Origin of the sequence: Lysobacter sp. Hz25 (genome assembly GCF_046097045.1) — a bacterium.
Lineage (GTDB): Bacteria > Pseudomonadota > Gammaproteobacteria > Xanthomonadales > Xanthomonadaceae > Lysobacter > Lysobacter antibioticus_B.
Map to the genome: position 1 here is coordinate 1472790 of NZ_CP175666.1, position 57671 is coordinate 1530460.

General features: G+C 64.6%; 37 protein-coding genes, 1 tRNA gene, 2 pseudogenes and 2 riboswitches (1 of these 42 only partly in view). Of the genes and pseudogenes, 25 read left to right on the forward strand and 15 right to left on the reverse strand.

What is annotated here, in order from left to right; translation table 11 throughout:
• The 3 genes in view from mscL to ACKN61_RS06165 are tightly spaced (at most 55 nt apart) and all read right to left on the reverse strand, a layout consistent with a single transcriptional unit that may run on beyond the window.
• Positions 1 to 178 carry the 5' end (the start) of a large-conductance mechanosensitive channel protein MscL gene (gene mscL / locus ACKN61_RS06155; RefSeq protein ID WP_408952742.1) on the reverse strand. It extends 230 nt beyond the left edge of the window, so only the first 178 of its 408 coding nucleotides appear in the window; the start codon lies at positions 176 to 178; its stop codon lies off the left edge, out of view.
• A gap of 55 nt (positions 179 to 233) precedes the next feature.
• Entirely contained in the window at positions 234 to 962 is a 729-nt protein-coding gene (locus ACKN61_RS06160) for a fumarylacetoacetate hydrolase family protein (RefSeq protein ID WP_408952743.1), read from the reverse strand.
• 4 nt (positions 963 to 966) lie between these two features.
• Positions 967 to 1305, reverse strand: coding sequence for a hypothetical protein (locus ACKN61_RS06165; RefSeq protein WP_408952744.1), 339 nt, complete (start codon positions 1303 to 1305; stop codon positions 967 to 969).
• A gap of 56 nt (positions 1306 to 1361) precedes the next feature.
• On the opposite strand from ACKN61_RS06165, the gene ACKN61_RS06170 reads away from it, so the two are divergent.
• Positions 1362 to 1742, forward strand: a complete 381-nt coding sequence (locus ACKN61_RS06170; protein ID WP_408952745.1) for a Rieske (2Fe-2S) protein — start codon at positions 1362 to 1364, stop codon at positions 1740 to 1742.
• A gap of 254 nt (positions 1743 to 1996) precedes the next feature.
• Here the strand turns inward: ACKN61_RS06170 and ACKN61_RS06175 are convergent, their stop codons facing one another.
• The 3 genes and pseudogenes from ACKN61_RS06175 to ACKN61_RS06185 form a co-directional block, all read right to left on the reverse strand.
• Positions 1997 to 3844: an SLC13 family permease gene (locus ACKN61_RS06175; RefSeq protein ID WP_408952746.1), complete on the reverse strand. Its 1848-nt coding sequence runs from the start codon at positions 3842 to 3844 to the stop codon at positions 1997 to 1999.
• Between the two features lie 121 nt (positions 3845 to 3965).
• Positions 3966 to 4720, reverse strand: a pseudogene (gene trmB, locus ACKN61_RS06180) (tRNA (guanosine(46)-N7)-methyltransferase TrmB); the annotation flags it as partial.
• Position 4721: 1 nt separating this feature from the next.
• A complete protein-coding gene (locus tag ACKN61_RS06185) occupies positions 4722 to 5516 on the reverse strand; it encodes a thiazole synthase (protein ID WP_408952747.1) in 795 nt (264 codons plus the stop codon).
• A 357-nt stretch (positions 5517 to 5873) separates the two neighbouring features.
• Positions 5874 to 5958, forward strand: a riboswitch (cyclic di-GMP riboswitch).
• A 45-nt stretch (positions 5959 to 6003) separates the two neighbouring features.
• Between ACKN61_RS06185 and ACKN61_RS06190 the strand changes: the two genes are divergently transcribed.
• The 4 genes from ACKN61_RS06190 (at position 6004) to ACKN61_RS06205 (ending at position 14446) form a co-directional block, all read left to right on the forward strand.
• A complete protein-coding gene (locus ACKN61_RS06190; protein ID WP_408952748.1) occupies positions 6004 to 8490 on the forward strand; it encodes a hypothetical protein in 2487 nt (828 codons plus the stop codon).
• Between the two features lie 600 nt (positions 8491 to 9090).
• A complete protein-coding gene (locus ACKN61_RS06195; RefSeq protein WP_408952749.1) occupies positions 9091 to 11664 on the forward strand; it encodes a TonB-dependent receptor in 2574 nt (857 codons plus the stop codon).
• Positions 11665 to 11729: 65 nt separating this feature from the next.
• Positions 11730 to 12911: a phosphatidylinositol-specific phospholipase C1-like protein gene (locus ACKN61_RS06200; RefSeq protein ID WP_408952750.1), complete on the forward strand. Its 1182-nt coding sequence runs from the start codon at positions 11730 to 11732 to the stop codon at positions 12909 to 12911.
• 11 nt (positions 12912 to 12922) lie between these two features.
• Positions 12923 to 14446, forward strand: a complete 1524-nt coding sequence (locus ACKN61_RS06205) for a CehA/McbA family metallohydrolase (RefSeq protein WP_408952751.1) — start codon at positions 12923 to 12925, stop codon at positions 14444 to 14446.
• A 56-nt stretch (positions 14447 to 14502) separates the two neighbouring features.
• On the opposite strand, the gene thiS is transcribed toward ACKN61_RS06205, so the two are convergent.
• The gene (gene thiS / locus ACKN61_RS06210) at positions 14503 to 14703 is read right to left on the reverse strand and encodes a sulfur carrier protein ThiS (protein WP_031371396.1); all 201 of its coding nucleotides are present in this window, start codon (positions 14701 to 14703) and stop codon (positions 14503 to 14505) included.
• A gap of 311 nt (positions 14704 to 15014) precedes the next feature.
• Between thiS and ACKN61_RS06215 the strand changes: the two genes are divergently transcribed.
• The 11 genes from ACKN61_RS06215 to ACKN61_RS06265 all read left to right on the forward strand — a co-directional run bounded on the left by ACKN61_RS06215 (position 15015) and on the right by ACKN61_RS06265 (position 30366).
• A complete protein-coding gene (locus tag ACKN61_RS06215) occupies positions 15015 to 16811 on the forward strand; it encodes an autotransporter domain-containing protein (protein ID WP_408953772.1) in 1797 nt (598 codons plus the stop codon).
• A gap of 285 nt (positions 16812 to 17096) precedes the next feature.
• Positions 17097 to 17170: transfer RNA gene (locus tag ACKN61_RS06220), tRNA-Gly, on the forward strand.
• Positions 17171 to 18268: 1098 nt separating this feature from the next.
• On the forward strand, positions 18269 to 20422 hold the full coding sequence (locus tag ACKN61_RS06225) for an NACHT domain-containing protein (RefSeq protein WP_408952752.1): 2154 nt from the start codon (positions 18269 to 18271) through the stop codon (positions 20420 to 20422).
• A gap of 453 nt (positions 20423 to 20875) precedes the next feature.
• A complete protein-coding gene (locus ACKN61_RS06230) occupies positions 20876 to 21964 on the forward strand; it encodes a hypothetical protein (RefSeq protein ID WP_223619800.1) in 1089 nt (362 codons plus the stop codon).
• Between the two features lie 27 nt (positions 21965 to 21991).
• Entirely contained in the window at positions 21992 to 22663 is a 672-nt protein-coding gene (locus tag ACKN61_RS06235; RefSeq protein WP_408952753.1) for a hypothetical protein, read from the forward strand.
• Between the two features lie 39 nt (positions 22664 to 22702).
• The gene (lnt, locus tag ACKN61_RS06240; protein ID WP_408952754.1) at positions 22703 to 25153 is read left to right on the forward strand and encodes an apolipoprotein N-acyltransferase; all 2451 of its coding nucleotides are present in this window, start codon (positions 22703 to 22705) and stop codon (positions 25151 to 25153) included.
• Positions 25154 to 25364: 211 nt separating this feature from the next.
• Positions 25365 to 26021 carry a hypothetical protein gene (locus tag ACKN61_RS06245; protein ID WP_408952755.1) on the forward strand — a complete coding sequence of 219 codons (657 nt, stop codon included), beginning with the start codon at positions 25365 to 25367 and terminating at the stop codon, positions 26019 to 26021.
• Positions 26022 to 26351: 330 nt separating this feature from the next.
• Positions 26352 to 26801, forward strand: a complete 450-nt coding sequence (locus tag ACKN61_RS06250) for an ATP-dependent zinc protease (RefSeq protein WP_408952756.1) — start codon at positions 26352 to 26354, stop codon at positions 26799 to 26801.
• A 60-nt stretch (positions 26802 to 26861) separates the two neighbouring features.
• Positions 26862 to 27770, forward strand: a complete 909-nt coding sequence (gene rimK, locus ACKN61_RS06255; RefSeq protein WP_408952757.1) for a 30S ribosomal protein S6--L-glutamate ligase — start codon at positions 26862 to 26864, stop codon at positions 27768 to 27770.
• Between the two features lie 582 nt (positions 27771 to 28352).
• Positions 28353 to 29036 carry a response regulator transcription factor gene (locus ACKN61_RS06260; RefSeq protein ID WP_031371404.1) on the forward strand — a complete coding sequence of 228 codons (684 nt, stop codon included), beginning with the start codon at positions 28353 to 28355 and terminating at the stop codon, positions 29034 to 29036.
• Between the two features lie 4 nt (positions 29037 to 29040).
• The gene (locus ACKN61_RS06265) at positions 29041 to 30366 is read left to right on the forward strand and encodes a sensor histidine kinase (RefSeq protein WP_408952758.1); all 1326 of its coding nucleotides are present in this window, start codon (positions 29041 to 29043) and stop codon (positions 30364 to 30366) included.
• A 172-nt stretch (positions 30367 to 30538) separates the two neighbouring features.
• Here ACKN61_RS06265 and ACKN61_RS06270 read toward each other — a convergent pair whose 3' ends face one another.
• From ACKN61_RS06270 to metF, 4 genes are all read right to left on the reverse strand, one after another.
• Positions 30539 to 31453 carry a branched-chain amino acid transaminase gene (locus ACKN61_RS06270; protein ID WP_408952759.1) on the reverse strand — a complete coding sequence of 305 codons (915 nt, stop codon included), beginning with the start codon at positions 31451 to 31453 and terminating at the stop codon, positions 30539 to 30541.
• A gap of 104 nt (positions 31454 to 31557) precedes the next feature.
• Positions 31558 to 32298 carry a hypothetical protein gene (locus ACKN61_RS06275; RefSeq protein ID WP_408952760.1) on the reverse strand — a complete coding sequence of 247 codons (741 nt, stop codon included), beginning with the start codon at positions 32296 to 32298 and terminating at the stop codon, positions 31558 to 31560.
• A gap of 174 nt (positions 32299 to 32472) precedes the next feature.
• Positions 32473 to 33741, reverse strand: a complete 1269-nt coding sequence (locus ACKN61_RS06280) for a M12 family metallo-peptidase (protein WP_408952761.1) — start codon at positions 33739 to 33741, stop codon at positions 32473 to 32475.
• Between the two features lie 248 nt (positions 33742 to 33989).
• Entirely contained in the window at positions 33990 to 34814 is an 825-nt protein-coding gene (metF, locus tag ACKN61_RS06285) for a methylenetetrahydrofolate reductase [NAD(P)H] (RefSeq protein WP_408952762.1), read from the reverse strand.
• A 138-nt stretch (positions 34815 to 34952) separates the two neighbouring features.
• Between metF and ACKN61_RS06290 the strand changes: the two genes are divergently transcribed.
• The 5 genes from ACKN61_RS06290 (at position 34953) to ACKN61_RS06310 (ending at position 41847) form a co-directional block, all read left to right on the forward strand.
• Positions 34953 to 35651 (forward strand): GNAT family N-acetyltransferase, encoded by a 699-nt coding sequence (locus ACKN61_RS06290; RefSeq protein ID WP_408952763.1) that lies wholly within the window; start codon positions 34953 to 34955, stop codon positions 35649 to 35651.
• A gap of 305 nt (positions 35652 to 35956) precedes the next feature.
• Positions 35957 to 40918 (forward strand): RHS repeat-associated core domain-containing protein, encoded by a 4962-nt coding sequence (locus ACKN61_RS06295; RefSeq protein ID WP_408952764.1) that lies wholly within the window; start codon positions 35957 to 35959, stop codon positions 40916 to 40918.
• Positions 40915 to 41238 carry a hypothetical protein gene (locus ACKN61_RS06300; protein ID WP_408952765.1) on the forward strand — a complete coding sequence of 108 codons (324 nt, stop codon included), beginning with the start codon at positions 40915 to 40917 and terminating at the stop codon, positions 41236 to 41238. The genes ACKN61_RS06295 and ACKN61_RS06300 overlap by 4 nt, the downstream gene beginning before the upstream one ends.
• Positions 41239 to 41331: 93 nt before the next feature.
• On the forward strand, positions 41332 to 41568 hold the full coding sequence (locus tag ACKN61_RS06305; protein ID WP_408952766.1) for a tlde1 domain-containing protein: 237 nt from the start codon (positions 41332 to 41334) through the stop codon (positions 41566 to 41568).
• Positions 41569 to 41589: 21 nt separating this feature from the next.
• Positions 41590 to 41847, forward strand: coding sequence for a hypothetical protein (locus ACKN61_RS06310; RefSeq protein WP_408952767.1), 258 nt, complete (start codon positions 41590 to 41592; stop codon positions 41845 to 41847).
• Positions 41848 to 42601: 754 nt separating this feature from the next.
• Here ACKN61_RS06310 and ACKN61_RS06315 read toward each other — a convergent pair.
• The gene (locus ACKN61_RS06315; protein ID WP_408952768.1) at positions 42602 to 43393 is read right to left on the reverse strand and encodes a hypothetical protein; all 792 of its coding nucleotides are present in this window, start codon (positions 43391 to 43393) and stop codon (positions 42602 to 42604) included.
• A gap of 392 nt (positions 43394 to 43785) precedes the next feature.
• Positions 43786 to 43995: pseudogene (locus tag ACKN61_RS06320) on the reverse strand (adenosylhomocysteinase); the annotation flags it as partial.
• Between the two features lie 454 nt (positions 43996 to 44449).
• On the opposite strand from ACKN61_RS06320, the gene ACKN61_RS06325 reads away from it, so the two are divergent.
• Positions 44450 to 49351, forward strand: a complete 4902-nt coding sequence (locus ACKN61_RS06325; RefSeq protein ID WP_408952769.1) for an RHS repeat-associated core domain-containing protein — start codon at positions 44450 to 44452, stop codon at positions 49349 to 49351.
• Positions 49352 to 49560: 209 nt separating this feature from the next.
• On the opposite strand, the gene ahcY is transcribed toward ACKN61_RS06325, so the two are convergent.
• Entirely contained in the window at positions 49561 to 51006 is a 1446-nt protein-coding gene (gene ahcY / locus ACKN61_RS06330; RefSeq protein WP_408952770.1) for an adenosylhomocysteinase, read from the reverse strand.
• Positions 51007 to 51078: 72 nt separating this feature from the next.
• A riboswitch (S-adenosyl-L-homocysteine riboswitch) is annotated at positions 51079 to 51198 on the reverse strand.
• Positions 51199 to 51507: 309 nt separating this feature from the next.
• On the opposite strand from ahcY, the gene ACKN61_RS06335 reads away from it, so the two are divergent.
• The 3 genes from ACKN61_RS06335 to ACKN61_RS06345 all read left to right on the forward strand — a co-directional run bounded on the left by ACKN61_RS06335 (position 51508) and on the right by ACKN61_RS06345 (position 56303).
• On the forward strand, positions 51508 to 54075 hold the full coding sequence (locus ACKN61_RS06335) for a prolyl oligopeptidase family serine peptidase (protein WP_408952771.1): 2568 nt from the start codon (positions 51508 to 51510) through the stop codon (positions 54073 to 54075).
• Between the two features lie 173 nt (positions 54076 to 54248).
• Positions 54249 to 55166 (forward strand): hypothetical protein, encoded by a 918-nt coding sequence (locus ACKN61_RS06340; protein WP_408952772.1) that lies wholly within the window; start codon positions 54249 to 54251, stop codon positions 55164 to 55166.
• 114 nt (positions 55167 to 55280) lie between these two features.
• The gene (locus ACKN61_RS06345) at positions 55281 to 56303 is read left to right on the forward strand and encodes a hypothetical protein (protein WP_408952773.1); all 1023 of its coding nucleotides are present in this window, start codon (positions 55281 to 55283) and stop codon (positions 56301 to 56303) included.
• A 77-nt stretch (positions 56304 to 56380) separates the two neighbouring features.
• Here the strand turns inward: ACKN61_RS06345 and metK are convergent, their stop codons facing one another.
• Entirely contained in the window at positions 56381 to 57604 is a 1224-nt protein-coding gene (gene metK / locus ACKN61_RS06350; RefSeq protein ID WP_408952774.1) for a methionine adenosyltransferase, read from the reverse strand.
• Positions 57605 to 57671 lie beyond the last annotated feature (67 nt).

Sequence of the window (57671 nt, forward strand, 5' to 3'; positions counted from 1 at the left end):
CGTATTTGGCGTCGCCGAGGCTGACACCGCCGCTGAGGTAGCCGATGAAGGGCATGACGATGCCGTCGACCAGGGCCGTGACGATCTTGCCGAAGGCCGCGCCGATCACCACACCGACGGCCAGATCGACCACGTTGCCGCGCGCTATGAACTCTTTGAACTCGCTGATCATGCCCATCCGCATGCTCTCCCTGTGTTGACGACATGAATGCGGCGCCACAGCGCCGAGGCGACTATACCGGCGCCGGGATGATGTGTCCGTGCAGTTCGGCCACGCCTTCGAGCACGGCGTGATAGCGGTCGCCGGGCTGCAGCGGGCCGACCCCGGAGGGCGTGCCCATGTAGATCAGGTCGCCGGCGCGCAGGGCATACAGCCGCGACAGCTCATGCAGGATTTCGGGCACGTTCCAGATCAGGTCGGCGAGCGTGCCGCGCTGGCGGACTTCGCCGTTCACTTCCAGGCTCAGGGCGCGTGCGCCGAGTTCGCCGACGTCGGCGACCGGCACGATCGCGCTGATCGGCGCGGCGTGGTCGAAGGACTTGCCGGTATCCCAGGGCAGCCCCTTGGCCTTGGCCTGCGATTGCAGGTCGCGGCGGGTCAGGTCGAGCCCGACCGCATAGCCGTAGACCAACGCCTGGGCGTCGGCGACGGCGAGTTCGCCGGCCGGCGCATCGCGACCGATCGCGACCACCAGTTCGACCTCATGGTGCAGGTCGTCGGTGCCGGGCGGGTAGGGCACGGCTTCGCCGAGCTCGATGGCGTCGTGCGGCTTGAGGAAGAACACCGGGCGGCCGCGATCGGCGGCCGAGGTCGGTACGGCCGCGCCCATTTCGCGTGCGTGTTCGGCGAAGTTGCGCCCGACGCAGTAGACGCGGCGGACCGGGAAGGTGGTGCCGTCGGCGACGTCGGCGCCGCGGACCGGAATACGGGTATGCGGCGGTGCCGCGATCGCGTCGCTCATGCGTTCAATGCGTGGAAGAAGTAGGGGAGCGATGGTCGAGGCGGGCCGCATCGACGACGCGGAACTCGCCTTCGACGATGTCGTGGCCGTGGGCATCGCGATGCGCCATCGGCTTGCCGCGGCGCTTCCACAGTTTGTAGGCGAGGCCGACGGCGATCATCGCCGCGCCGACGACCACGCTGAACATCACCAGCAGCGCCAGCAGCCCGAGCCCGATCACGCCGAGCACGAAACGCAGGATGCGGTGACGCGGCTTACGCGGCTCGAAAGCGGTGCGCACGCGCGACTGGAACGCATTCCATTGCGGTCGGTGATCGGAGAATCGGAAGGTCTGGGCAAACATTTAGGGTGTCGTGAGACAATGCGGCAAACGCCGGACACAGGAGTATCGTTCCAGGCATGGACGAGGGTGTGAGAAGTTCGTTAAATCATCCCGGCGAAGGCGGCAACGCAGTGTTGCCCCTGATCGAGCTGGCACGGCTGGCCGACGGCGCGTTCGCCGAGGTCGAAGCGACCCTGGACGGCGACGCCGAATCGCTGCTGCTGTATCGCGACGGCGAGGCCGTACGCGCCTGGTTGAATATTTGCCCGCATGCCGGCCGCCGTCTCGACTGGGCGCCGGGCCAGTTCCTCAAGAGCAAGGACGGCCTGCTGGTCTGCGCCGCGCATGGCGCCAGTTTCGAGTTGCAAGGCGGCCAATGCGTCGCCGGCCCCTGCCGCGGCGAAGCGCTGCGCGCGGTCGCGGTGACCGTGCGCGATGGGGTGGTGTGGTTGGGGTGAGTTGGGGCTGTTAGCTGTTAGTCAACAGCAACAGCAAATCCCCCCTGCCCCCCTTTTCAAAAGGGGGGATAAACAAGTGCAGGATTGGTCCTGGCTGGACTGCAGCGATCCGGTCGTGCACACAGGCAAGCGAAGCCTCGGGCAAACCACCCCAACTCATTCGATCCCACCAGATGGATTCCCCCTTTGGAAAAGGGGGGGCAGGGGGGATTTGCTTTTCCCGCCACCGCACCGAAGCTGCGGCGTCTGCGAGGTCACTTCCCCCAGAACAACAAATTGACCATCAGCACCGTCACCACGGTGTAGATCAGCGACAGCGGGCCGCCGATGCGCCACAGCTCCTTGCCGGTGTAGCCGGCCGGGCCGGTGATCATCGAGATCACCGGGTTCGAGGCGGTCATGAAGTTGTTCGAGGCCGACAGCGCCACGATCAGGGCGAAGGCGGTCGGGTTGCCGCCGGCGGCGAGCGCGAGGTTGACCGCGAGCGGCACCACCACGATGGTCGCGCCGACATGGCTGATGACCAACGAGAACATCGTCGTCAGCAAGCCGATGAAGATCTCCAGCAGCCACACCGGCGTGCCGCTCGGCAGGCGCTCGATGGTGTGGCCGGCGATCCACGCCGCCGCGCCGCTGGAATCCATGGCCCAGCCCAATGGAATCAGGCAGGCCATCAGGAACACGGTCTTCCAGTTGATCGCCGCGTAGGCCTCGTCGATGTTGATGACACCGGCGATCAGCATGCCGGCCACGCCGGTCATCAGCGCGATCGACACCGGCAGGCGCGAGGACAGGGCCAGCAGCATCGCCACGGCGAAGATGGTCAGCGCGAGCTTGAGCTTGTGCGGGCGCTGCTCGCCCTTCGGGTAGTCGGTGACGACGACCAGGTCCTTGCTCGCCGCAGCGGTCGCCAGGTCGGTCCAGATGCTGTGGAACACCAGCATGTCGCCGGCGCGCATCGGCACGGTGCGCACGTTGTCGCGCAGCACGCTCTTGTCGCGATTGATCGCCAGCAGGCTCAGGCCGGCTTGCTTGCGCAGGTGCAGGTCGCCGGCGGTCTTGCCGATATACCCGGACGTCGCCGGCACCACCGCTTCGGAAATGCCGGCGCGGCTGGGGTTGAACAGGTCGGCGAAGTTGCGCAGGCGCGAGGACAAACGCAGAAACTGGTTCTGGGCGAAGTCGGCGACCTGCTGCTTCGGCCCCATCGCGCCGAGCACGCTGCCGACCCAGATACGGGTGTCGGCCGGCGGCGCCAGGCGCGCTTCGCCGTCGCTCTTGAGCGCGAGCAGCAAAGGCGCGCCGCGCAGCGCTTCGGCCTCGCCGAGCGACATGCCGACCAGCGGGCTGTCGGCGGTGACCGTCATTTCGTAGACGTCGCCTTCGATGCCGTAGGCCTTGGCGAAATAGCTCTGGGTGCGCGCCGGGGTGGCGCCCTTGTCGCTGTCGTCGCGCAGCAGCTTGTCGCCGAAGAAATGGAAGTACGCCAGCGAGGCGACCAACAGGGCGATGCCGATCGGCAGCGGCGCGAACATCTTCAGCGGCTCGATGGTCGCCGCGCCCGAGGGCAGGTTGCTGTTGGCGTTGAGCAGCAAGTCGTTGAGCAGGATCAGCGGCGAGTTGCCGACCATGGTCAGGGCGCCGCCCATGACGATGGCCGCGGCGATCGGCAGCAGCAGGCGCGGCAGCGACAGACCGGTGCGCGAGGACAGGCGCGAGGCGACCGGCATGTACAACGCCATCACCGAGGGGTTCTGCATGAACGAGGAGTTGAGGCCGGCCACCGCCGTGGTCAGCAGCAGTAACCGTTGTTCGACGCCGTGCGCGCGCCGCAGCAGCCAGGCGGCGAGGCGGTTGAGCGCGCCGGTGCGGTCCAGGCCGGCGCCGAGGATCATCGTGGCGATGATGCTGATGACCGCGTTGCCCGAGAAACCGTTGAACAACTCGTCCGGCTCGACCAGACCCGACAGGCCCAGCAGCACCAGCACGACCAGGGCGACGACGTCGGCGCGGATGCGCTCGAACAGGAACATCGCCATCGTGAAGACCACCAGCCCGAGGACGAGCTTCATGTCGGTGGTGAGCGCGAGGGCGGTATCCATCAGGGCCGGGAGTCGGGATTCGGGATTCGGGATTCGGAACAACAACGGCAAAGCAAGGCATCACGACCCGCTTGGGCGTCGGCAACGTATCGCGGATCTTCGCTAGCTCGCATCCGATTCCCGATTCCCGATTCCCTAATCCCGGCTTTTGTCGTACAGCAGATCCCAGACGCCGTGGCCGAGTTTCTGGCCGCGGGTCTCGAAATGCGTCTGCGGACGCCACGGCGGCCGGGCCACGCTGCCGCGCGGGCCGGCGCGGTTGATCAGACCTGCGGTCGCATCGAGCACGTCCCACATCTGTTCGGCATAGTCCTGCCAATCGGTGGCGAGGTGCAAGCGACCGTCGGGCGAAAGCTTGCGCACCAGCAGATCGGCGAACGCGGGCTGGACCAGGCGGCGCTTGTTGTGGCGCTTCTTGTGCCACGGGTCCGGGAAATAGATGCGGACTTCGTCGAGCGAGCCGTCGGCGACTTCGTGGTTCAACACCTCGACCGCGTCGTGGTGATACAGGCGGACGTGGTCGCTGCCGTCTTCGGCCAGGGCGTTCAACAGGCGGCCGACGCCGGGGGCGTGGACCTCGATGCCGATCAGATCGCGCTCGCGGTCGTGCTGGGCGGCGAAACGCAGGGCCTCGCCGTTGCCGAAGCCGATTTCGAGCACGCGCTTGGCGCTGCGGCCGAAGATTTCGTCGTAATTACGCGGCGAGCCCTGATAGTCGATGCCGAAACGCGGCCAGAGCTCGTCGAAGGCGCGCTGCTGGGCCGGGGTGAAGCGGCCCTGGCGCAGGACGAAGCTGCGCACTTGGCGCCGGCCTTCTTCCACGGTGAAAGGCTTGGGCGGGGTCTTGGCGCCGTCGCTCGAGAACGGATCAGTCATGTCAGCCGATCAGCCCGTCCACCGGGCTCGACGCGCTGGCATAACGCTTGCGCGGAATGCGGCCGGCCTTGAACGCGGCGCGTCCGGCCTCGATCGCCAGCTTCATCGCATGCGCCATCAGGATCGGGTCGCGGGCGCCGGCGATGGCGGTGTTCATCAGCACGCCGTCGCAGCCCAGCTCCATGGCGATGGCCGCGTCCGAGGCGGTGCCGACGCCGGCGTCGACCAGGATCGGCACTTTGGCGTTCTCGATGATCTCGAGCAGGTTGTACTTGTTCTGCACGCCCAGGCCGGAGCCGATCGGCGCCGCCAGCGGCATCACCGCCACGCAGCCGATCTGTTCCAGGCGCTTGGCCAGGATCGGGTCGTCGGAGGTGTAGACCATGACGTCGAAGCCGTCCTTGACCAGGATCTCGGCCGCGGCCAGGGTCTGCACGACGTCGGGGAACAGGGTGCGTTGGTCGCCGAGCACCTCGAGTTTCACCAGCTTGTGGCCGTCGAGCAGTTCGCGCGCGAGGCGGCAGGTGCGCACGGCGTCGTCGGCGGTGTAGCAGCCGGCGGTGTTGGGCAGCAGGGTATAGCGGTCCGGGGGCAGCACGTCGAGCAGGTTCGGCTCGCCCGGGTTCTGGCCGATATTGGTGCGGCGGATGGCGACGGTGACGATCTCGGCGCCGGCGGCTTCGGTCGCCAGGCGGGTTTCGTCGAGGTCCTTGAACTTGCCGGTGCCGGTCAACAGGCGCGAGCGGTAGGTTTTGCCGGCGATGACCAGCGGATCGGATAAGGCGTTGTTCGTCATCGGTGAATTATGTCGGATAACGCCCTGCGCTTGGACCCCGGGTGGGCCGGCGTTTCACGCGGCATGCGGTTTTCGCGGGTGGCCGGTCCGGCTGGGCCGGGCGGCGAGGATGGCGGGCGGCACAGCGGGGTTCGGGGCGGTCCGCGGCCAAGCGGACCCGATGGCGGCGCACGGCCCGGAGCCACTCATCAAGAACGGCGACCGTTCGTCGCCCGGTCAACGAAATGTGATTGCAATCACATTTTGAAGCGTATATTGGCGCCGCCAAGCGGTACTGGCGGCGCTGAGGGTTCGCGACGCAGCAGTTATCGCCGGCGGCGTCCGCTGGGGGAAGCGGACGCCGCGCCGTCGTACGGGACTCGAAAAAGGCACAACCGGTGAGAGCCGGCGTCGCAAAGCCACGGGTGCGGACCGTCCTGGTCAGCATGGCCGAGCTACCGAGCGCGAAGAACAGGGTGCTTTGCCACCCCGCTCACGGAGTTCTGACATGTCCACCACTCGACGCTGGCGTCCGTTGCTCGCAACGGCGCTCTTGCTTGCTACCGCTGCCGCCTTGCCCACCGGGGCCTGGGCGGCCTCGGTGCAGCCGACCACTTATTCGGGAAATTTCACCAGTTGCGACGACCTGCCCGGCGTAGCGACCTGGTCCGGATTGGGCGGCAGCACCGGCAGCGCACCGGTCAACGGCCAAAGCTACAACCTTGGCGCACCGGGTCAAACCATCACCTTCAACTACACCCCCGCCGACCAAAGCAAATACATCGGCTTCACCTCGACCGTGCCGATGGACTACATCGTGGTCAAGGGCGGCAACGCCTACAACGTGTTCCAGTACGATCCGGCCGTGCTCAGCGACATCAATCTGTTCGCGCCGCTTAATTCCAGCGGCGAACCCGCCGGCGTCAGCCATGTCGTGTACTGCTTCTTGCCCAAGCCCTCTGGCGACAAGACCGCCACGGCGAGCTGGAAGCGCTATACCGATTGGCAGATCAACAAGACCGTCACGCCCGAGAGCATCGTGATGTTCGATGGCGACAGCCACCAGGTCGAATACACCGTCACCGCGACGCCGACCACCCGTGGCATGTATCGCGTCGCCGGCGCCATCACCGTCAAGGACCCGTTCGGCTTCGGTTGGAAGACCACCGCGGTGGTCGACACCATGCAGTTCAACAACAGCGCGACCCAGTTCCAGCTGAGTTGGACCTCGCAGGGCGGCGATACCGACACCCTGGCCTGCATCAAGCCGGCCGCGAATCCGGACAAGATCATCCTGACCTGCGATTACGCGTTCGACCTGAGCAGCAACACCCATCCGTTCCTGCTCAATGCCAGCGGAGGCGTCAACGCCGCCGGTATCACCAGCGAGCGCGCGGGCGGCACCTATACGTTCGTGGCTTCCGCTGCGTTCTCGATCCCGGCGAACCCGGCCGAGAGCTACGGCGACACGTTCTCGATCAACGACTCGATCCTGCCCAATGACCCTGACCATGTGTTCAACCTGGGCAGCGGGCCGTACGTGTGGACCTATCCGCGTCCGTCGCCGTTCGTATGCGGCGCCGACGAAGGTCAGCACAACAACACCGCAACCGGTACCTGGAGCACCAGCGCCAGCACCAATGCCACGGCCAGCGATTCGGCCATGGTCACCGTAGCCTGCCGGACCGTCGCGATCAGCAAGACCGCGCAGACCCGCTACGACCGCGACTATGCCTGGGCGCCCGACAAGCATGTGGTGGTCTCGCCGGCCGACGCCAAGGTCGTCGGCATGCAGGGCTGCCTGCCCGATCCGATCGCCAGCGGCATCTATGCCGGTAACTTCCTGTGCGACGACGTCGACGTGCTGCTCAATGTCGGCGGCAACTACGAGACGGTCTATCGTCTCGCGGCGACCCGCAGCACCGAGTCCGAGAGCGGCTTTGCGGTCAGCGGCAGCATCATGGTCACCTGGCCTGCCGACGCGACACCGCAGTTCAGCCCGGCCGATCCGAGCGACACTCTGCACTTCGCCGGTGGAGGCACCCAGTCGGTGTCGCCGACGTGCGACCCGCAGGGCGCGACCTCGCTCAACTGCACCTACGACGCAGCGCTGAGCGGCAAGCTCGAAGGCTATAACGAGGCGAGCATCCAGCGCGTGCTGAAGTGCTACGACGCCGCCGGCAACGCCAGCGATTGCGGCTTCACGAGCTACACCTCCAACCAGGCCGCACTGGTGTACGGCTCGCCGAACGTCGAAACCGACGCCTGCGTGCAGGTCAGCGATCTGTTCAACGGCATCCCGGGCCTCAACCTCGGCGATACCTTCGGTTGGCAGGTCAGCCCGCTGATGTGCAGCAGCTTCGCCCAGTACGTCACAGGCGACATCAACCCCGATCCGGGCATCGTCAACAGCCTCGACCTGTTCGCGGCGTGGATACTGCCGAGCCAGACCGGACCCGGCAACACTTGCGAATTCATGGTTCCGAACCTCTTGACCTTGGCGACCGACAACGGCGTCAACAAGAGCGACGAAGCCGTGATCACCGTGAGCGTGCCGGAACTGTGCGCCACCAGCGGATGCACCTACACCCAGGGTTATTGGAAGACCCACTCGAAGTACGGCCCTGCGCCGTATGACGCGACCTGGGCCGCGATCGGAGAAGACACGCTGTTCTTCGCCTCCGGTCAGACCTGGTACAAGGTGTTCTGGACGCCGCCGAAGGGTGGCAACGCGTACTACATCCTCGCGCACCAGTACATGGCCGCACGCCTCAACGCCGAAGCCGGCGCAGGCGCACCGTCCGAGGTGCAGGCCGCGATCGCCGAAGCCACGGCATGGTTCATCGGTCGCAGCACCACCGCACCGAAGGGCCCCGCACGCGACACCGCGATCAGGCTCGCCGGGATTCTCGGCGCCTACAACGAAGGCACGACCGGACCTGGCCATTGCTCGGTCTCGCCGGCCACCGTGATCGACGGAGGCGGCAACAGCTGATACGCAGCGTTACTTGCAACCCGCAACAGAGCCCCGGCTTCGGCCGGGGCTTTTTTATGCGCCGATGTCATTTGCTTGAACATCGCACCGACACGTAAGGCCCCTCGAATATCGCATCGACACGTGAGCTCCCCCTTTTGAAAAAGGGGCAGGGGGGATTTGGTCTTGTCCCATCCACATCACGGCGATCTGCCCGGAAATCCCCCGGCGCAGCGGGCTTGTCGCTCCGCCGAACGACGCAGGCGCCCGCCCCCTTTGCAAAGGGGGCTTGTGTAGGTGTCTCCGCAGGCCGTTCACGCCCGTCGATCCGTTGGCGTCGAGCACACGGTGTTGGTGTATCCGCTGCCCGGAGAGGTCCCCCTTTGGAAAAGGGGGGCAGGGGGGGATTTGCTCCTGCTCCGCTCTGCATTCGCGCCCCGCATTCGCCCAGCAAGCAGGCTTGGCCGATCCTGGCGCCAACCACCGCGCACGCAAATCCATCGACGGCTGTCACGAATCTTTAAACGTCGCGGCCCAGCATGCGCAGGATTGCCGGGCTCGACGCAGGGCCTTCGGACGGAACCGGCCGGCAGCCTTCCCTTCCTTCCGAACGCCGAATCCATGATGCCTTCCACCCGCCAGCTGAGCCGGGCGATCCGTTGCGCCCTCGTACTGACCGCATTCGCCGTTTCCGCCGCACAGGCCCAGGACACCGCAGCGACCGCCGCCAGCGATGTGAGCACGGCCGCCGCCAGCGCCACCGATCTCGACACCGTCATCGTTACCGGCCGCTCCGGCACGCGCCAGCGCAGCAAGGCCGAAACCAGTTACTCGATCACCGCCATCGACGAGGACCGCTTGCGCATGCAGGCGCCGACCTCGGTCACCGAGGCGATGAAGTCGGTGCCGGGTTTCTGGGTCGAAGCCACCGGCGGCGAAGCCAGCGGCAACATCCGTGCGCGCGGCATCCCGGTCGACGGTTTCGGTTCGGTGACCCTGCTCGAAGACGGCATCCCGGTGCAGCACGACCCGGCCCTGGGCTTCCTCAACGGCGACCAGGCGTTCCGACTCGACGAGACCATCGAGCGCATCGAAGTGGTGCGCGGCGGCCCCTCCTCGGTGTTCTATTCGAACGCGCCGGCTGGCGCGATCAACTTCATCCCGCGCGTGGTCGGCGACAGCGCCGAAGGCGTGGTCAAGTACACCGCCGGCGACTACGGCCTGAACCGTTACGATTTCTTCTTCGGCACGCCGCTCGGCGCCGGCTGGAAGCTCGGCCTCGGCGGCTTTTATCGTTTCGACGACGGCATTCGCGATCCGGGCTTCCAGGCCAACGATGGCGGCCAGTACCGGGTCAACCTGAGCAAGGAGTTCGAGCGCGGCCGCTTCGCCTTCGACTACAAGCGCCTGGACGACAACGTCGCGCTGTACCTCGGCATCCCGATGCGCACCTATGCCGACGGCAAGATCCGCGGCGTGCCCGGCTTCGACGATCACTACGGCACCCTGGCCGGCCCGGACACCCGTTATGCTTCGATGCTGCAGGGCGACCGCGGCCGCTACGCCTTCGACAATGCGCGCGGCACCGAAGTGAAGCGCGACCAGTACACGGCCAAGTTCGATTACGAACTCGGCGCCGGCTTCAAGCTCGCCCAGTCGCTGCGCTACGACCGCACCGAGACCCAGCGCAACGGCGTGTTCCCGCTGCAGTTGCTCAGCGCCTCCAAATTCCTGTCCGACCCGGCGCTGAAGAAGCAGCTCGCGGCGATTCCGGGCGCGACCGGCGCGCAGCTGCGTTACGTCAACACTCCGGGCCAGGTGTTCGACGTCGCCAACCAGAACGGCAACGGACTGGTCACGGTCGGCGGCCTGCGCGGCGTGACCATGCCGGTCGACGAGCTGATCAGCGACACCCGCCTGATGCGCCGTTTCGATTTCGGCGGACAGAGCCACGACCTCACCTTCGGCTACTACTACGCACGCTTCGACCAGGACTTCGACCGCTATTCGTCGACGACCCTGCTCGATGTGCGCGACAACGCGCGCCTGCTCGATCTGGTCGCGGTGGACGCCGCCGGCCGCCCATTGGCGACGCTGACCGACCACGGCTTCTACCGCTACGGATACGAGTGGGAGAACGCCAGCGGCCGTTCGACCACCCAGGCTGTGTACCTGTCGGACGAATGGCAGGTCAACGAGCGCCTGCGCATCGACGCCGGCGTGCGCTGGGAGAAGGTCAACGCCAAGGGCTGGACCGAAATCCGCAAGCAGGTCGACCTGGGCACGCCGGCGAGCTCGCAGATCCTGACCGGCTCGGGCCGGTTCGTGAACTACGACCGCGACTACGACAAGCTGGGCTGGACCGTCGGCGCCAACTGGCAGTTCGACAAGTACTCGGGCTTGTTCGCGCGCTGGACCCCGACCTTCCGCCTGCCCAATCTGTCGAGCTTCATCACCCGCTATTCCAACTGCACCCAGGCCGCGGCCCAGGACTGCGTGAGCAAGGACACGGCGGCGCAGCCGGTGATCCAGACCATGCAGCTCGGCGAGGTGGGCTACAAGTTCAGCAACGAAACCTTCGACGTGTTCGCGACCTTGTTCTACACCAAGTACGAGAACGTCGGTTTCAGCAATGCCGTGTTCGACCTCAACGCCGGCACCTCGACCGTGCAGCAGGGCTATGCCGACACCAAGACCACCGGCCTGGAGCTGGAGGCCTCGTGGTTCCCGGTGGGCTGGTTCGACATGCAGCTGACCGCGACCGTGCAGGACCCGCAGTACAAAGGCCTGCGCTACACCGAGATCGTCAACGGCGCGCCGGTGTTGCGCGACTTCGTCGGCAACCAGTTGATCCGCGTGCCGAAGAACAGCTTCCGCATCGTGCCCGGCATCAATCTGCTCGACGACCGTCTGCGCCTGCAGCTCGCCTACGAATACCAGGGCGAGCGTTTCGTCGATACCGCCAATTCGGTGCGGCTGCCTTCCTACAACGTGCTCAACGCCAGCGCCCGCTACGAGTTCACCCCGGGGCTGACCTTGTTCTTGTACGGCGACAACCTGACCAACTCGCGCGGCCTGACCGAAGGCAACCCGCGCGCCGGCGAGCTGCAGAGCGCCGACGCGGGCGCCAACACCTTCATCGCCCGCCCGCTGCTCGGCCGCGCCTTCCGCGCCGCGCTGATGTACCGGTTCTGAGCGCGATGCGGATGGGGGCGGTCAAGGCTGGGCTGAGTTGCGGCGCGCTGCTCGTCGGCGCGCTTATGGCCGGCCCGCTTATGGCCGCCGCCGGTGCGCAAACCAGCGCAGCCGTCGCGGGCGCTGGCTGCAAGCTCGACGTCGATCGCGCCGCGGCGGCCGGCCCGGACTGCAGCCAGGCCTGGATCGACGCGCGCCTGCGGCTCAACGATCTGCAGGCGATCGGCACCCACAACAGCTACAAGCTCGCGATTCCGCCGCAGGAGCTGGCCGCGCATCGCGCGGTGGATGCGGCCGGCGCGGACTCGCTGGACTATGCGCATCCGCCCTTGTCCGCGCAGTTAGAGCAGGGCGCCCGCACGCTCGAACTTGATGTCTACTACGACCCGCGCGGCGGCCGTTATGCGCATCCGCCGGGCGCCTTGCGCAGCGGCTATGGCGAGGCCGGCCCCTGGCCGCCCGCAGTCGCGGCGGAGATGGCGCAGCCGGGCTTCAAGGTCATGCACCTGGCCGACATCGACTTCCGCAGCCAGTGCATGGCCTTCGTGCAATGCCTGCGGCAGATCCGCGCCTGGTCGCAAAGCCACCGCGAGCATGCGCCGATCCTGATCCTGATCAACGCCAAGGACGGCCGCGGCGGGCGGGGTGCGGTTGCGCCGCTGGCGTTCGACGGCGCCGCCTTCGATGCGCTCGATGGCGAAATCCGTTCGGTCTTTACCGCCGCCGAACTGATCGTTCCCGACGACGTGCGCGGCGATGCGCCGAGCCTGCGCGAGGCGGTGCTGGCCGGGCGCTGGCCGACGCTGGGGCAAGCGCGCGGCAAGGTCCTGTTCGCGCTCGACGAGGATGCGCGCAAGGTCGGCTTGTACCGCGGCGCGCGACGCTCGCTGGAAGGGCGGGCGATGTTCGTCAACACCGACGAGCAGGCCTCCGATGCCGCCTATCTGACCCTCAACGACCCGGTCGGGCAGGGCGAGCGCATCGCCCAGGCGGTCGCCGCCGGCTTCCTGGTGCGCACGCGCGCCGACGCCGACACGCTCGAGGCGCGGCGCAACGACCCGCGCCGGCGCGAGGCCGCCTTCGCCAGCGGCGCGCACTACATCTCCACCGATTACCCGCAGCCCGACCGGCGTTTCAGCCGCTATCGCGTGGTGTTCCCGCGCAGCGAAATCGCGCGCTGCAACCCACGCCGCCAGCCGGAACGCTGCAACCAGCGTCCGGTCGAAGCGCTCGAGAAGCACGATTGACGAATCGGGGCATGACCATGAAATCGCTTATTGCGCTGCTGATGCTGGCCTTGGCCTGTATGGCGCCGATGGCCGGTGCGGCTAACGCGGCCGAGGCCGCCGATGTCACCATCGAGGGCACGATCGAAGGCCGCGACAATCGCAGCTATCGTGAATTGCCGTTCCGGGTGCCGGACGGCGTCGCCCGCATCACCGTCGAGTTCGACTACGACGGGCGCGAGCACAAGACCACGATCGACCTGGGCCTGATCGGCCCGGGCGACTTCCTCGGCCGCGACGGCTTCCGCGGTTGGAGTGGCGGCAACAAGCGCGTGTTCACCGTCAGCGCCGCCGATGCGACCCCGTCGTATCCGGCCGGCGCCTTGCCCGCGGGCGAATGGAAAGTCTTGCTGGGCATTCCGAACATCCGCGCCGAGCAACGCGCCCGCTATGTCGCGCGCATCCATTTCGGCATGGCCGATCGACCCGATGCGTTACCCGCCGCGATCGTCGCCAAGCCCCTGCGCTCCGGGCCGGGCTGGTACCGCGGCGACCTGCATATGCACAGCGGCCACAGCGACGGCAGTTGCGCTTCCCAGGCTGGCAACAAGGTGCCGTGCCCGCTGTTCCTGACCGCGCAGGCGGCGAGCCGGCAAGGGCTGGATTTCGTCGCCGTGACCGAACACAACACGGTCTCGCACCTGTCGGCCGTGCGCGAACTACAGCCGTATTTCGATCGTTTTTTGCTGATGCCCGGCATCGAGATCACCACCTTCCAGGGCCATGCGAACGTGTTCGGCACCTATGCCCCGGTCGACTTCCGCGTCGGCAGCGCCGCGGTGCCGGACTGGGACACGGTGTTGCGCGCGCTGGAGAAGCGCGGCGTGCCGGTGTCGATCAATCACCCGATCCGACCCTCCGACGAACGTTGCATGGGCTGCGGCTGGACGCCGATGCCGGCGGCGGACTTGTCGCGGGTCGGCATGGTCGAGGCCGTCAATGGCGGCGACGCCGACACGCCGGGCTCGGGCATCGCCTTCTGGCAGCGCGAACTCAACGCCGGCCATCGCTTGACCGGCATCGGCGGCAGCGACAACCACGATGCCCCGACCGAAGCCGAAGAAACTTTCGGCGCGAGCCGGATCGGCCGCCCGACCACGGTCGTGCATGCGCGCGAGCTGTCGATACCGGCGATCCTGGACGGCCTGCGCGCCGGCAATGTGTTCGTGGACGTGCGCGGATCGAAGGATCGCGCCCTGGAGCTGAGCGCACGGCACGGCCGCGAGCAGGTCGCAATGGGCGGCAAGTTGCGCCTGCGCGCCGGCGACGAGGCGCAGTTGAGCCTGACGGTACGCAACGTCGCCGGCGGCCGCGTTGAAACCATCGTCGACGGCGTCGCCGCGTCTTTGATCGAGCAGCCGGCGATCGGCGCAGCCGAGCAGCGCTTCGACTTCCGTTGGCGCAGCGATGGTGCCCGCCATTGGCTGCGTGTCGACGTGCGCGACGCGCAGGGTCGGCTCGCCTTGATGGGCAACCCGGTGTACTTCAACCGCTAACCGCACGACACCCCGGGGGCCGTCGGCGCCGACCCGGGACAGTCTGGGTATCGCGCTCAGCCGCCGCCGAGGGCGTGCACGATCTCGACCTTGTCGCCTTCGGCAAGCGCGCGTTCGGCGTGGCGCCCGCGCGGGACGATCTCGCCGTTGATCTCGACCGCGACCCGGCGTTCGCCCAGGCCTTCGTTGTGCAGCAGTTCGACCACGGTGGTCGGCGCTGCGAGCGCGCGCGGTTCGCCATTGAGCAGGATATTCATGCCGCCATTGTCGCGTGGGCGCCCGCGCGCGGCCAGTCTCGGCCCTAGCGGTCGGTCCGGTTCGAACCGCAGCAAAGGCCCGCTCTGTGACCTCTGGCCCCGGCGCCGGAGCGGCTGGCCGGGGATAATCGCGGCATCGTTTTGCCGCGCTGCGCCTTGCCTTGATCCGCCGGCGCGTGCTTCGATTCGGCCATCCGCCGGCGTATGTCACGCCCGCGCGGAGCTTCTACCGGCAATCGACCGATCGTTCGATCGCCATCACCCGTCACATCACCGCAGGGAAGTTCATGATGAAACCCGTTCGTACCGTGCTGGCCGCCGCCCTCGTGCTGGCCGCCGCTCCGGCCTTCGCCCAGGATTACTCGCAGACCGTCTTCATCGGCGACAGCCTGACCGACTCCGGCCATTTCCGCCCGGCCCTGTTCCAGGCGGTCGGTCCGAACGCGGCCCTGATCGGCCGCTTCACCACCAACCCGGGCCTGGTCTGGTCGGAATACGTCGCCGAGTACTACGGCACCAACGCCACCAGCGCCAACCAGGGCGGCACCAACTACGCCGTCGGCGGCGCCCGCACCGGCACCAACAGCGCCAGCCCGCTCGGCGCGATTCCGTCGCTGGCCACGCAGACCACCAACTACCTCGCCGCCAACGGCGGCCGCGCCGACCCGAACGCGCTGTACACCGTGTGGGGCGGCGCCAACGACCTGTTCGCAGTCGTCGCCGGCGCCCCGGCGCAGGCGACCATCACCAACGCCGTCACCGCGCAGATCGGCGTGGTCGCCGCGCTGCAGAACGCCGGCGCCCAGTACGTGCTGGTGCCGACCGTGCCGAACCTCGGTCTGACCCCGCAGTTCCGCGCCGGCGGCGCCGCCGCCCAGGCCGCCGGCACCCAACTGTCGACCACCTACAACAACGCCCTGTACGGCGGCCTCGCCGCCGCCGGCCTGCGCGTGATTCCGCTCAACACCTTCAGCCTGCTGGCGGAAATCACCGCCAACCCGGCGCCGTACGGCATCACCAACGTCACCGGCACCGGCTGCAATCCGCAGATCACCGCCTCGTCGCTGACCTGCAGCCCGCTCAACTACGCTGCCCCCGACGCGCCGGAAACCTACGCTTTCGCCGATGGCGTGCATCCGTCGAGCAAGGCCCATCGCATCCTCGCCGACTACGCGCTGTCGGTGCTTGAAGCGCCGCGCTTCATCGCCGTGCTGCCGAACTCGGCGGCGATGAGCGGCCGCGCCCGCGCCGACCAGGTCGCCAACCACCTCGCCGGCCCGCAGGAAGGCGACGGCATGCGGTGGTGGACCAGCCTGCGCGGCGACTTCCAGCGCTATGGCCACGGCGACCTGTACGACGGCGCCGGTCCGGCGCTGAGCGGCGGTATCGACTGGAACCGCGGCAACCTGGTGTTCGGCGCCTTCGCCGGCTACGGCCAGCAGAAGAACGACTTCGGCCTGCGCAACGGCGAATTCGAGCAGAAGGAAGCCACTCTCGGCGGCTTCGTCGGCTGGTACGGCGAACGCGCCTGGGTCAACGGCCAGGTCAGCTACACCCAGCTCGACTTCGACATCGACCGCAACGCCAACCTCGGCCCGGTCACCCGCGTCCACCACGGTTCCGCCGACGGCGACAACCTCACCATCGCCGTCAACGGCGGCTGGGAATTCGGCCAGGACGCCCTGCGCCACGGCCCGGTGCTCGGCCTGGTCTCGCAGAAGATCGAAGTCGACGGCTTCGCCGAAAGCGACCCGACGCTCGCGACCTCGCTGGCCTATCCGAAGCAGGAGTTCGACTCGCTGATCGGCAGCGTGGGTTGGCAGATCAACTACACCCACAGCGAAAGCTTCCGCCCCTACGCGCGCCTGACCGTCGACCGCGAGTTCGAGGACGCCCCCGAACATGCCTACGCCCGTCTGCAGACCGTGCCGGGCCTGGGCGACTATGCCGTGATGGGCCGCAAGTTCGACCAGAACTACGGCAGCCTGCTGTTCGGCGTGCGCACCCACCTGTTCGGCCTCGACGCCAACATCGGCGCCAGCGCGACGGTCGGCCAGGGCGGCGGCAACAACACCACCGTGTTCGCACAGGTGGGCCGCGGGTTCTGATTGCTGCGGAACGCTGAGGTCTTGCGCCACACTACTGCGTCATAGCATTATTGCGACATCGAAACCGGGCCGAGAGGCCCGGTTTCTTTTTGGGCGAGGCCTAGGTGTGATGGGCGTCAGGCGAGCGCGGGGCTTCGATAAGTACGGCCGACACAGGGACCGGGGCGACAGAGAGTCGGAGAAGAGCGTGGGCAGAGCAGACGGGGAGGGCGCCAGCCTCGTGCCACAGCGCCATCAGCCCGATGTTTGCCACCCGCGCGGCCCGCGCTATAAACTGGCCCGCAAGCGGGTGTAGTTCAATGGTAGAACTGCAGCTTCCCAAGCTGCTAGCGTGGGTTCGATTCCCATCACCCGCTCCAGATCAGCCCCGTCGCGCGCAATGCGTTGACCCATAAGGGGTTTCGAAACGACGAGTCCAAGCCGATCCCTCAGCCGAGGTGTCGTTGCCTAAGCCCTACTTCTGACGCGAACCAGTGGCCTGCATGCGCATATTCGCGTGCCCGACACTCCTCGTGCCGCGATTCGTTATTTGTTGAATGGACGGACAAGTACCCTCATAGCTTCTTGCGGTCAATCCAAAGTTCATACAGCGGCGCACGGATAATTGATCTGAGCATAGATCAAAGACATTGATCCGGCGAATAGGCTAGCGGGGCTTCGATATTAATCTTCGTTATTCCCGAGAGCACAGAAACGCGAGTCGTCTCAATTTTCTCTGGTCAAGGCAGTGTGAGGTACTGAATTTTTGAAGTGGATAGAAGTATGAGCCGGATCGAGCACGGTTTTTTTCGAATCTGTCTAGTTCGGCAGCCTTGGGTGCTGGTAGGCAGCTCTCAGCGTACATCAAACAACAAGCCGAGACCCTTGATGACGTGAGGCCCCTTTATTGCGTCGCATTCACACGACGCTACTGGATCAAACGGCCGACTCCTAATGTCTTTGCTGGCCGACCGGATCAGAGAAGGGCAAGCAGTGCGGTTGGTGTTAGAGAAGTTCTACATTAGTGCCAAACCTTATCGCTGCCGATGGTTACGTTGGGGAATGCAAGTTCGCGCTTGATCGCATGACAGATCCAATTCGCGCACCGCTATCGAACGCTTGAATATGCACCTTAACTATAATTGATCACAGGGTGCTGCCGAAATTTGCAACTCGCAATGACGTGACTTTACTGGCCGGTCCTGCGTGAATTTTCCGTTTTCCACTTGAGTCGAAGGTTCGGCTTCAAAACAGGCGCGTGCAAAAGGGCGGATAGCTTGCAGTCTTAAGATAGTTAAGGGGGGGCAATGTCAGGAAATCGCGCGGAAAACTTGAGTTTCGAGGATAGGGTGAGGCGGGTTGCTGAAGCTGTTTGGGGCGTTGGGCCGGGCGAATGTCAACCCTCTCATTATCCAAGTGATCCTGTCGTAAGGGAGATAGATGGCATCGTTAGGTTGCGTGACATTACGCACCTTTTGATGGTCACAACCAGCACTCGTTTAGACAAGATTAAAGGGGATGTAAAGAAGCTTGGCGCATCGGAAAGAATAGAGCTCCAGGTTGCTCCCTCTGTTGCGAAGTGGATCGTGACGGAGAAGCAACTGGATGCAGAGCATATTGAGTATGCAAGAAAACAGCAGGTCAGCGTCTTATCATTCGATTTGTTTCAGCGCCGCTTCTTCGATAGTGGGAAGTACGTCGTGCGGCGATCAAAAGTGGCATTTGGATCGGCGCGCGATCCTATTACCGATTCTGTCAATATATCCGAGGGTGCCTATATCGATTTGCCGATGATGGTGGCATACGATCCGGAGGCGAAGGATAAAGCTTTCCCGTATGCAATTAGTCTTGAGCAAATTATTGCAAGATTGGTTGATGGTAGTACTGTGGTTCTTCTCGCGCCGTTTGGATCTGGTAAGAGTCTTACCACTCGTGAATTGTTCTTGCGGATGTCTCGTCAAATAGGCGGGGCTTCATCCTCTCCAACTCCCATTTGCCTAAATATGAGAGAACACTGGGGTGAGGATTACAGTGATGAAATCCTTGATCGTCACGCGAGAATTATTGGTTACGAACCTAGAAACGATCTGGTCGCAGCTTGGCGAGCGGGCATGTGTTGCGCTCTAATCGATGGCTTCGATGAACTCGCCTCTCAAACTGTCGTTCGCTTGGATAATAGTAGCTTTATGCGCGAGGCTCGCCGTTCGGCGTTAAAAGGGTTGAGGGATTTTACTCAGAAACTTCCGCGCGGGGCTGGTGTATTCATTTGTGGTCGAGATCATTATTTTGACACCATGGCCGAATTGCATTCTTCACTAGGCATCCAGGCCGGAGGATGTCTAATTGTCCGCCTCGGGGAATTTAATGAAGGTAGTGCTGAGCAATTCTTGAGCCGCAACGGCGTCAATAAGCATCTTCCGGATTGGTTGCCGAGAAAGCCGCTCCTCCTTTCTTATTTACTTAGAAACGACCTTTTCGATGATATTTTAGACATTGATGCTAATGTTGGCTTTGGGTACTCGTGGGATGTCTTTCTGGAGAGAATTACCGGCCGAGAAGCCCTCCTGGAGAGCTCTTCGATGGAGGCTGAGACCGTGCGGGCGGTACTTGAGCGACTTGCCGAAGACGTGCGCGCAAAGGTAAGTGGCACCGGTCCGATCACTGGTAACGATCTGGCGAATGCATATGCCACGGAGACGGGGCAGGGCGCGGGTGAAGGTGTTTTGGCTCAACTTCAAAGACTCCCAGGGCTAACGGAGCGTGAGTCGGACCCCGGAGCTCGTTCATTCGTTGATGCAGACATGCTCGGAGCGCTGCAAGGAGGTGCTTTCGTACGCCATGTGCTCACTGGCTATGTAACTCATGCTTCAGCCCCAATAGCTGAGCTTTCTGAGAAGGCTATATCCATGGCCATCTATCTGCTGCAGAAGAACGATGCTGGACCGGATGTTCTTATCGGGTTGGCGCATTCTCTGAGTAATCGTGGAAGCACAGGGACGATTTTTCATCAGGCCATAGCAGATTGTTGCTATGTGGCCATTATGATGGCTATTAGTGAGTCGCGCTCAGCAATCGATTTCCGGGGACTGACTGTTGAAAGCGGGGCCTGGGGCGAGATTCCCTTGGATGAGATAGATGTTCGAGGTTTGAAGATCAAAGATTCCATGATTCGACAAGTTAATTTAGGGCGGTCATCAGGGGAAGTTGGTATATCGTTCTATTCGTGCATGATTGACCGAGTGGTTGGTGTTGCCAGTGAAGCGGGTCTTCCTAGGAATGTTATTTCTGCAGATTGTCAGATTACTTCCTACGAACAGATGAGCACTAGTAGTGCTATTCTTCAAATGAGTATATCGCCACAAATGAAGGCTTTGATTACGGTCTTGCGCAAGATTTATAAGCAAGCCGGATCTGGACGGAAAATTGCGGCTCTTTCGCGCGGAATTACACGTCCCGATGTGTTGAAATATATTGTGCCAGTGACGCACATTCTGGCTCAGCATAATTTTGTCTCAATTTATAATCACATAGTTCATCCTGTCCGACGCCAAGCTTCCCGGGTGGAGCGAATTTTGGCGGCGCCTTCTGTCGCGGATGATCCTGTTTTGAAGGATGTCGCAGAGCTTGTGTGATTTTGCTTAAGATGGCCGTCTCAATGACTAAATTGAGTCTGCACTGCGCATAATCGGTTCATATGGTTATAAATGCCGTTGATAATTTTCGTTGAAGCAAAAAATGCTTCAGAGGTTCGCAGCGCTACATGCATTGCTCAGGATGGGTGAGGCGACTGAGTACATCGGGGCTTAATGTCCACGTTGCTGCGCTTAATGGATATCGCGGATCCCAAGTTGACGTCTGCGCGCCTGCCTGTCTTCCTTCCATTCCAACCCTCAAAACGTGATGCAGCCCCCCGCCGCTGTTGCAGCGCACATTGCACCCCCTGGAACCATACGCTAGCGTCCGGGGGCGATGGCAGGGGGGCGTGCCGCGGGGTCCGGGCATCCCCATCGTGATTCGGGTTTCGCGTTACTCATCGGGCACCGGTAGGTGTCCGCAGCGCACATCATCTCGAAGGGGAATTAAGGATGAAGATTCTGTTCCGCAATAAGGCGGGGCGGTTGCTTTCGGCTGTGGCGCTGTTCGCGCTCTCGGCCTCGGGCATGGCCAGCACGCTCAATCAGAACGTTTCCTGGACCGTCGATCGGCCCGCAACCAGCACCAAGTACCGCGTCGTGGCTTACGGCGATTCGATTTTCGCTGGCTATAACGGTTCGATCAGCAATGCGGCGCGCTACTCGGCGCCGACGGTGGATGCCGAGTATCTGTCGGCGCGGTGGAACGCGGACGTCGAAAGCATTCGCCGCGCCAAGTCCGGTGCGGTGGCGCGCGATGTTTACGAGAACAAGATCGTCGCCGATCGTTCCTACATGCAGGCCGCCTCGACCCGGGTGGTGAGCTTCGAGATGTGCGGCAACGACGGCCTGCAGGCGCGCACGGCGTTCAAGGAACAGACCGGCACCTGCAATTACAGCGGGCTGGATGCGGCGGTCAATTCCTGCAGGACTTACGTGGCGGCGGCGATGGACTACATCAACGCCAACGCGCATGCCAACACCAAGCTCAAGGTGATTTCCAATCTGTACTACCCCGGCTACAACGCCGACAACGTGCAGAGCTCGTGCCGCGACTCCGCCACCGGGCAGACGGTGAACATGCGCGATCGCTTCTTGCCGGCCATCGCCAAGATGAACTACTGGATGTGCGAATACGCCCGCCAGAAGGGCTTCAAGTGCGCGGACAGCTTCGCCCAGTACATGGGCGCGGATTACGACAGCAACGGCGACGGGCAGATCGATTCCGACGCGCTGCGCTACGTGTCCGGCGAAAGCGAGGCCAGCTACATCAACCGCACCGCGGTCACTCTGCGTGCGACCTTGCGCGACGCCAACACCAAGTTCGTGTCGTCGTCGAGCTCGTTCGACTACATCCAGTCCGACGACACCCACCCGACCTACACCGGCGGCACGGTATCGGCTGGCCTCTGGGGCGGCAGCACCGGCACCGGCGCGCCGCGCTACTCCAGCTTCACCAACGGCCGCAGCCCGATCTGGAACCAGTACGGGCACGAGCGCATGGGCTGGGCTTTGTCGGTCTATCAGCCGGCTTCGCCCTGACGGACGCGTCCGGCGGATAGCCGACTCATGACCAAGCGCGATCATCCGCATGCCCCGTCGTCCCGAGCGGACGGCGAGGGCATGCGTGTGATTGCGAAAGCGCCCGCGGCTCGCGATAGGCGCTTGCTGTGGGTGGTCTGTGCCGTCGTGGTGATCGCGGTGGCGTCGGTGGGCTGGTGGTGGATGCGCGAGCCTGCGCAAGGCGCGAATGCCGTCGTTGCACAGGCCGACGTGGATCGGGACGCGGCCGCTCCGCCGGACAGCCGTTCGCTGTCCACGCGGGCAACACAGCAAGCCGCGTCGCAGCAGGAACCACCGGCCGTGCCGAGCAACGATCCCAACGACTTGGCGGCTTACTTCCAACCCGGCGATCCGGAACCCACCGGCGCGCAGGTCATCGAGGCCTTGCAGCAGGCCGGCGTGCGTACGGGCCTGGGCGCGTTCAATCCGCCCGGCACCAGTCCGCCGCTGCTCGGCTTGGCCGTGCCGGAAAACTACGAATTGCCGCAAGGCTATGTTCGCCATCATCAGGTGACCGACGAGGGCGTGCCGATCGAGCCGGTGCTGATGTTCGCGCCCGGCTTCACTTTGTACGACGCGCAGGGCAAACCCATCGCGATGCCGGCCGACCGGATCGTGCCGCCGGAACTCGCACCGCCCGGGATGCCGCAGCGGCCGATCCGGATTCCCCCGCGCTGACCCAGCGACACGGAGTGTTTCGATTTGATCCAGGAGCGGTTGTCCCCGTCCCGCTGGCGTAGCCTCGCCGGCATTCTCGCCACCGCTGCCTTGCTCGGCCTGTACGCTCGCGGCGGCCCTGCCTGGGGCCTGGGCTTCGTTGCGCTGGTGCCGTGGCTGTTGGTGCTCGACAACGACAGGACCACGCTGCGCGCGCTGGCCAACGGCGCGTTGATGAGCGTCGCCTTCGTGGCCGCGGTGTTTCATTGGTTCGGGGCGGCGATCGGCGCCTACACCGGGGTGGGCGCGTTGACCGCGACGGCGGCGCTGCTGATGCTGGCGCCGTTGTTGCAGCCGCAATTTCTCGCCTTCGCGCTGGTACGCCAGTGGGCGGGGCGCCGCTACGGGCCGGTGCTGCGCCCCCTGGCCGCGGTGTCGGCCTGGGTGGCCTGCGAATGGCTGATGCCCAAGTTGTTGGGCGACACCTTGGGGCACGGCTTGTTTCCATCCGCGGTGTTGCGCCAGGTTGCCGACCTCGGCGGCGCCGCGGGCATCACCGCGTTGCTGCTGTTGGTCAACGAGGCGGTCGCCTTCGCCATCGAACAGCGCAAACGCGGCACGCGCGTGCTGCTGCGGCCACTCGCGCTGGGGGCCTTGATCGTGGTGTGCATGGCCGGCTACGGTGCGATGCGGCGCGCGGATTTGCAGGCGCCGGCGGCCAATGACGCGCCGACCCTGCGCGTCGCCATGGTCCAGGCCAACATCACCGACTACGAGCGCTTACGCAAAGAGATCGGCGCGTATGCAGTGGTCCGTAAGGTGCTCGACACGCACTACGAACTTTCGTGGTCGGCGATCCGCGACCACGATGCGGACGTGCTGCTGTGGTCGGAAACCGTATATCCCACCAGCTTCGCCAGCCCGCGCAGCGAGGACGGCGCGGCGCTGGACCGCGAGATCCAGGGCTTCGTCGATACGGCGGGCGTGCCCTTGGTGTTCGGCACCTACGACCGCGACGGGCAAGGCGAATACAACGCGGCCGCGTTCCTCGAACCGGGCAAGGGCTTGCTCGGCTTCTATCGCAAAACCTACCCGTTCCCGTTGACCGAATACGTGCCGCGTTGGCTCGATGGGCCGGTGTTGCGGCGCTGGTTGCCGTGGGTCGGCGGTTGGCGCGCGGGCGACGGCGCGCGCGTGCTGCCCTTGCGCAGCGCGGACGGGCGCGAGGTCAACGTGGTGCCGTTGATCTGCCTGGACGACGTGCATACCGACCTGGCCATCGACGGCGCGCGGCTCGGCGCGCAAGCCATCGTCGGCATGTCCAACGATTCCTGGTTCACCGCGTACCCGGTGGGCGCGCGCCTGCACCTGGCGGTCGCGGCCTTTCGCAGCATCGAAACGCGGCTGCCGCAGGTGCGCGTCACCACCAACGGGCTCAGCGCGATCATCGACGACACCGGCGAGGTGCTCGCGAACACCGCGGTCGGCGACCAGGCCGTGTTGACCGCCTTCGTCAGCGCCCGCGATCCGTCGCCCACCTTGATGGTGCGCTGGGGCGATTGGGTGGGGCGCGCGGGCGCGGTGTTCCTGCTCGCCCTGGCGGCACTGGCCGCGTGGCAGGCGTTGCGTCGCCGCGCCGTCGCCGCGCCGGAAGTGGAGCCGGTCATCGAGGTCGTGCTGCTGACGCCGTTCTGGCGTGCGCTGAGCGGCGCGTTGAGGTTGTGCGCGGGCGTGGGGCTGCTGTGGCTGGCCTTCGACATGCTGGCGCGCATCGGCCTGCAGGTCCAATCCCTGTCGCAACTGCGGTTGTTCGCCGCGGCCGTGCTGCTGCCGTCCGTGGCGGCATGGGCCATCGAGCGCAGGTTCGCCGCGCGAGCGAGCGTCGAAGGTGGGTTGCTGGTGCTGGATCAACGGCGGCAACGGATCGAGCTTCCAGTGGCGTCGATCGCCGCGTTGCGGCCTTGGCGTCTGCCGCTGCCGTGCAGCGGTGTCGATGTGCGCCTGGCCGCAGGTCCACTCTGGACGCGGGGCCTAGCGTTGACGCGCCCGGAGGCCCTGCGGCGTATGTTGGCCGCGACCGGCGTGCCGATCGCTTGGGAAGGCCGCTTCGCCGCCGGTCGGGCCGATCTGATCCAGGCCCGCGACGACGCGCATCGACGCTGGGTCGATCATCCTCTGGTGAAATTCGCGCTGTTCCCGTTGCTGTTGGCACTCGTCGCGTTCCGTCTGCACCAGGTCATCGCCTTCGGTGGTGCCTTCGGTGAGTACTACAGCTACGGGCTGGCGGCTTATCTCACCGGACTGCTGATCTGGTGGGCGTCGTGGTCGATCGGCTTGATGCTGTTCGCCGCCGTGCTGCGGGTCGCGATCGAAACGGTCGTGATGTTGGCTATGGCGTTGCGCTATGCGCACGCGGCCGCCCTGCGCGACGCGCTCGAATGGCTGGGCCGTTTGGCGTTCTACCTCGGTGTGCCGGCTTGGCTGGCCTGGCGGTTGCTGTCTACGGGGTGAAAGAGCGGGGCTTGCTACGCGTGATGGCCGGGACTCGCGGAGTCGGCCGACCAAGCTTTAACCGCGGCCAACCGCGCTCGTTGCCGAACCTTGCGGCACTGATCGCAGCAGGCACACTGCTGCGCGATCGACAGCGAAGGGATGCGAGCGATGGGGCAGGATGCCGGGGTCATGGGGTGGCAGTGCGCGTCAGCGATGAGCGGGGGCGCCGATGCGCGCGCATGAGTTCGGCGAAGTGCGCTTCGAACGTGCTCTTGCCTGGACGGTGGTCGCGCTGGTCCATGCGGGCTTGATCTGGGCGGCGTTGCAGTTGCGCAGGCCGGCCGATCCCGTCGACAGCGAAGCGAGCCTGACGGTGATTCTTCTGCGGCCGGCGCCGGCGTCGCCTTCGCGCCCGAACGAAGCGGTGGGCACACCGCCGGCACGCGACTCGCCGAAGAAAACCACGCCACGATCGCCGCGCCCCGCAGTCGTCCCCGAAGTTGCCGCGCCGCTCCAGATAACGCCGCCACACGCAGTGCCAGGCGATACGGCCGAACCTGCCGAAGCGACCGGTCTCGCCGCGATCCGCATCGACCGTAACGCGCTCGATCCGGCCGGCGCGACGCGGGCGCCGTGGGATGCGCCGGCGCCGGATTTGTTGGCCAGTCGCATGCCGGTCCTGCCGGGGCAGGGCGCGCGGCGTTTCCGTATGCAGCCGCCGAACTCGATCGCCCGTACGGTCGAGCGCGTCGGCCGACTGTTCGGCGGCCGCGGCGAGGACCCTTGCGTGCGCACGCGCGACAACATCGGCGAACTGGCGGTGCAGGGCGATTCGGCCGCGTTGCAGCGCGAGCTGGAGTACGAGCGCCGGCTCTGCCGTCCCTGACCGGTTCAGCGATTCCGGGCCATCGTGCGATGTGAAGGTCCCTCGCGACGCCCATGGTTCTTGCCCGATCCCGCCGCAGCGCGGCGCGCATCGACGCTTCACCGCCGGCGCGCTAGACTGCGCGCCCGGTCCCGAGTGGGTCGTCGCGTATCGCACCGTAGCCCCAGGCCGGACGATCCGCGCCCGCTCCGGTCCGATACGTACGGCGGCCGCGAGGTCGCCGTTTTTTGTCGGCGCGCGGCGCCTGGAACGGAACGGCCGACGGCGGTCGCGGTCCAAGTCAGGTCGCGGTCGTCCCAGGCCGGCAGCAGTCGCTACAGCGGAGGTACGATGTCATCGAAGATCGTCCTCGGTTGGCGCGAGGCGGCGGCGTTGCCCGCGTTGGGTCTGGCCGCGATACGCGCCAAGATCGACACCGGCGCGCGCAGCTCGGCGCTGCATGTGGATGCGCAATGGCGCTTCGTCGAGGCCGGCATGCCCTGGGTCGGTTTCGAGCTGAGTCCGGGGGCGTTGGGCGCCGGCCGGGTCGAGGCGCAGGCGCCGGTCCACGACGAGCGCTGGGTCACCGACTCCGGCGGCCATCGCAGCAGCCGGGTCTTCATCCGCACCGTGCTGAGTCTGGCCGGCATCGAACGCGAAATTGAAATAAACCTGGCGGATCGTCGTGGCATGCGTTTCCCGATGTTGCTCGGCCGCACCGCGGTGACCGGGGTGTTCACGGTCGATCCGTCACGCTCGTTCCTGCACGGACGCATCCGGCGGCGCCACCCGCGCGTCTGAACGCGCCGGGCCGTTCGCCTTTCTTCTCCACGTTTCTTCCACCCACGCGAATCCCTTCCGATGAAGCTTGCGATCCTGTCGCGCAACACCAAGCTCTATTCGACCCGCCGGCTGGTGGAGGCCGCCCGCGAGCGCGGCCACAGCGTGCGTGTGCTCGACCCGTTGCGCTGCTACATGCGCATCGCCTCCGACGGCTTCGAGATGCACTACAAGGGGCGCGAGATCTCCGGCTACCACGCCGTGATCCCGCGCATCGGCGCCTCGGTGACCCGTTACGGCTCGGCGGTCCTGCGCCAGTTCGAGCTCATGGACACCTACACCCCGAACACCTCCGACGCGATCCTGCGCGCGCGCGACAAGCTGCGCAGCCATCAGCTGCTGGCCGCCGAGAGCATCGGCCTGCCGGCGACGGTGTTCGGCGACAACCCCGACGACACCGCCGACCTGCTGTCGATGCTCGGCCCGCCGCCGCACGTGATCAAGCTCAACGAGGGCACCCAGGGCGCCGGGGTGATGCTGACCGAGAAGCTGTCGGCGTCGAAGGGCGTGATCGAAGCGCTGCGCGGGCTGTATGCGAATTTCCTGGTCCAGGAGTTCGTCGCCGAGGCCAAGGGCGCCGACCTGCGCTGCTTCGTGGTCGGCGGCAAGGTGGTCGCGGCGATGAAACGGCAGGCGCCGAAGGGCGACTTCCGTTCCAACCTGCACCGCGGCGGCACCGCCAAGGGCGTGCGCGCCAGCACGGCCGAGCAGGAGGTGGCGGTCCGCGCCGCCCGCGTGCTCGGCCTGGGCGTGGCCGGCGTCGACCTGATCCGCTCGGTCCGCGGCCCCCTGGTGCTGGAGGTCAACGCCTCGCCGGGCCTGGAGGGCATCGAGGAGGCCAGCGGGGTCGACGTGGCCGGGGAAATCATCGAGCACGTGGCCGGTCAGCTGAAGCTGGGGACCGGGCGTCGCACCGCCACGAGACGCTGAACAGGCGTCCGGCCGGGCCCCGGAGCGGGCCGGCCGAGGGGAATGGCAAGCCTGGCAGGTCATCTGCCGGCGATCCGCCGAACGGTGCCTCCCCGGCGCGGAAGGGCCGGGCCCTCAAGATGACAACTTCAGGTTGTATTTAATTATTTTTTAACATCGTTTTTAACGGCGGTTTAATCGAAATCCGCGTAGCGTTACCCGTACCGCAGCACTGCCGCTCCTCCAAGTCACGCTCCTCGTCAGAACGTTACGGATAGGGATCTGGTCGGAAGCAGGTTACGGTAATCGGGGCAATACCCTTTTGGCCCAGGCGCGGTGGCCCCGCGTCTGGGCCTTTGTTTTTTGCGGTCTTTTCCGGGGTTTTCCGTATGTTGGCGTTGCCGGGCGAGCCATGACTTTCGGCCTAGACCGGTGCCGCGGCGCTTGAACGGCGGCCCAGCCCCTGTTCACCTTTTCCGTTCACTTTACATACGCTCTGGCAGAATCGGTCGCTTGCCGCCGCTGCGCATCGCACAGCGGCCCACGAATACGGAACCTCGGACGTCTTAGCACGGTCGAACGCCAACCCACTGGGAAGAGCACATGCGCATACTCGTGATCGAAGACAATCAGGACATCGCCGCGAACCTCGGCGACTTCCTCGAAGACCGTGGCCACACGGTGGATTTCGCCGCCGACGGCATCACCGGACTGCACCTGGCGGTGGTGCACGACTTCGACGCCATCGTCCTCGATCTGAACCTGCCCGGTCTCGACGGCCTGGAGGTCTGCCGCAAGCTGCGCAACGAAGCGCGCAAGCAGACGCCGGTGCTGATGCTGACCGCGCGCGACAGCCTCGACAACAAGCTCGCCGGTTTCGACTCCGGCGCCGACGACTATCTGATCAAACCGTTCGCCCTGCAGGAAGTCGAGGTCCGCCTCAACGCCCTGTCGCGCCGCGGCCGCGGCGTGCAGACCCGCGTGCTCAACGCCGCCGACCTGGAATACAACCTCGACACCCTGGAAGTGCGTCGCCAGGGCAAGCTGCTGCAGCTCAACCCGACCGCGCTGAAGATCCTGCAGGCGCTGATGGAAGCCTCGCCGGCGGTGGTCACGCGCCAGGAACTGGAAACCCGCGTGTGGGGCGAAGAATTGCCCGACTCCGACAGCCTGCGCGTGCATATCCACGGTTTGCGCGCAGTGGTCGATAAGCCGTTCGAGACGCCGTTGATCCAGACCCGCCACGGCATCGGCTACCGCATCGCAGCGCCCGAAAGCAACGGTTGACCGCGTGGCCGCAGAGGATCCTTCCGCAGCGCGGCTGAAGAAACGCAAGCGCTTCCGGCGGCGCTTGCGCAGCCGCATTATTTTGGCGTTCGTGCTGCTGGGCTTCGGCCTGACGACGATGTTTGCCTTCGCGACCAACTGGACCCGCACACGGGTCGAGAAACAGTTGGTCGAGGACGCGATGAACCGCAACATCAACAAGGCCGCGCAGCAGTTCGAACTGGATCCGAACAATCCGCAGTTCGGTTTTGACATGACCCGGGCCTTCGTCTATACCCCGGACCGGTTCGAGTTCGTGCGGACCAACCGCCCGGAATGGTACGAGCTCAAAGACGGTATCGCCTTCGTCACCAACGAAGGCGATACCACCATACCGTTCGAGTACTACAACCTGGCGGTGCGCAAGACGCCGAATGCGTGGTTTTTCCTCGCTTACGACATGACCCAGTCGGCGCGCAGCGAAGCTCAATTCAATCGCGCGCTGTATCTGTCGGTGCTGGTGTTCACCCTGTTTTCGCTGTTGGTGGGCTGGTGGGCGGCCTCGCGCGTGATGAGCCCGGTGTCGGAGCTGGCCAACCGGCTCAAGCGTTCCGGCCGCAGTGCGCAGGCCGAGGCCTTGGCCGCGCATTTCCCCGACGACGAGGTCGGCCAGCTCGCCGAGGCGCTGGACGATTACGCCGAGCGCCTGACCAACGTGGTCCAGCGCGACCGCGAGTTCAACGCCGACGTCAGCCACGAATTGCGCACGCCGCTGGCGGTGATCAAGGGGGCGGTCGAGCTGTTGCTGTCGCGCCCGGACATCGAGGACAAGACTCGCAATCGATTGTTGCGTATCCAACGCGCCGAACAGCAATGCACCGACCTGATCAGCGCCTTGCTGCTGTTGTCGCGCAACGAGCGCGGGCACGGTTCCACCGACATCGCGCGGCTGTCCGAACAGCTGCTCGACGCCCATCGCGCCCAACTCGGCGGCAAGTCGCTGACCCTGCGCATCGAGGGCGAGCAGGGGCTGGTGGTCGACGCACCGGAAGCGGCGGTCGCGGTGGCGCTGGGCAATCTGATCGGCAACGCGGTCAAGTACACGACCCAGGGCGAGGTGGTGGTGCGCCTGCGCCCGCGTTCGGTCGACGTCATCGATTCCGGCCCCGGCCTCAGCGCCGAAGATGCGGCCAAGCTGTTCGAGCGCGGCTACCGCGGCACCCATGCCGGCCACTCGCAGGGCGGCGGCATCGGCCTGTCGATCGTGCGCCGGCTGTGCGAACTCTACGGCTGGGACGTGCGGGTCAAACCCGGCGAGGTCATGGGCGTGGTGGCGACGCTGACTTTCTGAGAGCCGGGATTGGTGATTCGGGATTCGGGAATCGGGAATCGGTAAAGCAAAAACAAGAACGCCCGGCTTCGACGAAGCCGGGCGTTTTGGTTTCTGTCGGGTGGTGGTGGAGCTTCGGGATCGCGGCGAACCGCTCTTACGATTCCCGAATCCCCATTCCCGATTCCCGGCTTTAAGCGACGGGCTCGAGCCAGCCGTACTTATCCGCCGTCTTGCCGTTGAACAGGCCGAAGAACAGCTCCTGGATGCGCTCGGTGACCGGGCCGCGGCGGCCGCTGCCGACCTGGCGGCCGTCGACCGAACGGATCGGGGTGATCTCGGCGGCGGTGCCGCACATGAACAGCTCGTCGCACAGGTACAGGTATTCGCGCGGCAGGTCGCGTTCGATCACTTCGATGCCGACGTCGCGGGCGAGGGTGATGATGGTGTTGCGGGTCAGGCCGTTGAGTAGGGCGGCGCTGACCGGGGTGGTGTGCAGGGCGCCGTTGAACACCAGGAACAGGTTTTCGCCCGCGCCTTCCGAGAGCAGGCCGGTCGAAGCCAGGGCGATGCCTTCGCCGAAGCCCAGGCGACGCGCCTCACGCGCGACCAACTGGCCGGACAGGTAGTTGCCGCCGGCCTTGGCGCCGGCCGGGATGGTGTTGGGCGCGAAGCGCTGCCAGCTCGACACGCAGGCGTCGATGCCTTCTTCGAGCACGCTGGCACCGAGGTACTGGCCCATTTTCCAGGTCGCCACGGCGACGTCGGTCGGGGTGTCGGCCGACAGGCCGAAGCCGCCGAGACCGCGGTAGGCGACCGGACGCAGATAGTCGGTGGTGTTGCCGTTGGCCTTGATCACTTCGTGGCAGGCCTGGTTGATCTGCTCGACCGAGTACGGAATGCCCATGTCGTAGATCTTCGCCGAGGCGAACAAACGGGTGTTGTGGTCGTTGAGGCGGAAGATCACCGGACCCTGCGGCGTGTCGTAGGTGCGAATGCCCTCGAATACGGACGAACCGTAGTGCAGCGCGTGCGACATGACGTGGGTGGTTGCTTCGGCCCAGCGCTTGATCGCACCGTTGTGCCAGATCCATTCGGGGTATTGCATCGTCGGCTTCCGTGGTGGGTGGGGAAACCCCTATTGTGCCCTGCCTGCCCGGTTCAGGCCCAATCGAGCGGCGTATGGATGCCGTGCCGAGCCGGGCGCAAGGCTCAGCCGCCGCGGATCCACCAGCAGCCGAAGTGGCGGTACAGGCCGAACACGGTGCGCGACGGCGTCACCCCATTGGCCATGGTTTGCTCCAGGCGCAGCGCCACCGGCGTGCGCCGCTGCGGGGCGTGCGCTGCGGGCGCCGGCGCGGAGGTCGCGCCTTCGCCCGCGGCGTCGGTCGCATCGGTCGCATCGGCCGTGGCGGCGCCGGCCGGGCTGCCCAGCGGCGTCGCCGGGGCCGGGATCGGCGGCAGCGGCGCGGTGGCGGCGTTCGCCGCGGCCGGCGGCAGGGTGGTCCAGGCGCCGCCGCTGGGTTCAGGCGGCGGCGGTGCCGGCGACGACAGAATCGGTGCGATGTCGAGCAAGGGGCGCTGGGCGATCGCGTCGAGCCGCTGCAATACCGCATAGCCCTGGTCGCCGGACATGCCGGTCCAGTGATAGACCGCGGCCAGGCGATTGCTGTCGCGGGCGTCGATGGCGCTGGTGATCAGCCCGATCAGGTCGCGCAGATTGCGCGCGCAACCGCCGACGTAGGCCTGCTGCTGCTTTTGCTGGGCGGCGGCATCGCGCGGCAGGCGGTCCACGCCGCCGACCGAGGCGCAGTCGCGGTCGGTGTAGACCGAGTTGCCGTGGGTGTCGGTGCAGCGGCGGATCTGCGCCGCCGCGGTGCCCGGATACAGCGTCGCCACGGCCCACAGGGCGGTCAACGACAGGAACAGACAGAGTCGGGCGAACGAAGGCATCGGCGAAGACTAGCGCCGAGGGCCGGCCAGGGACAGTGCGGCGATGCCGAAAGGATGCCGCGGGCACATCGCCGAGCGGCGCATCGCGCCGCGAACGCCGCGGCCGGATCGCCGCGGCATCGGCAGGGACGCAGCCCGCAGGCTGCGCCCTTGCGGCTGTCGCCTAGACGGCGATCAGCGGAACGCACCCACGGTGGCGGCGCGTTCGTTGAGCACGCGGGCGTTGTTGCTCTTCGCCGCGGTGCCCATCGGCACGCCGTTGTAGGTGATGTTGGGGTTCGACCAGTAGTTCAGGCGCGGGCAGTTGGAGCCGCAGTTGTAGGCCATGATGGTGCGCCAGGTCTTGTTCGGCGCCCAGTAACCGTGGCCGTAAGCGTAGGTGCCGTTGGTGCCGTTGTTCGGATCGTGGTGCGCGCCGAAGTTGTGGCCGATTTCGTGGGCGAAGCTGTAATAGCCGGTCATGCAGGTGTTGCCGACCACGCTGAAGGCGCTGGCCGCGTTCGAGTTCAGATAGCCCAGGCCGCAGTACGCCGGGTCGGTGATGATCAACACGTTGACGTCGGCGGCGATGCTGTTGCGGGTGGCGTGGTAGCCGTCGAGATAACCGTCGCTGGTGCCGCGGAAGCGGCTCAGGTCGGTGTCGAAGCCGGCGCTGACATAGCTGTTGGTGTAGTTGCCGGCCAGCTCGAAGCGCACGTTGACCGCGCTGTTGGCGAAGCTCTGGTTGCTCTCGGTGATCGCCAGGTTGGACTTGGTGGTGATGTTGCCGACCGCGTTGGCGGCCGCCTGGGTGTAGACCACCATGACGCGCACGGTGACCGGCGCCTTCTCGCCAGCGGCGGCCTCATTGAACTTAGGGTCGTTGAGGAAGGGCACGATCGGCTTGGCGGTATAACCCGAGGCCGGGTGATCCGGCGGCATCAGCGATTCGTCGATCAGGCTGATGGTGTGGCCGCCGTTCTTGAGCGGATCGATGCGGTAGAGCTTGCCGCCGCTGCGCACCGTGCCGGACATCTGATCGCCCTGGCGCACGATGGTGGCCGACTCCTCCGGATCGCCGATGAGTTCGGCCCCGGTGAACTGGTTGATGCGCTTGAGCTGGGTCTTCGGGTCGCCGACCAGGCCCTGCCAGATCACCACGCCGTCGGACTTGCGCTCGGCCTGCAGCTTGTGCGCCTTGAGGCTGACGCCGGGTGCGAGGTTGAGCAGCAGTTCCTGCTGGTTTTCGGTGATCTGTGCGGTGTTGGCGCGGACCAGGTCGACCTTGACCGCGGCGCGCTCGGCCTTGACGGCCTGGTAGGCGGTATCGGTATTGGCGCTGCGTACCTGACTGACGGCAGGCGAAGAGAACAACGGGGCCGGTTCGGCGGCCGAGGCGGCGCCGGCGAGGCCGAGCGACAGAGCGATGGCGAGGTTCAACGGCAGCAACTTGCGTGCGGACATGATGCGCTCTCTCCAGTGAGGACCGCTGCGCGTCGGGGCACGGGGCCCCGACGGCGGTCGCGAGGGCATCGCCCGTCGTGGCGATGCGTCCTGCTGGCAGTGAGCTACCGCGCCGTCTCGCCGCTCAAGACCGAACTTGTCGGCGGACAAGTCGGAGATGAGACTTGTCTTAGCAATTCGCCATAAGCACTCGGAGTGCAACGTCGTCTCTTGACGCCTGCACTTGCGCTTTCAGGTGTCTGAATGCCTCAGGCGATACGCGACAACACCGTCTGGGTCGGTTTGGCCAGGTTGAGCGTGTAGAAATGCAGGCCCGGCGCGCCGCCTTCGATCAGGCGGCTGCACAGCTGCGCCACGACATCGGCGCCGAATTCGCGCACGCTGTCGGCGTCGTCGCCGTAGGCCTGCATGCGCTGGCCGATCCAGCGCGGGATCTCGGCGCCGCACAGGTCGGAGAAGCGCCGCAGCTGGCTGAAGTTCGAGATCGGCATGATGCCGGGCACGATCGGGATGTCGATGCCGGCCGCGCGCACGTCGTCGACGAAACGGAAGTAGGCGTCGGGGTTGTAGAAGTACTGGGTGATCGCGCCGTCGGCGCCGGCGCGGACTTTGCGCTTGAAGTTTTCCAGGTCCGACAGCGCATCGCGCGCCTGCGGATGAGTTTCCGGATAGGCGGCGACCTCGATGTGGAAATGGTCGCCGGTTTCGGCGCGGATGAACTCGACCAGTTCGTTGGCGTAGCGCAGGTCGCCGGCGCTGGCCATGCCCGAGGGCAGGTCGCCGCGCAGGGTCACCAGGCGGCGGCAACCGAGTTCGCGGTAGCGCGCCAGCAGCTCGCGGATTTCCGCGCGCGTGCCGCCGACGCAGGACAGATGCGGCGCGGCGTCTAGGCGGTGCTTCTCGCGCAGGTGCTGGATCGTGTCGGGGGTGTAGCTCAGGGTCGAGCCGCCGGCGCCGAAGGTGCAGGACACGTAGCTCGGCGAGTAAGGCTTGAGCTTGGCCGCGGAGCGGTCCAACTGGGTGCGTTGCTCGTCGGTCTTGGGCGGGTAGAACTCGAAGCTGATCGGCAGCATGGGCGAGTCGCACGATGGTGGGTGCCTGGATAATATCTCTCTATCGCGATGAATGGAACAAGGCTCCCGTTCCGGGCCGGCGCCTGCCTAAACTGGGGCCCACCGCGACGAGCGGGCCATGCCGACGAGTGCGAGCCGATGAACCCTAGCCAGTCCCACGTCCTCGACAACCCGATCTGGTCGTCCCTGCGCAGCCGCCATGCGTCGCTGGCGCTGAGCGCCGGGCCGCTGGCGCGCTACCCGGCGCAGATCGCTCCGTTCATGGGAGTGGCCGAGGAGGGCGCCGACGCCGGGGCCGCACTGGCCGAACTGGTGCCCGCACAGGACACCGTGCTGCTGCTCGACCGGGCGCCGGCTATCCCGGCCGGTTGGGAGCTCAAGCACCTCGCCGACCTGGCCCAGATGATCTGCGAGGCGCCGATCGCCGACGCGGCGACGGACGAGAGCGACGACATCGTCGAGCTCGGCGAACGCCAGCGCGACGACGTGCTGGCGCTGACTGCGTTGGTGTATCCGCATTATTTCCGTCCGCACACGATGGCGCTGGGCCGCTACTTCGGTGTTTACCGCGACGGCCGCCTCGCGGCGATGATCGGCGAGCGCATGGGCACGGACGCCTACACCGAGATCAGCGCCGTCTGCACCCACCCGGACTTCAACGGCCACGGCCATGCGCGTCGCCTGCTGCGGTTTCTCTCCAACGACAACCACGCCCGCGGGCGGATCCCTTTCTTGCACGTGAGCCACGAAAACCCGCGCGCGGTCGAGTTGTACGAACGCAACGGCTATCGCTTGCGGCGGGATATTCCGTTCTGGTCGTTGCGGCGCGAAGCGTAGGTTCCCGAAGGATCTTCGGAACATCACACAGCAGGGTCTGGCCCAGACGCGAGTGAAAAGCAATCGCTTGGATGAAGACGCTGTAGCTTCACGCGGAAGCCATTCGATCAAGGTTGCCGATTGTGATGAAGTCGATGGTTTGCGATGAGTGATCGACCTATTTCTTGTAATGAGACTGGGCTCTCATGAATCATGACGCTAATTTCGCGCTCGACGGCTCGGTTTTCCTCATGCGGTGAGGTCATCCGAGTGTCTGTGGGCCGCCTTACTGGAAGTTGCGTCAGGCGACGCATGTTCTTCACTGGATGACTCTGATGGCCTGTACCCCTCTTCGATTCATGGCAGCCGCTTGCGTGCTGCTATCCACTCTGGTGCCCATCGAAGCTTCGGCGCAGGTGCCGGAGTACGAGTACCGAGCAACGCGTTACATGCCGAGCGGCGAAAGCCAAACATTCAAGACTTTGGCTGAGGCCGAAGCCTACATCCGCACCGAACCTGCGACACCCAGGGGGAATGTTTACCTCGAAAGAAGTTCGATGCAGTTTTTGGGAATATACGGAACTTTGTTCAAGTACAACGTTCCTCGTAGGGCATATGAACGTTATGTCGGCGACTTCTACGACGGGCACATGAGTGGCAATGCCACCGATTGCAGCGGACTGAAGTGCGATACCGAAGAAGAGATGGTCGCGGCGAGCATGCGAGCCTATCCACTTCTAAACAGCTATACCGCGACTTTACGAGGCGCTTATCTGTCGCCGCCCTTCGCAATGTGGGGTTCAGAAGGCCAGAACGCGCGCATAGTAATGAACGCAGTTCAATATAGCGGTGCGCCGATTCCGAACCAGCGCGAGATCCTCGCCCGCTCGAATGCGACCGGAGCGGTCCAGTATACGTACCGAGTGAATCGAGTCGATTTCTATGGGTGTCCTGCATTATTCAATGCGGTAGACAATACTTATGGCGAACCGTCCAAAGGCGTATGGCCGCTGATCTGCCATAACGGGGCGACAGGGTCGATCACAAAGGTCGCCAAGCAGTACGCACCCAGCTGCGATGCCTTGCCTCCGGACCTCGTTCCGCGCGACGGCAATCCCTGCGCATCGGATACGGGTAATAAAGAGTATCGCGAGAGCGATTTCAGCTGGGAGGGGCGCGACTTCCAGCGCGTTTACAACTCGATCGGTGAGGTTTCACTGCTGTCGGGTATGGGCGATAACTGGGCGCATCCATTCTCTGGCCGATTGATGTTCGCCAATGGTGGATACCCCAACCTGTGGGTGCGAGCGGACGGCTATATTGAGTCCCTGGCATCTGCGGGAGAAATGTACCGGCCTTCCAGCAGCAAGAATGCCGCGCTGCGTAAAGAAGCCGATGCGGCAGTGATAGCTGCAAAGGGTGCCTGGGAACTGATGCGGCCAGACGGCAGCAGTCTGTGGTTCCGGGCCGACGGGCGTCTTCGTCGTATCGAGAACGGCGCGGGCGTTCTAAGCCTGGACTATTGCAGCGGCGCAGCGCTGGGGACCGAAAGCTGCCCGCACTCGGACTATGTGGCGAAGGTCACCAGTTCCAGCGGCCGCAGCCTGGCGTTTGAGTACACCAGTATCGCTGCCCCGGTGGGTACGGGCAGCACGCGCTACGACGCTCGGGTCAAGCGGGTGCTGGCGGACGGGACAGTGTTGGCCGAGTACGAATACGACACGGCTGCGCGTCTGGTACGCGTGCGTCACGGCGGGCCGAGCGGGCCTGGACGGCAGTACCTGTATGCCGAAGCCGATTTGCTCTGCCGGGACCACCAGGGCAATGCGATCGCGAACTGCAACGTCGCCAACTACCCGAACAACCTCACCGGCGTGGTGGATGAGCAAGGTGTACGGATCACGCGTTACACCTATGACGACAAGAACCGGGTTACCAGCAGCGAGCATGCCGGAGGTGCCGGCCGCGTCAGTTTGAACTACGTGTCTGCGACCAGCGTCGAGGTCACGCTGCCGGCCGGGGCGCGCAAGACATACACCTTCAATTCTCTGCCGTTCAAGCGTCCGACTCAGGCGGTCATCAGCACCACCGACGGCGGCTCGCGCACGGTATCTGCGGGCTATACCAATGACCGTGTCAGCCACTCCATCGGCGGCACCGGCGGGCGCACGAACCTGGCGAGTAGCGATGGGCTGCACGAGACCTCGCGGGTCGAAGGGCTGACCGCCGCGGGCGCGACGACCGTGCGTACCCGCACGACCCAAACCGATTGGCATGCCGCTTCCGGCCTGCCTGCCGAGCGGCGGGTCTACGACGCCGGGAATGTATTGGTCGGCAAGCAGGCATGGACCTATAACGGGCGGCGGCAAGCGTTGACGGCCTCGACGGTCGATCCGGTCAGTTCGACTGCGCGGACTACCGCGTTGACCTATTGCGAACCCGCGGACGTCGCCGCCGGCAACTGTCCCATCCCGGGGCTCGTGACTGCGATCGACGGCCCACGCACCGATGTCGCCGATACCACGCTCTACACCTACTATCCGAGCGACGATTCCGCTTGCGCCACCTCGCCATCGACCTGCGCGTATCGCAAGGGCGATCTGTGGATGGTGACCGACGCGCTCGGCCACGTTACCGAGTACTTGCGCTACGACGCCGCCAGCCGTCTGCTGTCGAGCAAGGACGCCAACGGCGTGGTCACCGACTTGGAGTACTACCCGCGCGGCTGGCTCAAGGCAAGCAAGGTGCGCGGCGCCAACGCCGGGTCCGAAACCGATGACGTGATCACCCGCTACGAGTACGACCTGATCGGCCAGGTCAAGAAGGTGATCCAGCCCGACGGCGCCTTCGTCCGCTACGACTACGACGCGGCGCACCGGTTGAGCGACATCTACGACAACGCCGGCAACCGCATCCATTACACCGTCGACGCGGCCGGCAACCGCACCCAGGATGACACCCGCGACGCCAGCGGCGCGCTCAAGCGCACCCTGTCGCGGATCTACAACCAGCTCGGCCAGCTCAAGACCGCCAAGACCGCCGACGGCCACCCGACCGCGTTCACCTACGACGCGGCCGGCAACGGCGACCTGACCACCGATGCGCTGAACCGCAAGACCGACAGCGACTACGACCCGCTAAATCGCCTGGCCAAGACTTTGCAGGACGTCGGCGGCATCAACGCCAAGATCGAGTACCGGTACGACGCGCTCGACCGCCTGACCCAGGTCAACGACCCGAAGGGCCTGAACACTACCTACGGCTACAACGGCTTCGGCGACCAGGTCCAACTGTCCAGCCCGGACACCGGCGTTACCACCCGCAGCTACAATGCGGCCGGTCAGGTGGCGACCAAGCAGGACGCCAACGACGCCGCGCCGCATACCTACACCTACGATGCGCTGGGCCGGACGAAGACGGTCTCCTACGGCAGCGGCGCCAACGACGTCGAATACGACTACGACACGGTCAATGCGGCCTGCGCGGCCGGCGAGACCTTCGCCATCGGCCGCGTCACCGCGATGCGTACCGAAGGCACCGAGCTGAAGTACTGCTACGACCGCTTCGGCCGGGTGGTGCGCAAGGTCCAGTCGGTCGACGCGCAGTCCTTCACCTTGCGCTACGCCTACACCCCGGCCGGCGAGCTGAGCGCGCTGACCTACCCGGACGGCGCGGTCGCCGACTACGCGCGCGACGCCCAGGGCCGCATCGTCGAAATCGGCGTGACCCCGGCCGGCGGCGTGCGCAGCGTGCTGCTGAACAACGTCACCTACCTGCCGTTCGGCCCTGCCACCGGTTGGACCTACGGCAACGGCCGCAGCCTGAGCCGCAGCTACGACCTGGATTACCGCGCCAAGACCATCTTCGACCCCGGCGCCGGCGGTCTGTCGCTGGCCTATGGCTACAACGCAGTCGGCGAACTGACCGAGCTCAAGGACGGCCTGCAAAGCGCCTTCCTGGCCAAGTACGACTACGACGCCCTAGGTCGATTGAAGATCACCCGCGACGGCCCGACCGGCACGCCGATCGAGACCTACGGCTACGACGCCACCGGTAATCGCACCAGCCTGCTGCGCGCAGGCACGACGACGGCCTACACCTATCCGGCCACCAGCCACCGCCTGACTGAGGTGGGCGGCATTGCGCGCGGCTACGACGCGGTTGGCAACACCACCAGCATCGGCGGGGCGAAGGAGTTTGTTTACAACTCCAACGACCGGATGAGTCAGGTCAAGCTGGGTGGCGTAGTTAGCCGCAGCTACCGCTACAACGCCAAGGGCGAGCGTGTCGCTGCGACTAACGGTGCCAGCGGTGGTCCGGTCGCGGTTTATACGCTGTACGACGAAGCAAGCCATTGGATCGGCGACTACGATGCTATTGGCACCGCCACGCAGCAGGTCATCTGGTTAGGTGATTTGCCGGTCGGCGTCATCGTCGGCGCCAGCATTGCGCAGAAGCTGCACTACGTCCAACCAGACCATCTCGGCACCCCGCGTACGGTGATCGATGCCGCGCGCGACGTCGCTATCTGGTCCTGGAATGCTAAGGGTGAGGCTTTCGGCGCCGACGTGCCGAACCAAGACCCGGATCAGGATGGCACCGCGTTCGTATTTGACCTGCGGTTCTCCGGCCAGCGGTACGACACCATCAGTGGCTTAAATCAGAATGGATTCCGCGAGTACGACGCTGCGACGGGTCGGTACTCGCAGTCAGATCCAATTGGCTTAGGTGGTGGAATTAGCACATACAGTTACGTTGGCGGGAGCCCGTTAACTTCTATCGACCCCTTTGGCTTGGAGATAACAACGGCTGATGCCTATTGCGTGAGATACGGGCCGGCCGCATGTGCTGAGGTTATGGCGCCAAAACCCCCCGTTAACCTTGCGCCTTCGGCGTTGGGCTCGGGGCTTGCAGCTTCGATCTGGTGCTGGGCAACTGGGTGTACTGTTCCTGGAGGGGCTGCGTACTCGCCTGTTCCTCGGAGAGAATTGACTAAATTGGAAGAAAGACAATTCGATCGATACTGCGTGGGAAGTGAAGATCCTTGCGAAGAGCTAAAGAAGGCAACACGAGCCGCAATTGCTGCGGCACGCGTGAAGATGAATGCTATGTTGATAGACAGAGATAAGATGTATGGGAAGACGGGGTGGGTCACCCATACTGCTGATTTGAAGGGGCGTCTTGATAATATCGCCGCAATGATTTCTTTGGGTCAAAAGGTTGGTTGCGATATGAGCGCAGAAATTGCCCTTGCTACGGATCTTTTCTTGCCGAGCGTCCCGCGATGAAGGTCCGGATCGATTTCTCGATCATTACTGCTGACGGAGAGGCTATCGGTAATGTAGAGGGGGTGCTTGATTGCGTGGTCTTACCGATGGTGGGGGACACTTTGTGTTTCATGTCTGCGCCGAATGGGGCTGACATCCCTCCTGGTCACGAGTTTGGCGGGCATTTGAAAGTGACGGATAGAGTAATTAGCCCAAATCTAGAGGGGGGCGGGGTCACTATTATGCTCGGTGATATGGTGGCGGAATCCAAGATGCAAGCAATGGCGTTGGCCAATTACTTCGAGCGAGATTACGGGCTTTTTGCAAATATTTATGATTGAATGCCTTGCCCCTTCTTATGCCTGTGAGTTCGATGGGGCTGGGTTTGTTTTGGGGCGACGGCGGCTGGTCACGAACGACTGATGTGCACATGAATGAGGTCGGAAACCGGGTCAGAGCCCGTTTTTCAATGGTTCGCCTTGTACGCCGATGACGGCTCTCCAAATGACTATACGGCTACGGGTATTCATCTCCGGGGGCAGTTCAGGCTCCATCCGGGTACGATCAGTAAAGGATGCGTCACCCTGCCTAGCAAGACTGATTTTGAAGCGATTCGAGAGCGTCTCATGCACACAAAGCAGGAATACATACCAGGCACTAAGGTTCTCTAACTACGGCACAATCACAGTCAAATGAAGACCGTGCTGCAATTAGCGCTCGTTATGGCACTTGGGGCTCTTTTTGGCTTTGTGCTTGATATCTTCATCTGGAGAGAAGGCTTTAATTATCCGATCCTTGGGGCATTGCCAAAAATTCTGACTCGTAGTGGAGAGGGAGCATACGACCTGATGTCGATTGAGTTGGTTATTCAATGTGCTCTCGTTTTTGCCCTTGTGTGGGCCGGAGTTCGGAGCTTCCTTAGAAGGCAAGGCCGTAAGGCGAACACGTAGGGCGTCAATAAGCGAAGCGCATTTCGTCGAAGGGCGGACTTATTCACTTCCTGATTTGGGGGGCGACTTTACGCTGCTCCGGAAACCGGGTTAGAGCCCGTTTTTTCTTATTGGTGCTGGCGGCTCCTATTCAGCCAATCCCAGCGGTCAGGGGCTAAATGTCGGAATCGGCTTGGGTGGCATAGGCGCCAGTCCTGGGATGATCAATTCCCATCGCGGTAACATCTATGAGGCGATATACAACTCGACGCGATGATGAAAAAATTCTTTATGAATAAATCTGGCCAGATTCCACTTCTCGATGAGGTGAGGCCGGAAGATCGTTTCCTCAACGGCAATCGAAGGTTTGCTGTCGGGTCTGTCTATGTGTGGGCGATATCACTGCTGTTTTTGCTTGTTGTCATAGTCACTATCTTCGACCTGTAACGGATAAGTGGGTCTTCTGTGCTTGCGTAGAAGGGGGCTGGCTCGCTAGTCAGGGCGGTCACGCTTGCTCGGTCCCTGCATAGATTCCAAGCGAGAGAACTAGCGCTCTGTCTGCATAGTTATTTCTAATACATGCCGCAGGCCATGGACGGCGCATGCCGCGACACTGCGGTCGGTGGCGTCACGTGTGTCTAGTTGCGCAGGCCGGCAACATGAGGCAATGCGCCCGATCATTGACCCATGCGCCTCATCTCGGCAAAGGTAACGGGCGCCGAGGCGCCCGTTCCGTTGTTATATCGATCCGGGATGCCGGACGATAGGCTTGTAATCAAATCCCCGGAATACCTGGGATATCGTCCGGCAAGTCGATATCGGGCAGATCGATATCCGGCAGGCTCATATCGGGCAAGTCGACGTCCGGCAACAGATCGAGATTCAGATCAGGCAGGCCTACCGGCGGCAGGTCGGTGATGTCGGGGAACCAGGATTGTTCGGTCAAACGGTCGAACAAACGTTCGCCCTGTCGGCCGACGGCAAGCGACGGCCCCAGTGGGGTAAAGGCGAAGGGCCCGGCGTCGCGCAGGTATTGCACGCCGGTGTCGCCGAGGATTTCCGGCACGTCCTCGGGTTCCAGTTTGCCGATGGTGATCTTGGTCTGGTCGATGCCTTCCTGGTTGAGCACGTCGCCGATGTCCGGGGTCAGCGCGATCACCGTCAGGTCCTGGACGGACAGGCCGTACAGGCCCGAATCGACATAGGCGTCGGGGTGGCTGGCGAAAGCGAAGCGGCGAAAGGCATCAGGGTCGCGTTCCAGATCGGCGAAGCCTTGCGGGTCGCGGATGCGGTAGTCCTCGATCGCGGTCTGCAAGGCGAGGGTGGTCTTGTCGCGCCATTCCAGCCCTTCCGGCGACAGGTCGGTGCTATCCAGTGCGGCGAACCGCTCCATGTATTTGTCGCCGTAGCCCAGGTAGTAGTCCGGCGGCTCCACGCCCGGGTTGCGCGCCTGGAAGTCGGCGAGGCGCTGTTCGTAGTAAGTCGGGGTGCCGACCTCGACCGGCGCCGGATCGTTGGCGGGCGGGGTGTAGCTCGGAAACGACGGGCCGTCGATGGGGCGGATCATGGCGCGCTCCTGCAGGATTTCACCGCCAGCCTAACGGCCGCGATTGCGCCTGCCAGCCTCGGTAGGACCCTAGGTCGGCGGGCGGTTCTCCGGTTCAGTCGCGGGGGATTCCAGTGTGCTTCATGGTCCATTTCATCCGCTTACCGGATCGATGCACCGTACCTGCGGCGGCGTGTCGCGGCTTGCGCCGCTCCTACCCAAAAGCCGCGCATCCAAGGGTAGGAGCGGCGCGAGCCGCGACCGCGATACCGCGGCCGGCGGCGTCGATGCGCTGAGCGATGTAGGGCGACGGGCGAGGGAGCGTCGCGACGACCAGGGACCGCACAAAAAGAAAACGGGCGCCGAAGCGCCCGTTTCCCGTGTCGCATCGATCCGCCTCGCGGCGGGGTCGATCAGTAGCGGTAGTGGTCCGGCTTGTACGGGCCGTCGACCGAGACGCCCAGGTACTTGGCCTGGTCGTCGGTCAGGGTGGTCAGCTTCACGCCGATCTTTTCCAGGTGCAGACGCGCGACTTCTTCGTCGAGCTTCTTCGGCAGGATGTAGACCTTGGCTTCGTAGCTGTCCTTGTTGGCCCACAGGTCGATCTGCGCCCGGGTCTGGTTGGTCTTCATCGCCGCTTGCTGGCACAGTCGACGTAAGTCGATATGCCAGTAATAGAAGGCATGTCGTAAGCGCCTATCGTGCAACTTCGGCCCGATTCGGTACGGCCGGACATCCGGATGCCAACGGGGAGTGGTTTCGATGTGATTGCTCAATTCGATCCCGCGCCGCCGGTGATACTCGCCGTCGCCGACGACGAGTACTTCGTGCAAGCCCTCAAGACCAATGCCTCGGATCAGGCATGCCGTCGCGCCAGCGCATCGACGGTTCCCCGCGGACGGTCAGTGGATGCTTTACATCCTCAGGTCACATTTTTGGTGTTTCCCCGGTCTTGTGACGAGGCGCTCTGGTCGCTGACAATGCGAAGGCCTCGCCTGTGTTCGAGGGCCGGCGCCAGTACAGCCAGCAGTGTCTTCTCGCCGCAAGTGCGGCAGCTTCAGTGAAAGGAATTCTTCCATGCGGCTGAGTGCTCGTCCCTGGACCCCGGTTGTGGTCTTTTTCGCATGGTTTCTTGCCTGTGCGCCAGTCGCGGCGCAACTGGCGCCGGATCATGTCTATGTCGCCTCGCGCTATATGCCGCACCTGGAGTATCAGAACTTCGGTACCCTGGCCGAAGCGGAGGCCTACCTGCGCACCGAGCCGGCAACTCCCATCGGTAATGCGTTGCTCGAAAGGACCGAGGTGCTCAACCTCGGTACCGATGTCGTTCTGAAGTACTCCGTTCCGAAGCGTAAGTACGTGCGGAGCGAGGACTACTACAGCGGGCACGTCAGCGGCAACCAAACCGATTGTTCGACCAACGGATGCGATACCGAAGCGCAGATGGTGGCGGCAAGCATGAAAGCCTACCCACTGCGCAACGAATATACCGCAAGCCTCCAGGGCAGCTATATCTCCGAGCCGTTTGCGGGTTGGTTTGGCGGCGAGAGGGCGGCGACCGTATACACCAATCCGACGCCGCAACCGGGTGACTCGCGCAGCCAGCGCTATGTCCTGGTGCACAATCCACGCACCGGCAACACGGACTACGCGTTTGCGCCTAACCGTACCGACCTCTATGAGTGTCCACCGCTTTTCAACGCATCGGACAATCGTTCGAATGATCCGCGAATCGGCCCTTGGCCGCTGATTTGCCACAACTACGCGCGCGGTGAAATCCGCAAGATCGTCAAGCAATACGCGCCCAGCTGTCCGAAGCCGGCGGGTATCGAGTCCATCAATTCCCGGGTCGGCAACCCTTGCGCAACGGATACCGGGAATAAGGAGTATCGCGAATCGGACTTCGATTGGGACGGGTGGAGCTTCTCGCGAACCTACAATTCCATCGGCGATTTCGATCTCCAATCGGGGCTGAGCGACAACTGGGCGCATTCCTTCTCGGATCGCCTTACCGTCAATATCTGGGGCGGTCCGGTGTTCTGGATCCGCGCGGACGGCTACGTGGAATGGTTTGCCGAAACCGCGACATCCGGTGTGTACCGGCCTTCGAGCAGCAACGATACGGCGCTGCGCAAGCAAACCGATCCGGCGACGATCGCGGCGAAAGGGGTATGGGAACTGATGCTGCCGGATGGCAGCCGGTTGTGGTTCGATGCGAACGGCCGGCTCCGGCGCAGCGAACGCGGAGCGCAGGTATTGATGTTCGAGCGCTGCGGCGGCGTAGAACTGGGCGCAGACTCTTGTCCGGACGACGCCAGCCTCGCCCGCGTCGTTAGCGCGAGCGGCAGGGAGCTGCGTTTCGGCTACATAGTGGTTTCCCTGCCCGGTGGCTCGGCCGGTTCGCGTCGTGCGATCCGTTTGCAAAGCATTTCTTCGGGTAGCACGGTGTTAATGCACTACGAGTACGACGCCTCGGCGCGCCTGGTGCGCGCCCGTCATGGCGGCGCAGCGGGCGTGGGACGAGAATACCTGTACGCGGAGCCGAACCGGCTGTGCCTGGATCATCTGGGTAACGTGCTGTCGCCATGCAACGCAGCCGCGTTCCCCAATCACCTCACCGGTGTAGTTGACGAGAACGGCGTCCGGTATGCGACCTACTCGTATGACGACAAGGGCCGCGTCACCGCGAGCGAACATGCGGGCGGTGTGGGACGGGTGGCGTTGCACTATGTTTCTGCCAGCACGACCAAGGTCGCCTTGCCCGGCGGGGCGATCCAGACGTTTACCTTCAGTGCCGACGCGTACAAGAAGCCGATCAAGGTCGAGATCGCCGCTGCAACTGGGGAATCGCAGACTATGCTGGCGAGCTACGCCAGCGACCGAGCCACCTCTACGACCGATGCCGGCGGTACGCGGACTGACTTCGCTAGCGATGGAGTGCGCGAGAGTTCGCGCATCGAAGGGCTTTCTCCCTCCAGCGCGGCAACCGCGCATACGCGCGCCACCAAGACCGACTGGGATGCGCAAGCGGGAAGGCCGTCGCGGGTCCGCCGCTACGACGCGACCAATGCGTTGATCGCCCAGACCGATATCAACTACAACGCGCGCGCCCAACCGTTGACGGTCTCCGTGGTCGACCCGGGCAATGCGGCCGAAACTCGCGTGATCGCGACGACGTACTGCGAGCAGGCCGACGTGGCTATCGGCTTGTGTCCGCTGCCCGGCCTGACGATTTCCGTCGACGGGCCGAGAACCGATGTAAGCGACGTCACCCGTTACGACTACTACCCCAACGACGATATCGGCTGTGCGGTCGGGTCTTCGTGCCGTTATCGGAAGGGCGATCTGTGGAAGATCACCGATGCGCTCGGCATGGTCACCGAGCGTCTGGGCTACGACGCCTCGGGCCGCGTGCTTTCGAGCAAGGATGCCAATGGCGTAGTAACCGACTCCGAGTATCACTCGCGAGGCTGGTTGAGCGCGCAAAAGGTCCGCGGGCCGGACGCGGCGGTCGAAACCGATGACTTGATCACGCGCATCGAATACTTTCCGAGTGGTCTGGTCAAGCAAGTGACGCTGCCCGACGGCAATTTCACGCGTTACGGCTACGACGCAGCGCACCGACTCATCAGCGTAGAGGACCGCTCCGGCTCGGCGATCCGCTATACCTTGGATGAGGCGGGCCATCGGGTCCAGGAAGATTTCAAGAAAAGCGACGGCGTGATGTATCGAACGCTCGCCCGGATCTATGACGCGCTCGGCCAGCTGAAGACCTACAAAGACGGCCTGGGCCACGAGACCCAATACAGTTACGACGCTGCGGGCCGCTCCGATAAGATCACCGACGCACTCGGTCGTATCGGCGACGATGACCATGATCCGCTGGGTCGATTGGTGCGTAACTTGCAGGACGTCGGTGCCGGACGAATCAACGCCGAGACCCGTTTCGAGTACGACGCATTGGATCAGCTGGTCAAAGTGATCGATCCGAAGGGTCTGGAAACGACCTATACGTACGACGCATTCGGTAGCTTGGTTCGCTTGGTCAGTCCCGATACCGGCACCACGAGCTACACGTATGACCGTGCGGGCAACCGCAAAACCCGCACCGATGCTCGCGATGTTATCGCCAGCTACAGCTATGACGGACTGGGGCGGCTGGCACAAGAGTCGTATCCCGACGCGGCGCTGGGCACGAGCTACGCCTACGACACCGTCGCCGAGGATTGTCCTGCTGGCGAAACCTATGCCAAGGGGCGGCTTAGCCAGACCAGCGGCACCGGCGGCACCGTGCGCTATTGCTACGACCGCTTCGGCCGCATGGTGCGCAAGACGATTCAAACTACCGGCCCGGTTCTCACGTTGCGCTATGGTTACACCGATGCGGACGCGCTGAAGTCGATCACCTACCCCGACGGCACCGTCGCCGATTACGTTCGCAGCACCCATGGCCAGATCATCGAGGTCGGCGTAACCCGGCCCGGCGTCGCCCGCGAGATTCTGGTGACGTCCGTGGATTACTACCCATACAGTTCGCCTGTGGGTTGGATTTACGGCAACGGACGTCCGATGACCCGTGGTCTGGACCGCAACTACGACGTCTATAAGCTCTTGGGCTCGCCGATGGATGGCCTGTCGGTTTACTTGCAACGCGACGCGGTAGGCAACGTGAAGCAGCTAAGCACGGCCGATCAGTCCCAGATTTTGGCGCGGTATGAGTACGACGCCTTGAACCGGCTGGCTCAGACTCAGGACGGCCCTACCGGAACCGCGTTGGAAAGCTATCGCTACGACGCAACCGGCAACCGTCTGAGCATGCAGAACGGCGGGGGACTGCAGACGTATGACTATCCGGCCACGAGCCATCGCTTGCAGAGCGTCGGCGGCGTGGGCCGAACTTACGACGCAGCCGGCAATACCTTGAGCATCGGCAGTCCGGCGCGCGAGTTCGTCTACAACGATCTGGGGCGGATGAGCCAGGTCAAGGCCAACGGCTCAACGACTATGCGGTATGCCTATAACGGGCAAGGACAACAAGTAAGGCGTTACATCGGAACTGAGGCGCGCCATGCGTTCTACGACGAATCGGGACGCTGGCTGGGCGAGTACGACGATACGGGCGCGGCGCTGCAGCAAGTGGTGTGGCTGGACGGCCTCCCTGTCGGTCTACTCGACGATGTTGGCGGCGGGCAGAAACTGCATTACATCGAGCCGGATCATTTGGGCAGCCCGCGGGTCGTGATCGATCCCGCGCGTAACGTGGCGGTGTGGAAGTGGCAGATCAAGGGGGAGGCGTTTGGAGCGACCCAGCCGGGACAGGATCCCGATTTGGATGGTGTCGAGTTCGTATTTGACATGCGGTATCCGGGGCAAAGATACGATGAGGCTAGCCGCCTGAGTTACAACTACTTTCGCGACTATGATCCAGAGTCGGGACGGTATATGCGGAGCGATCCGATCGGGCTCCGGGGCGGCATTAGTACCTATGCCTACTCGGACAGCGCGCCAATGGGGCTCGTGGACTTTTACGGGTTGCAATCCAAACCGTCTTCCGGCGCTTCTGGAAGCACGCCTAACCCGTGGAATCAGTACCAAAACAGCCGCAGCGGCGATGGCAGCAGCATGGAGGACCGTGTGCGCGACTATCGCCAGGATCAACTGAATCAGATGGGCAATAAGGGGCCGGGTCCCGAAGAGGGGGCCGACAAGCTCACTCCATTCGGCGAAGTGATTTGCACCCTGGTAGTTTGCTACAAAAAGGATGCCCCGAATCTTTGCAATCGTTCGGATGGTTGGTACCGAGAGTACTTTGTTCCGCGAGATCCGACGATGGCACAGGTGAACCGGATGAGGAATTGCGACTGCGTCAAAGCGAAGCATGTACTTTCTTACCAGCAACCTCAGGCCGATATCGAGGATGCATTGGAAATTTTGACCAGGTATCTCCAGGCAAGGAGTTCCAGGCTCCGTGGTAGATGAGAGCAGGGATGCGGGGCATCTGCGCATGGTCATTTCCGTGCGGCTCGGGATTTATCGCATCATTCGCTCGATCTTGGTGAAAGTGGGGTTCCGCGGTCGGGACTCGGCTTTGCGGCATATGTCGTGGGTCGCGCGTAACGCGCGTCGCCAAAAAAAGGGCGCCCGAGGGCGCCCTTTTCCTTTTTACTCATCGCACGCAGGCGAGTCGATCAATAGCGGTAGTGGTCCGGCTTGTACGGGCCGTCGACCGAGACGCCCAGATACTTGGCCTGGTCGTCGGTCAGGGTGGTCAGCTTCACGCCGATCTTTTCCAGGTGCAGACGCGCGACTTCTTCGTCGAGCTTCTTCGGCAGGATGTAGACCTTGGCTTCGTAGCTGTCCTTGTTGGCCCACAGGTCAATCTGCGCCAGGGTCTGGTTGGCGAACGAGTTCGACATGACGAAGCTCGGGTGGCCGGTGGCGCAACCGAGGTTGACCAGGCGGCCTTCGGCCAGCAGGAAGATCGAATTGCCGTTGGCGAAGGTGTACTTGTCGACCTGCGGCTTGATGTTCAGGCGCTTGGCGCCCGACGCGGCCAGCGCATCGACCTGGATCTCGTTGTCGAAGTGGCCGATGTTGCAGACGATGGCCTGATCCTTCATCTGCTGCATGTGGGCCAGGGTCAGCACGTCCTTGTTGCCGGTGGTGGTGACGTAGATGTCGCCGCGGCCGAGGGTGCTTTCGACGGTGTTGACCTCGAAGCCTTCCATCGCCGCCTGCAGGGCGTTGATCGGGTCGATCTCGGTGACCACGACGCGGGCGCCGTAAGCGCGCAGCGAGTGAGCCGAGCCCTTGCCGACGTCGCCGTAACCGCAGACCACCGCGACCTTGCCGGCCAGCATCACGTCCATCGCGCGCTTGAGGCCGTCGGCCAGCGACTCGCGGCAGCCGTAGAGGTTGTCGAACTTGGACTTGGTGACCGAGTCGTTGACGTTGATCGCCGGGACCAGCAGCGAGCCGGCTTCGGCGAGCTGGTACAGGCGGTGCACGCCGGTGGTGGTCTCTTCGGAGACGCCCTTCCAATGCTTGACGACTTCGTGCCAGAAGCCCGGACGCTCGGCGTGCACGCGCTTGAGCAGGTTCTTGATGACCTGTTCTTCGTGGTTGCCCGACGGGGTGTTGACCCAGCCGTCACCGTTTTCGAGCTCGTAGCCCTTGTGGATCAGCAGGGTGACGTCGCCGCCGTCGTCGACGACCAGCTCCGGGCCGCGGAACTTGACCGCGCCGTCGCCCGGGAAGGTCAGGGCTTCGAGGGTGCAGTCCCAATACTCTTCCAGCGACTCGCCCTTCCAGGCGAACACCGGCGTGCCGCTGGCGGCGATCGCGGCGGCGGCGTGGTCCTGGGTCGAGAAGATGTTGCACGAAGCCCAGCGCACGTCGGCGCCGAGGTCGCGCAGGGTCTCGATCAGCACCGCGGTCTGGATGGTCATGTGCAGCGAGCCGGTCACGCGCACGCCCTTGAGCGACTGCGCGGCGGCGTACTTCTTGCGGATCGACATCAGGCCCGGCATTTCGTGCTCGGCGATGTCGATTTCCTTGCGGCCCCAATCGGCCAGGGAGATGTCGGCAACCTTGTAGTCGCCTTCGGTCGAGAAGGTCTTGGGTACTGCGTTCATGGTGTGTCGCTCCAGTTCTTTAGGGAGCCGGCGGATGCCGGGTCCGGCGAGTCATCGCTCGAAAGCGATCGCTCAAACCGGGCGCCGTTGGGACTACGCCTCGCCGAGCCTGGCCGTCATTCTCGAAGTCCGTAGCGGGTACGGGCTTTGCGGAAAGATCCGCGGATGACGGTCGCAGCGCCCCTCGGCGGGCTGAGCGCGCAGTATATCGCGGCGTCGATGACCGTCGCACGGCGCCGGGCCGGATGCGCCTGAATATGACGTTCATCGCGAAACCGGGGCGATCCTGTTCCGCCGGGTTTTCGGCCCGGTTTTCGGTCGGATTTTCGGTCTGGTTCGGGCAGGCCCGGAACAGCCCCAATGGGATAGGCCGGCGGGCCCGGCGGCGGGCTAAGCTCGGCCGGGGCGCCCCCAGGCGCAAGCGCATCCGCACCGGCCGGCACCAGCGCCGGCCGGGCAGCGGCGCTTCGAGGCATTCTTCACTTACCGATCGGATCGAGCATGAACCCACTCGCGCGACGCACCGGCCACGACGGCCGGTCCTCCCTGAAGCCGCTATCCCGGGTCCTGAGTTGGCCGGGCTTGTTGCTGCTCCTGCTGCCGCTGGCGGCGACCGCGCAGACCGCGCCCGCCAGCGGTTATCAGCTGCCGCCGAAGGCCTTGCAGGCCATCGTCGATGCGCCGCGGCCGCCGCAGATGTTCACCAGCCCGAAGCGCGATCGGGTCGCCCTGGTGCAGACGCCGTCGCTGCCGAGCATCGAGGTGGTCGCGCAGCCCGAACTCAAGCTCGCCGGCCTGCGCATTCATCCGCGCACGCGGGCGCAGAGCCGCTTCGCGTTCGGCACCGGCCTGAGCCTGCTCGATATCGCCAGCGGCAAAACCTCGAACGTGGAAGGCTTGCCGGCGCCGCTGTCATTGGCGACCCTGGAGTGGTCGCCCGACCAGCGCTGGATCGCCTTCAACCGCGTCGACAGCGCCAGCGGCGCCAACGAGCTGTGGCTGGTCGAAGTCGAGCAGCGGCGCGCGCACAAGCTGGTGTCCGGCCTCAACACCGTGTCCGGACGCGGTTATGCCTGGATGCCCGACAGCCGCCGCCTGCTGGTGCAGCTGCAGCCCGAAGGGCAGGGCGAAGCGCCGCCGATGAACGCCACGCCGACCGGGCCGGCGGTGCAGGAAACCGAAATCAGCGCGACGGTGCGGCAGATCCGCACCTATCAGGATCTGTTGCGCAACGAGAGCGATGCGCGCGTGTTCGAGTACTACCTGCGCTCGCAGCTCGCCACCGTCGACCTGGCCGGTGCCGTGGTCCGCGCCGGTGCGCCGCAGTTGTATCTGGCGGCGACGCCGTCGCCGGACGGCCGCCATGTCCTGGCGACGCGGGTCGAGCGGCCGTTCTCCTACCAGGTGCCAGTGTCGATGTTCGGCCACCGCATCGAAGTGTTGGCGCCGGACGGCAAGTTCGAGCACGAAATCGCGCGCTTGCCCCTGGTCGACGGGTTGCCGACCGGCAACGACGCGGTGCCGACCGGCGTGCGTGAGATCGCCTGGCGCGGCGATGCGCCGGCGACCCTGGTCTGGGCCGAGGCCCAGGATGGCGGCGACCCGGCGCGCAAGACCGATATCCGCGATGCGGTGATGATGCAGGCCGCGCCGTTCGAGCGACCGCCGCAGACGCTGATGCGCCTGGGCGCGCGTTACGCCGGTGCGCATTGGGGGCGCGGCGATCTGGCCCTGGTCGACGAGTTCTGGTGGAAGACCCGGCAGACCCGGCAATGGCGGATCGCGCCGGACCACGGCGATCGCGCGCCGGAGCTGGTGTTCGAGGGGCTCAGCGAAGACCGTTACAACGACCCCGGCGAGCCGGTCAGCACGCGCGACGCGAACGGCCAGCGCCGCCTGCTGACCACGGCCGACGGCGCCAGCCTGTTCTACATCGGCCAGGGCGCTTCGCCGGAAGGCGACCGGCCGTTTCTCGACCGCTACGACCTGGCCGACAAGCAGCGGACGCGGCTGTTCCATTCGCAGGCGCCGTACTACGAAGCGCCGCAGGTGGTGCTCGACGATCAGGGTAAGCGCTTGCTGACCCTGCGTGAGGCGCCGACCGAGCCGGGCAATCTGTACTTGCGCGATCTGAGTGCGAGCGCCGCCGTGCCGGTGGCGCTGACCCGCTTCGCGCATCCGACGCCGCAGCTCAAGGACATCAAGAAGGAACAGATCCGCTACTCGCGCGCCGACGGCGTCGCGCTGACCGCCGACCTGTACCTGCCGCCGGGTTTCGACGCCAAACGCGATGGCCCGCTGCCGCTGTTGATGTACGCCTATCCGGCCGAGTTCAAATCGGCGGCCGCGGCCAGCCAGGTCACAGGTTCGCCTTATCGCTTCAACGCGGTCAGTTTCTGGGGCCCGCTGCCGTACCTGGCGATGGGTTATGCCGTGCTCGACAACCCGTCGATGCCGATCGTCGGAGAAGGCGAGCGCGAGCCCAACGACACCTACATCGAGCAACTCACCTCGAGCGCGCAAGCGGCGGTCGACGAAGTGGTGCGGCGCGGCGTCGCCGACCGCGAGCGCATCGCGGTCAGCGGCCATTCCTACGGTGCCTTCATGACCGCGAACCTGCTCGCCCACACGCGCTTGTTCAAGGCCGGCATCGCCCGCAGCGGTGCCTACAATCGCACCCTGACCCCGTTCGGCTTCCAGGCCGAAGAGCGCAACTACTGGCAGGCCGAATCGACGTACCAGGCCATGTCGCCGTTCAACTACGCCGACAAGATCAAGGACCCGCTGCTGTTGATACACGGCGAGCAGGACAACAACTCCGGCACCTTCCCGATCCAGAGCGAGCGTCTGTTCGCGGCGATCAAGGGCCTCGGCGGCAAGGCGCGCCTGGTGATGCTGCCGAACGAAAGCCACGGCTACCGCGCGCGCGAATCGATCCTGCACATGCTGGCCGAGACCAACCGCTGGCTCGATCAGTACGTCAAGAACGCCAAGCCCGAAGCGAGCGCATCGGCGAAGCCCGCGCAGAAGCGCGCGGCGAAGGGTGCGGTGAAGCCGGCGGCGAAATAGGCCGTCTGCGTCGGGCGGCGGCGATCCGCGCCGTCCGGCCGCATCGATCCCGAAGGGCCGCTCATGCGGCCCTTTTTCGTTAAGCAGGAGATCGAAAGGCCAGAAGCAGAAGCCGTAGCCAGTCCGGCCTTTCCAAGCATCCTCACGACGGAGCGATCTTCATGCGAGTCAAAGTGGGCCTGGACGAATGGCTGACGGCCGATCCGAAGCAGACCGAACTGATCACCGACGGCCTGCTCGGCTGCGTCGCGGTGGGCTTCGTCGGCAAGGACCGGATCGCCCTTACGCATGTCTACGACGAAGCCAAGGACGCCGCCCTTTGGCCAGGGTACCGTAAGAAACTCGACGAAGCCCTGGAGGCCTCGCAGTTGGGCGAGCCGAAGGACGTCCGCGCGGTGCTGGTGTATTCGGATCCCACCAGCGGATTGCTGTGCGATCGCATTGAAACTTGGCTGTCGCAACGCGGGATCGCGTCGGAACGGCGCATGGACGACGGCTGTCGGGTTTGCGCGGTGGAGCAGGGCGTCGTCGTGCGCGCCAAGGGCACCGATCAGCAGGGCGGCGACTACAGCTATGGCTATCGGACCACGATCGAGGACGCGCTGCCGGTGGAGCGTTTCGCCTTGTCGCCGAAGGCCGGGGCGGCGACGAAAGCGCTGCAAGACCCGGATACGCAGCTGCCCGATGCCCAGCCGGTGCTGCTGACCGATGCCTCGCATCCGGCGCACCGGCTTTTCGCTTCGATTCTGGCCAAGATGGACGGGCTGACACCGAGCATGTTCATGGACTCGGCGTACTGGAAGAACGAAGTCGCGGCGGCGCTGACGGTGAAGTGCCTGGACGCCGGGATCCGCGACGGCGTCGAAAAACTCGCCTACGGCAAGGACGATACCGATACGGTGTTCGCGTTGGCGGGCGGTCCGGAGAGCGCTCGCCACGATTTGTGCGCGAATGTATTCGAACTCGGCGAGAACTACCTGCCGATCGCGAGCGAGCAGGCTCGGCAGAAATTCTTCGAATTCGCCACGCAGGCAGGTCCGCCGGTCGATCAGGCGCAAACCCAACAGGGCGGCCAGACCAAGGGCATGTGAGGCGGCGCCGCGACGACCTGTCCCGGCCGCGTTTACCGCCATTTTGCGTTCGGTCATTCAGTTCGATTCGGCGAATCGTCGCCGTGATCGCTCGAACAGAAATCGGAGAACGTTATGAACGATCGCGTCAAAGTCGGTTTGAACGAATGGATGGTCGCCGATGCCGGCTCCACGGACCTGGTCACCGACGGCTTGTCCGGTTGCGTGGCGGTGGGCCTGGCGGGGAACGGCAAGGTCGCGTTGTCGCATGTCTACTCGGGGTGCGACAGCGAGAAGGCCTGGGGCGATTACCATCCCAAGCTGGAAGCGGCCCTGGAAAGTTCGGGCTTGGGCGACCTGCGAGGGAAGAAGGCCGTGCTGGTGTGCGCCCAGGGCGAAGACGCCGGCGGCCAGGATGGATGGTTGCCGGCAAAGCTCAAGACCTGGCTCGAGAGCAAGGGCGCGGTCGTCGAAACCCGCCAGGACAACGGGTGCCGGATTTCCGCCAACGCCGATGTCGTCGCCTCGACCTTGAAGAAGCACGACACCGCCGAGTACTACAGCCACGACTACAAGACTTCGCGGGACTACGGGCTGTCGGCCGATCCGAGCGCCGAAGCGGTCACCCTGTCGATGCTTGGCAAGCCTGGCTATCCGGCGGCGTTGGCGCAGGCGAGGGAAACGCCCAGTGCATCGGCGCCCGCTCTGGCTGTGGGGACGAGCAAACCGGCAGAAGCGGTGGCGATGTCCGATAAGAAGCATCCGATGCACGGCCTGTACTCGGAGATCCTCGGCAAGATGCCCGGCGATGCGTTCGATCTGAAAAAAGGCGAGAACGTCGCCGACTTGTTCAGCGCTCAACAGGCGGCAGCGGCCTTGACCGTAGCCTGCATGAAGCGGGGCATCTACGGCGACATCGACAAGATCGAGACCTTCGTCCCGCCGGGCAAGGAGGACACGATGTTGAGCGCGACCGAACGCGGCACGAGCGAATCGCGTACTTTTGCGGCGGTGAATCTCGAAGATGTCTGCGATATGCCGATGTCGAAGCTGAGCGCAGAGGCAACGAGCCTGCATGCCGCGCGGATGCTGTCGGCGACACCGTCGAACCCGAACCCGTCGCAGGCGGTCGGAGGCGCTTCGCCTCAGCACCTGTGAGCCCGCACGGGGGCGCACCGACCACGAAAAAGGGCCGCTTTCGCGGCCCTTTCTCTTGATGCGATGTCGCTGCCGGCTTACTTCTTCAGCCCGGCATCCTTGCGCAGGTCGTCGGCCTTGTCGGTCTTTTCCCACGAGAACGCGGTCGCGGTCTGCTTCTTGCCGGCGCCGTCGAGGTAGCTGACTTCCTTCGGCTTGCGGCCGAAGTGGCCGTAAGCGGCGGTCAGCTGGTAGACCGGGTGGATCAGGTCGAGCATCTTGACGATGCCGTACGGGCGCAGGTCGAAGTGCTTGCGGATCAGCTTCTCGATCTTGTCGTCGCTGATCTTGCCGGTGCCGAAGGTGGTGACCGAGATCGAGGTCGGCTCGGCCACGCCGATGGCGTAGGAGACCTGCACTTCGCACTTGTCGGCCAGGCCGGCAGCAACGATGTTCTTGGCGACGTAACGCGCGGCGTAGGCGGCCGAACGGTCGACCTTCGACGGATCCTTGCCCGAGAACGCGCCGCCGCCGTGACGGGCCATGCCGCCGTAGCTGTCGACGATGATCTTGCGGCCGGTTAGGCCGCAGTCGCCGACCGGGCCGCCGATCACGAAGATGCCGGTCGGGTTGATGTGGACCTTGCTCTTGGGCAGCTTCTCGAGCCACGCCTTCGGCAGCACCGGCTTGAGGACGTGCTCGTACACGCCTTCGACCAGGTCCTTCTGCTTGATGCCCGGATCGTGCTGGGTCGACAGGACCACGGCGTCGAGGCCGACCACCTTGTGTTCGGCGTCGTAGCGCAGGGTGACCTGCGACTTCGCGTCCGGACGCAGCCAGGGCAGCTTGGAGTTTTTGGCCTTGCGGATCTTGGCCTGCTGCTCGACCAGACGGTGCGAGTAGTAGATCGGCGCCGGCATGAATTCCGGGGCTTCGTTGCAGGCGTAGCCGAACATCAGGCCCTGGTCGCCCGCGCCCTGTTCTTCCGGCTTCTTGCGGTCGACGCCGGCGGCGATGTCGGGCGACTGCTTGCCGAGCATGTTGATGATCGCGCAGGTGTGGCCGTCGAAGCCGACATTGGAATTGTCGTAGCCGATGTCGTTGATGACCTTGCGCGCGATGGCTTCGATGTCGACCCACGCATTGGTGGTGACTTCGCCGGCGACGATCGCCGCGCCAGTCTTCACCATCGTCTCGCAGGCCACGCGCGCGCGCTTGTCCTGGGCCAGGATGGCGTCGAGGACGGCGTCGGAGATCTGGTCGGCGATCTTGTCCGGGTGGCCTTCGGAGACGGATTCGGAGGTGAACAGGTAGCTGGACATCGAGGCTATATCCTCGTATTCGGATAGAAAGATGGCCGCACATAATACAGCGTCGGCCGCGAGCGCG

Bases quoted from the DNA above. Each gene is read 5' to 3' on its own strand.
- thiS (WP_031371396.1), bottom strand. From the start codon at position 14,703: ATGAATATCCTGCTCAATGGCGAACCGCGCGCGCTCGCAGCGCCGACC.
- rimK (WP_408952757.1), top strand. From the start codon at position 26,862: ATGAAGCTTGCGATCCTGTCGCGCAACACCAAGCTCTATTCGACCCGC.
- ACKN61_RS06195 (WP_408952749.1), top strand. From the start codon at position 9,091: ATGATGCCTTCCACCCGCCAGCTGAGCCGGGCGATCCGTTGCGCCCTC.
- ACKN61_RS06165 (WP_408952744.1), bottom strand. From the start codon at position 1,305: ATGTTTGCCCAGACCTTCCGATTCTCCGATCACCGACCGCAATGGAAT.
- ACKN61_RS06190 (WP_408952748.1), top strand. From the start codon at position 6,004: ATGTCCACCACTCGACGCTGGCGTCCGTTGCTCGCAACGGCGCTCTTG.
- ACKN61_RS06170 (WP_408952745.1), top strand. From the start codon at position 1,362: ATGGACGAGGGTGTGAGAAGTTCGTTAAATCATCCCGGCGAAGGCGGC.
- ACKN61_RS06345 (WP_408952773.1), top strand. From the start codon at position 55,281: ATGAACGATCGCGTCAAAGTCGGTTTGAACGAATGGATGGTCGCCGAT.
- ahcY (WP_408952770.1), bottom strand. From the start codon at position 51,006: ATGAACGCAGTACCCAAGACCTTCTCGACCGAAGGCGACTACAAGGTT.
- ACKN61_RS06235 (WP_408952753.1), top strand. From the start codon at position 21,992: ATGACCAAGCGCGATCATCCGCATGCCCCGTCGTCCCGAGCGGACGGC.
- ACKN61_RS06315 (WP_408952768.1), bottom strand. From the start codon at position 43,393: ATGATCCGCCCCATCGACGGCCCGTCGTTTCCGAGCTACACCCCGCCC.
- ACKN61_RS06300 (WP_408952765.1), top strand. From the start codon at position 40,915: ATGAAGGTCCGGATCGATTTCTCGATCATTACTGCTGACGGAGAGGCT.
- ACKN61_RS06200 (WP_408952750.1), top strand. From the start codon at position 11,730: ATGGCCGGCCCGCTTATGGCCGCCGCCGGTGCGCAAACCAGCGCAGCC.
- ACKN61_RS06295 (WP_408952764.1), top strand. From the start codon at position 35,957: ATGACTCTGATGGCCTGTACCCCTCTTCGATTCATGGCAGCCGCTTGC.
- ACKN61_RS06185 (WP_408952747.1), bottom strand. From the start codon at position 5,516: ATGACGAACAACGCCTTATCCGATCCGCTGGTCATCGCCGGCAAAACC.
- ACKN61_RS06335 (WP_408952771.1), top strand. From the start codon at position 51,508: ATGAACCCACTCGCGCGACGCACCGGCCACGACGGCCGGTCCTCCCTG.
- ACKN61_RS06225 (WP_408952752.1), top strand. From the start codon at position 18,269: ATGGTCACAACCAGCACTCGTTTAGACAAGATTAAAGGGGATGTAAAG.
- ACKN61_RS06160 (WP_408952743.1), bottom strand. From the start codon at position 962: ATGAGCGACGCGATCGCGGCACCGCCGCATACCCGTATTCCGGTCCGC.
- ACKN61_RS06260 (WP_031371404.1), top strand. From the start codon at position 28,353: ATGCGCATACTCGTGATCGAAGACAATCAGGACATCGCCGCGAACCTC.
- ACKN61_RS06175 (WP_408952746.1), bottom strand. From the start codon at position 3,844: ATGGATACCGCCCTCGCGCTCACCACCGACATGAAGCTCGTCCTCGGG.
- ACKN61_RS06245 (WP_408952755.1), top strand. From the start codon at position 25,365: ATGCGCGCGCATGAGTTCGGCGAAGTGCGCTTCGAACGTGCTCTTGCC.
- ACKN61_RS06305 (WP_408952766.1), top strand. From the start codon at position 41,332: ATGAGGTCGGAAACCGGGTCAGAGCCCGTTTTTCAATGGTTCGCCTTG.
- ACKN61_RS06290 (WP_408952763.1), top strand. From the start codon at position 34,953: ATGAACCCTAGCCAGTCCCACGTCCTCGACAACCCGATCTGGTCGTCC.
- metK (WP_408952774.1), bottom strand. From the start codon at position 57,604: ATGTCCAGCTACCTGTTCACCTCCGAATCCGTCTCCGAAGGCCACCCG.
- ACKN61_RS06270 (WP_408952759.1), bottom strand. From the start codon at position 31,453: ATGCAATACCCCGAATGGATCTGGCACAACGGTGCGATCAAGCGCTGG.
- ACKN61_RS06275 (WP_408952760.1), bottom strand. From the start codon at position 32,298: ATGCCTTCGTTCGCCCGACTCTGTCTGTTCCTGTCGTTGACCGCCCTG.
- ACKN61_RS06205 (WP_408952751.1), top strand. From the start codon at position 12,923: ATGACCATGAAATCGCTTATTGCGCTGCTGATGCTGGCCTTGGCCTGT.
- ACKN61_RS06280 (WP_408952761.1), bottom strand. From the start codon at position 33,741: ATGTCCGCACGCAAGTTGCTGCCGTTGAACCTCGCCATCGCTCTGTCG.
- metF (WP_408952762.1), bottom strand. From the start codon at position 34,814: ATGCTGCCGATCAGCTTCGAGTTCTACCCGCCCAAGACCGACGAGCAA.
- ACKN61_RS06325 (WP_408952769.1), top strand. From the start codon at position 44,450: ATGCGGCTGAGTGCTCGTCCCTGGACCCCGGTTGTGGTCTTTTTCGCA.
- ACKN61_RS06310 (WP_408952767.1), top strand. From the start codon at position 41,590: ATGAAGACCGTGCTGCAATTAGCGCTCGTTATGGCACTTGGGGCTCTT.
- ACKN61_RS06250 (WP_408952756.1), top strand. From the start codon at position 26,352: ATGTCATCGAAGATCGTCCTCGGTTGGCGCGAGGCGGCGGCGTTGCCC.
- ACKN61_RS06230 (WP_223619800.1), top strand. From the start codon at position 20,876: ATGAAGATTCTGTTCCGCAATAAGGCGGGGCGGTTGCTTTCGGCTGTG.